A 51,311-nucleotide genomic window follows, 5' to 3' on the forward strand; every position below is an offset into this window, starting at 1 on the left:
TGAGCCTAAGAAGCCCGACATCGTAGAAGCAGAAATAGTTCTTGGGAATGCTTTCCAAGAAGCTCCCTGCCTGTAGGCGGGGGAGAGTTGTCACAATAAAGGAAGTATTTTGAAAGACATGAAACATTTGCCGGTCTATATGCACCGGCAGGAAATTCTTGATGGCCTTGAAAAGAACCAGGTCATCATCGTTGAAAGCCCAACGGGAAGTGGTAAAACCACACAGATCCCCCTCATCCTGCACGAAGCTGGCTATGCAGATGCCCTGCAAGTCGGCATTACCCAACCAAGAAGAATCGCCACCCTCAGCGTCAGTGAGTTTATAAAGAAACAGATAGGACGTGATGATGAATTCGTAGGGTATAAGATGCGTTTCGAGGACACTACCAGCCCAGGAACCCGTATCAAGGTTATGACCGACGGCATACTCCTGATGGAGCTTAAAGCCGATCCACTGCTTCGTTCCTATTCAGTCATACTGGTCGATGAAGCACACGAACGATCCCTCAATATCGATTTTATCCTGGGTCTACTGCGTCATGTCATGAAAGAACGGCCAGAATTCAAGGTGATCATTTCCAGTGCAACTATCAACACCAAGGTGTTCAGTGATTTCTTTGACAAGGCTCCAATCATAAGCATTGATGCACGAGTCTATCCTGTGCAGGTTGTCTACAAGCCGTTGCAACGTGAATCGCTCGAATACCAGATCGAGGCCATTACCCAGATTGTTACCGGAGAGGCCAAGAAGAAGAGCGGGGATATCCTGGTTTTCATGAGCGGTGAATTCGACATTACCAACTGTGTGAATGCACTGTATATGGCCGATACCGAGAAACGCTTGGAAATCTATCCGCTGTACGGAAGACTCAGCAAAGAGGAACAGGAATCGGTTTTCAACGATACTTCCCCTGGCAAAACAAAGGTGGTTGTTGCCACCAACATTGCAGAGACTTCAGTCACCATTGATGGCATTACCACTGTTATTGACTGCGGTATCGCAAAAATAAACTTCTACAACCAGAAGGATTTCACCTCCTCCCTGGTTCCTCTCCCCACCAGCCGTTCAAGCTGTGAACAGAGAAAAGGGCGTGCAGGTCGAACCAGTCCTGGAGTGTGTTATCGCCTCTACAGTGAAGATGATTACAAGAGCAGGCTCACGTATGGGACAGAAGAGATCCTCAGGACCGATTTGAGTGAGGTAGTGCTTCGTATGAGTGACTTGGGGATTACCGACTATGAGCATTTTCCATTCATCACAAGACCAAAACACAGTGCTATCACCAGTGCTGAGGAGACACTCAGGTTCATTGGGGCGATTGATGGAAAGCGTCAGCTGACCACAATCGGCAACCTGATGTGCCGTTTCCCCCTGCTACCCCGTCACTCAAGGGTAATCGTTGAAGCAATGATGAACCACCCTACTGTCTTGGAAGAAGTCCTGATTGCCGTCAGCTTCCTCTCCACCAAGACGCCATTTCTCTTCCCCCAGGGTGAAGAAGATCTGAGCCGTGCCGCACATCGAAGGTTCAATAACACCGAGTATGGGGATTTTGCTTCTTACCTGAACATCTACTACCAGTATACGAAAAATACCAGCAAAGATGCTAAACAGCGGTTCTGCAAGATGAACTATCTCGATTTCCAAGGAATGCAGGAAATTGTCCATGTCAATGAACAACTTGGTGAGATTTGCGGAGACGTGGGATTCCCCCTTGCAAGTGGAGGAAGTGTCAGGGAGTATCTATGCTGCATTGCCAGTGGCTTGATGCAGTATGTGTGCATCAAGGCTCGGGGCAACATGTACAAGAGTCTTACTGCAGACCAGGTGTTCCTCCACCCGGGAAGCGCATACTTCAAGAGCCTTCCCCAGTTCATCATAGCCGGGGAAATTGTACAGACCAGCAGGCTTTATGCCCGTAGTGTCAGTCCTCTGGACAAGGCATGGCTGGATGATATTTCCCCCGAGCTCTATCCAAAGCTCACTGCATTGGTGCAGAAGGAACGCCCATCAGGCAAACTGCAGAAGCAGGAGGAGATACGGCAGAAAGCTATCAAGGAACGCGAGGAGAAGGGAAAAGCCACCATCACGGTGTACAAGCGAACCTATCCTACCTTGGTTCTCGGTGGAAAGAAAAAGAAGGAGAGGCTTGTTGCACTCATACCGCTTGAGGATTTGAATTATCTCAATCAGATGAATGAGAAAGCCCCCAAACGGCCGAAGAACTTCCTGGTGGCCATTCTCTATAGAGGATTCTACATCCATTACGGCGATATGTTTTTCTCAGCACTTGAGTTGCAAGGCAAGGTCAATCCAGGAAAGGGCATCCTGGACAATCCCCCATCGGGAATATATACCATTGAGGATGCAGATACCCTGATCGACAACCTGCACTGGCTGCTGGCTTTCACCAAGAACAAGAAACAGCGTAAACACCTGTACTTTGTGGCATTGGAAGAGAGTGGCAATGGCAACTATCGTTTTACTGCCGATGATGATTGTTTCGATGCCTTGGACACCTCGCTCTACACGCTCCTCACCCTCGCTGATTCCTTGGAGGCTGCACAGATGAAAAAGCAGGCAAAAGAGGTAACCAATATCTATGGAAACCTATTGAAATTGGTGGAATAGTTCCCTAGAAGATCGGCTTGGCAATGACCAGGTGCTGGATGAGCTGCAGATCAAGTGGCATGAGGATGGTCGAGCCCTGTTTCTCCAACAGGACAAACCGTACGTTCCCATCCACTTTCTTCTTGTCCTTGAGCAAGTGGTCACGGTATTCAATCCAGTCACCACGGCCGATTCGGTACTCAATGTCATACCCAAAACTCTTGAAAAGTTTGGTTGCCCCACTTGCATAGGCCTTGTCTGTAACCCCCAGTACAACACCAGCTTCCAATGCTCGGCATGTTCCCCATGCAACACAGGCACCATGCCCCCACATCAGGTAGTGGGAAGAGGACTCCAGGGCATGACCGAAGGTATGCCCCAGATTCAGGCTTTGCCTGATACCCAAGGTCTCCAATGGGTCCTGTTCAATGTACCACTGTTTTACCTTGAGCGAAAGCTCCACCAAGGCAGCCAGTGTCTTTGGATCCCTGCTGAGGATTTCATTCTTGCGCATCAGGAGAAATTTATAGAGCTCCTCATCCTGGCTGAGCAATGCATGTTTGATAACCTCTGCCAGCCCATTGAGAAACTCCTTTTCATTGAGTGTTCTCAGCGTATCGATGGAGATCAGCACTTCACTGGCTGGGTAGAATGAACCCACCATGTTCTTCATCCCTTGGAAGTCGATGGCTGCCTTGCCTCCCAACGAAGCATCAACCATGGCAAGCAAGGTGGTCGGCACCAGGGTGAGGCGGCATCCACGCATGTACACCGAGGCAGCGAAGGCGGACATGTCACAGACCACTCCACCACCGAACCCGATGATCCTGCCATCACGCGCAAGCCCCTCATCCAGTGCTGAGCTGAGAATGCGCTCCAAGGATGAGAAATTCTTTGCACTCTCTCCACTTTCCAGTACAACATGGCTGGGTGGAAGCTGTTTGAACAATTTTACCGTATTCGTGTCGAACACCCATAATACCAAGCGTCCATACTCACCAAGATGAGCCGAAAGGTCCTTCAGGTCGTCAGCAAGCAAAACTTCTGTCTGCCTACCATTCTCGAGCTGCGTCGTCACCATGCTTTTCATAGTACTGTTATACCTCAGAGCAGGGGTCCAAGACAAGCGCTCCCTGCTCCCTGCATACTTGCAAAAATCCACTCATTATCACACAATACCGATATGCAAGAAATACGCTATTTTGACAACGCTGCCACCACCATCATGAGCAGAACCGCTCTTGATGTGTATCAACACGTAGCAAGTACATACATCGGCAACCCCAGCAGCCTTCATGCTGAGGGTATCAAGGCAAAGGAAAAGCTGGAACAATCCAGGGAGGACCTGGCTGGACTACTTTCTGTAGCAAAAGAGAATCTCACCTTCACAGCTGGTGCAAGCGAGGCAAATGCCATCATCTTCAACAGCCTTATCTGGAAACTCCAGAAACCTCATGTAATCATCAGCAACATTGAACACTCCTCCACCAAGGAGTATGGCCGGTTGATGAAACAATTGGGCTGGAAAGTCACGACCCTTGATGCACCTGGGGGGTTCATCAAGGCAGAGGATCTCCGTAGAGCTCTGACCAAACAGACAAGGTTGGTCTCACTGATGCTCGTGAACAATGTAGTGGGGACCATCCAGGACATCCAGGCTCTGGTCGCTGAAGTACGCGCCTACGAGCAGGAGCAGGGAGGAAGGAAAATCCACTTCCATACTGACGCAACCCAAGCCTTCGGCAAGATTCCCTTCTCACTCGAAACGCTCGGGGTGGATAGTGCGGCCTTCAGTGCACACAAATTCCATGGTCCCAAGGGTGTGGGATTTCTCTACAACCGAGACCCCGCCATTGAGAGCCTCTCGAGAGGTGGCGGACAGGAAGCTGGCCTGAGACCGGGCACAGAGAACCTACCTGGGATTGCAAGCATGGTGGAAGCGGCTAAGGAATCAATACAGAAGTTCTCGGAACATGAGAAACGGGTCAAGCAAATCAATACCCTGCTCCGCGACCGGCTCTCATTCTTGCCCACCATCAGCCCTGAGAAGGCTTGCTCTCCCTATATCCTGAATGTTGCTACCAATAATTTGCCCAGCGAAGTGTTCACCCGGATGCTCTATGACAAGGGATTTTGCGTTTCCTCCGGTTCTGCCTGCAGCAACAATGCCAAGCAGAAGGGAGAGGGGGTACTTGAGTCCATGCAGATAGCCCCATCCCTGGCAAAGAGCAGCATTCGCATCTCATTCAGTGCTGATACCACTATAGAAGAAGCCGAGGCATTGGCCGAAGCATTCACCACACTCATCCAGGAGCATGCATGAAAGATTCCACTCTCTATTTGATACGGCTCGGGGAAATATCCCTGAAAGGTTTGAACCGCGATTCCTTTGAGAAGCGGCTGAAGCAGAATATCAAGCAAAAGTTGAAAGGATACAGGACACAGGTCAATCGGCAAAAAGGACGCATATTCTTTGAAATCAGCAACGAATGTCCTAAAGAAACCATAGAATTGGCACTGGGGACCACTTTCGGGGTGGTAGGCTACTCCCGTTGCCTGCGCTGCGAGAAAGAGATTTCAGTCATTCGGGAAACAGCAAAAAGGCTTATCGCCGAGGAACCCTTCAACAAGGGAGTAGGTACCTTCAAGTCCATCGCCAAGCGCGCTGACAAGAGTTTTCCCATGACCAGCTATGAGATTGACTGTTCACTCGGGGAGGTGGTACATGAGATATATCCCGAGATGACTGTTGATGTGAAGCATCCTGACCTGACCATCCATTGTGAGATCCGGGACCAAGCCTATCTCTACACCTCTCCCAAACCAGGACCTGGGGGGTTGCCCGTCTCTACTGCAGGAAAGGGAATGTTGCTTCTGAGTGGAGGAATCGATAGTCCGGTTGCTGGCTACCGGATGGCACAGCGGGGTTTGAAGATGGATTGCATCTACTTCCATGCATATCCCTACACCAGTGACCAAGCCTTGGAAAAAGTAAAGACACTTGCAAGCCTCATTGCCCCCTACTTGCAGGGAACCAGATTGCATGTCATTCCCTTCACGGAAGCACAGCTATGGATCAAGCAACACAGCAGGGAAGATGAAACCACCTTGATGTTCCGCGCTGCCATGATGTACGTGGCCAATGCCATCAGCAAGAGCCAGGAAGGAAGCTGCATCGTCACCGGAGAGGCACTCAGCCAGGTGGCAAGCCAGACACTGGAATCGATGGCATTTACTGATAGCATGAGTGAACAACTGGTCCTTCGCCCGCTTGTAGGCATGGATAAACAGGAGATTATGAATCTTGCCATGAAAATCGGCACCTATGAGACTTCGATTCTTCCCTACGAGGATTGTTGTGTCATTTTTAGCCCGAAACACCCATTGGTACATCCAGACAAGTCGGTGGAACAAGAGCATTATCGCGCTATGGCAATCGAACCACTCCTGGAAGAAGCTATCAAAAACACTGAAATTGTGGATTTTGGCGCAGATGGGCTTACAAGATAATAGACATTTCTTGCTATATTGTATAAATACTGATTATTCTCGCTGTACCACAAACCAAAAAATCGATATGGTTTGGATATTCGGAGGCTTTCTTGATGAAGATTGGCTTGGATATTGGTTCCACGACCATGAAATGTGTCGTGCTGGATGATACGTTGCAAGTACTGCACACAGATTATAGACGTCACTACTCTCAGATTGCTGAGACAGCGTGTACCATGCTCGAGGATGTCAAGGAATTGTGTGCAGGACACCCCACCATGTTTGCACTCTCTGGTTCGGCTGGTATGGGGCTTGCCCAGAACCTGCGTCTCCCCTTTGTCCAGGAAGTATATGCAACAAGGATTGCTATAACGAAATTTCTTCCCCATACCGATGTTGTCATCGAACTTGGAGGAGAAGATGCAAAAATCCTGTTTTTATCCCAGAACATGGAAGTAAGGATGAATGGGACTTGTGCTGGTGGTACTGGTTCATTCATCGACCAGATGGCAAGCTTGCTGCACATCGACCAACAAGAACTGAATGAGCTTGCAAAACAAGCAAAGCAGAGCTATTCCATTGCTTCCAGATGCGGAGTCTTTGCAAAAAGTGACATACAGCCATTGGTAAACCAAGGAGCTGAGAAGAGTGATATCTCACTCTCTGTACTTCAATCTGTAGTGAACCAGAGTATCGGGGGACTGGCCCAAGGACGACCGATAAAGGGGCAGGTGGTCTATCTCGGTGGACCACTGACGTTCCTCAGTGAGCTGAGAAAGGCATTCGACAAGACGCTTGGATTGGAGGGTATTTGCCCTGAAAACTCCCTCTTCTATGTTGCGCTGGGAACAGCCCTCAGTGCAGAAGAACAGGCTATTGAGCTAGAGCAATTGATCTATAACCTGGAACACTATGATATGGGAAAGGCCTTCACCTCCATTCCTCCCCTCTTCCAAGATCATGAGGCCTATGAAACATTCAAGAACCGTCATGCAAATGCCTCCTTGACAAAGGTGGATCCTGAACACTATGCAGGACCAGCATTCTTGGGAGTGGATGCAGGTTCCACTACCATAAAGGCGTGCATCATCGATCCGGAGGGAAGACTGCTTTTCAGCCGCTATGAGGAGAACAACGGTAATCCTGTGCAGGCAATCAAGGAGTTTTTAGGGAACTTCTACATAACATATCCCAATATTACCATCGAAAAAGCATGCTCCACGGGATATGGGGAACAGCTTCTCCAGAATGCATTTGCTTTTGAGTACTCCCTTGTGGAAACCATGGCCCACTACAAGAGTGCGAAGGCCTTCCAGGAGCATGTTGATTTCATCATCGACATCGGGGGTCAGGACATCAAGTGCTTCAAGATCAAGGATGGCACCATTGATGATATATTCCTCAATGAAGCTTGCTCGTCAGGTTGCGGTTCCTTTCTCCAGACATTTTCCAATGCACTTGGCTACACTCCACAGGAAGCAGCAGAATTCGCAATCAAGGCAAAGAATCCTGTCGATCTGGGATCCCGTTGCACGGTATTCATGAACAGTTCAGTCAAACAGGCCCAGAAGGATGGGGCAAGTGTCTCTGATATCTTTGCAGGATTGGCTATCAGCGTTGTGAAGAATGCACTCTATAAAGTGATACGTTCCACCGACCCGGCGATGCTGGGAAACCATATAGTCGTACAGGGAGGGACATTCCTCAACGATGCAGTGCTTCGTTCGTTTGAGTTGGAACTGGGAAGTGAAGTAATCCGAATCAATGAAGCAGGACTTATGGGAGCATATGGTTGCGCTTTGCATGCCCGTGACCAGCACCTGGCGGTTCCACAACAACGTACTACCCTCTCCCTCACCCAGCTGGACCATTTCACCCATCGAACGAAGACCACCTATTGCAAAGGGTGTACCAACAACTGCCTCCTGACGATCAACATCTTCGATGAAGGGCGCAAACTGGTAAGCGGAAATAAATGTGACCGTATTGTCAGCCCTGAGACCTTCATCAGCAACCCAGAACAGTTGAACATCTATGCCTTCAAACAACAATATCTCTCACGTTTGAAAGAGAAGAAGGGGGAGCGTGGAAAAATTGGATTGCCGTTGCAACTCAATTTCTATGAACAGTTGCCCTTCTGGCACACGTTCTTCACCCACTTGGGCTTTGAAGTCGTTGTCTCTTCACCTTCCACCAGGGAAACCTATCTTAAGGGACAGTCCACTATCCCGAGCGATACAATCTGCTACCCTGCAAAGCTGATGCATGGGCACATCAAGGAATTGCTTGAGAAGCAGGTACCATCCATCTTCTATCCGTGTTCGAGCTACAACATCGATGAAGAGAAAGGAGACAACCATTTCAATTGCCCGGTTGTTGCCTACTATCCTGAAGTGCTCAAGCATAACATCAGTGAGTTGCAGGATGGATCTGTTACGTTCATAAGTGATTATCTCTCCCTTGCCGACCGCTCATTCCTCCCAAAGCGGATGCATCAGATTCTCAGTCAGTACTTTCCTGTCAAGAAACAGGAGATTAAGCGTGCGGTAAAGGCAGGCTATGCGAGCTTGGAAGCGTACCAGAAAGCCATCAGGGAACAGGGGAACATCATCATTGAGCAGGCACGCAAGAGAAATTGGCCGATCGTGGTCCTCACCGGCCGGCCGTATCATGCCGATGCAGAGGTCAACCATGGGATCGATGGTCTTCTGCTGCAGTGCGGTTGTGCTGTCATCAGCGAGGATGCTATTTCGCATTTGGTGGAGAAACAACAGCGCAATGTACTCAATCAATGGACATACCATGCTCGGATGTATGATGCAGCTCGGTATGTTACACACCAGGAGGACATGCAGCTGATTCAGCTTGTTTCCTTTGGTTGTGGGCTGGATGCCGTTACCACTGATGAGATCAGGGATATCCTTCACCAAACCGATAAGATCTATACCCAGATCAAGATTGATGAAATTGCAAACCTTGGGGCAGTAAAAATTCGCATCCGCAGTCTGCTTGCAGCACTACAGGAGGCCAAGGAACCGCAATGAGTACGCCGTTCACCAAGGAGATGAAGAAGGATTACACCATCCTGATCCCCAATATGAGCCCAATCCACTTCAATATAGCCAAGGAGGTGTTTTCAAACCATGGGTATAACGTGGTACTTCTTGACAACCAGGGTCCGAACGTAATCCGCGAAGGACTGCGCTATGTGCACAATGACATCTGCTATCCCGCTCAGCTCGTTATCGGGCAGTTTATCGACGCCATCAAGCATGGGGGGTATGACAGCGACAAGGTAGCCTTGGTAATCACCCAGACCGGTGGTGGTTGCAGGGCAAGTAATTATATTTTTCTCCTTAGGAAGGCACTTGAGAAGTGCAATCTTTCCCAAATTCCGGTAATCAGTCTTAATCTCAAGGGAATGGAGAAGAACCCAGGGTTCAAGATAACTCCATTTATGTTGCTGCAAACCTACAGTGCTTTCATATACGGCGATCTGCTGATGGCACTTAGCAATCAGATTCGCCCGTATGAAGTGCATAAGGGAGAAGCGGATGCTCTGGTGGCCAAGTGGACTGCCTATCTCTCTGACTGCTTCGCCCATAACCGTGGATACATTGGTTGGGCGATGAAGCGAAATCTTAATCGAATCTGTGCAGAGTTTGCTGAGATTGAGAGGCGGGAGGAAGTGCGTATCAAGGTAGGCATTGTGGGTGAAATCTACATGAAATACTCTCCCTTGGGGAACAACCACCTCCAGGAATATCTGGAGGAACAGGGATGTGAGGTCATGGTTCCCTCCATGATGGGATTCCTCTACTACGGTATAGACAATGCAATTACTGACCGAAAGTACTATGGGGGAAGGTTCATCAGTGCAAATGCCACCCAATATATACTCCGCTTAATGTACAAGGTTGAGAAGATGAGCAGGCAAGCGATGATGAAAAGCGGCAAGTTCACCGTCCCCATTCCCTACACTGAGATGAAGAAGCTTGATGAAGGATTGATCGACTATGGGGTAAAGATGGGAGAAGGCTGGCTGCTTACCGCAGAAATGCTCGATCTTGTACATAGTGGATATCACAACATCGTCTGTGCCCAACCCTTTGGATGTCTTCCCAACCATATCTGTGCCAAGGGAATGATCAGGGCTGTGACGGAACGAAGCAAGGATGCAAACATCGTCCCGATTGATTATGATCCTTCCGCTACCGGGGTGAACCAGGAGAATAGAATCAAGCTCATGCTTGCAATTGCACGCGAGAAGTTGGAAAATCCAAAAGGAAATATTTGAGTCAACCCTATTCCCTACTATTCTACTTCTATTTTATTGAGTACAATATTGCGTATGAATATTGAGAGAATAGACACAACCAGTGATTTTGAATATATACTTAGGGATGACTTGCTCTCGCTTTCCCAGGAAAAACAGGGCCCGTTGCATATTGCCTTACCCGGTGGAAGAAGTGTTTCTCCTCTTATGAGAGCCCTGCTGAGTCTTCCGGAAGAAACTCTTGGGAGGACCCATCTGTACCTTGTCGATGAACGCCTTGAGGGCGAACGCAACGAGGATACGCTCAGGGAAGCTGGATTGCAGGCAGCCTTGGACCAAGGAACGACTCTATCCGTAGTCAGTGAGGGAAATATTCTTAGTGAAGACCCCTTTGACCGGCTTTATCTTGGTGTAGGAGAAGATGGTCATATTGCAAGCCTGTTCCCTGGTTCCTGGCCCAGCGACACTGAGGCTCAAACCATGATTGTAAAAGATAGTCCAAAACCTCCCAAGAAGCGGGTAACGCTTTCCTGGCAGGGGTTTCTTACCCTTGCCAAAGAAGCTAAGATTTATCTCATCTTCCTAGGAGAGGGGAAACGGGAGGCACTCACTCGGTTGTTGTCCGGCAAGGAGGATGCACATACATTGCCATGCTCCTTCTTTGTTCACCACCCATTCCATGGTACGATAATAGTGACTGACTTGAGGGAGGACACACCATGAAGCGAATCATCATACAATACGGTGGCACAGGCGACCTTGCCCTGAAGAAACTCTATCCAGCCTATGAGCATCTCATGGAGAAAGGGGATGCTTTTGAGGTGATTGCACTAGGAAGGCGTTTCTCCACCAGGGACGAGTTCCTCTCTGAGATCATCAGGAAGGATGCTCCTTCCTCTTTCACAGACCACCTTGACTATCTCTATTACGACATGAGTGGCAACAATGCTGTTTCTATTCTCACTGATCGCTTGAAAGCCTTGTGTGGTGAAAGTGACGAAGTTGAGTTCATCTACTACCTTGCGTTGCAGCCTTCGCTCTATGAGATTGCCATTGCACAAATCCAACAGGTGGACAACCAGCTGGATTGCATCTGTTTCCTGACCAAGAAGATTGTCGTTGAGAAGCCTTTCGGGTTCGACCTTGAGAGTGCACGGCGATACAATGACATCTTGGAAAAAGCCTTCACAGATGAGGAGATTTTCCGTATTGACCACTATTTGGGCAAAGAGTTCATGCAGAACCTCCTCTTGATGCGTTTTCATAACGATATCATTAGGAGAATCTGGGACAACAGAACCATCGAGTCAATTGAGATTATCTTCGACGAGACCCATGGAGTGGACCAACGTCTTGGATTCTATGAGAAGATTGGGGTAGTACGGGACACCATCCAGAACCACATCATGCAGATCATTACCTACCTGACCATGAGCGAGCCGGCAACGCTGACTCCGAAGGATATCGCAGTTGAGAAAGAGAAGGTACTGCGAGCGATATCCCCCATTGAAGAGTTTCATATGGGGCGATATGAATCACTTGGAGCCAATAGCGGCCATATCGTACATACTCCCACGTATGCTGCATTCAAGTTATTTGTAAACACATACTACTTCACTGGTATTCCCATTTATGTACGCACTGGGAAAATGCAACAAGAGGCCAAGAGTTTGATTTACATCAAGTTCAAGAACGCTACCAAGCAGGTGATGCACGATGATTCCATTGCGGAGAATGCTGTGATCATCACCATACACCCGGAGTTAACCATCGATATCAGCATGAATCTGAAGATGCCCAATACCAGTTGGAAGTCAAAACCGGTCCGTTTCCGGTTCAATCAGAGTGAGACATTCGGTGCAAACACCCCAGAAGCATATGAGCAGATTGTGGAGAAGATTCTTCAGGGAGACAAAAGCCTTTTCCCCACCATGCAGGAAATTACCGAGTCTTGGCGTATCGTGGAACCGATGCTCAAGGATAACCTGCCTGTTGAGGTCTATCCGATCAGAACCCTGCCCCGCTTTGCCGAAAGCTTGGCAAAGGAGAACGGGTTTACCTGGTTTGATTGATTGTCATTCGGTGGCTTCCCCTTGCACTATTCTCACTGTTCTCAGATTAGAACATGCATCTTTTCCTTGATGGCATGGATGTTCTCATTTCCGATGACATTAGCCTTTCGAGTACCTTCGATGATGAGGTCTCTCACCTCTCCCCGATGGGCTTCATAGTAGGCACGCTTTTCACGGATGGGATCCAACATCGCATTGAGCGCTGCATTCAGACGTTTCTTACAGGCTACGCATCCAATCTGCGCGGTTCTACACAGCTCAGCAATGTTGTCCTTTTCTGCCTCATTGAACACGCAATGGTACTTGTACACATTGCAGATCTCGGGAGTACCGGGAATGTTAATCGTAACACGTGCGGGATCGGTAACTGCATTACGTACCCGCTCCCATACTGCTTCTGGAGTATCAGAGAGATAGATAGCATTGCCCATGCTCTTGCCCATCTTGGCATTCCCGTCCAGTCCTGCCAGTCGTCCTACCGTGCTGAGTTTCACCTGGGGTTCAACAATGCTGGTGCCATACATATCATTAAACTTTCTGACAATCTTTCGGGCAAGTTCAATATGCGGTACCTGGTCCTCACCTACCGGGACCAAATCTGCATTGCAGAAGGTAATGTCTGCTGTCTGGCTTACCGGGTACCCTAGAAAACCATAAGTAAGATCTGCATACCCATAGTTCTTTGCCTCTGTCTTGATCGTGGGATTATGGCGAAGTTGGTTCACCGTTACAAGCATGGAATAGAAGACTGTCAGCTCAGCAATGGAAGTAATCTGAGACTGTTGCACCAGAGTCACTTTTTCAGGATCCAATCCCACAGAAAGGTTGTCGATTGCCACATCATAAATACTGCTGTTGATCAACTCAGGATCTTCAAAATGAGTGGTAAGCGCCTGTACATCAGCAAGGAGAACGAATGTCTCATATGTATGCTGCAACTCAACTCTACTCTTAAGGGAACCTACATAGTGGCCGAGGTGCAGTTTACCCGTTGTCCGGTCACCGGTAAGGATTCGTTTCTGTTTTGTTTCCAAGTGTCTACTCCTTCTCTTCTTCCTGCTTTGGTTCAACAGATTGCACATCTTGTTCGTCATGGAACGAAGCGGGTTTGTTCACCCTCCTCATTGTATGTTCCATATTACAGGAAGGACAGATGGCAGGAGGCTCATGCTTGTCCAGGGATTGGACCAATTCAACCCGTGCTTTGCAAAGCTGGCACTCATATTCATATGAAGGCATAATGCGATATCTCCTCTTCTTGTTGGCTTACAGCAGGCCACTCAAGCTCTGCTTGAAATTGTTCATCTGCTCTTCACCCAAATCCATATGTTTGATCGTAACTAGATCATCTTCAATCAGGAACATCTTCATCAGATCGGCAATCTTGAAGGGAGTCTTCTCCCTCTTCAGTCGGGCAAGGTACCCTGTTCTCACCATCTGGGACAACGTATTTGCAAGCTTGGGTGTGTCCATCGTGATGTAAGCATCCAAGCTATACCCCCCATCTTCTTTTTGGTTAATCAGCAGAAGCATCACCTTGGCCTGCGTAATCACCGTATCCGGCAATTCCAGACCCAAATCAAAAAACGTTTCCGGCTCCAGCGAATAGACTGCGATACTGGAGGAAAGCATGTCATTTGCTGTAGGCAAGTCTATCAGCCTCCTCTCAGCATTATAAATTTCATATACCTCAGGGTACCCCCTATTGGTAAATAAAATCTTATCGTTGTTGGGGGCATAGATGCTCAACTCACCATTCTTTTGCTGGAAGTACGTCAAATCATCTTGAGCATACTGCCTCTTGAGTTCCCTAGAGTACATCATGGTAGTGTTAACCAACCATTTGGGATAATCACCTTCGATTACCCCATATGCGTCCAGCTCATCCACTTCCAATGGATATGCATCCACTCTTGGAGAAAGCGAAAGAGAAATTCGTTCGGCTCTATCAGCGAACTCTTGCATATCGGCAAAAACGCTCTTGATGAGTTCACTCTCCTTCTGCGCATCCACAGTCACGACAATGACACCACTGTCAGCCATTCCCTGAAAATCATAATAGGGAACCTCCTTCCTTGCCGTTGTAGCACAGGAAGAGAGGAGGAGAACCAAAAGAAACCCAATAGGAACCAGCCTGGTAAATGTATTCATCACGCTTAATCCTTCTCTACTTGCAACCTCACTATATGGTCATTGCAATCGATACCTTCCCCTGTAAGTCTACCAAAGCGCAGGGTATTGGACAACGTCTCCTTGGCAATGGTTTGTCCGTGCTGGTCAAAGACCCGCTGGATGACCTCATCACCATCGTACGTCAGAATAATCCGGTCAGATACAGCAAACCCACTCTCCTTTCTGAGGTTCTGTACCGAGCGAATGATATCGCGCGCGATTCCCTCATCAGCGAGTTCCTGGGTAATCTTGGTATCAAAGCCTACAGTAAGAGAACCATCATTGATTACCTTCACCCCTTCCATCTCAGTCCTCTGGACAATGATTTCATCCTTGGAGATTGCAATCTCGCCATTGCTGTAGGAAAGCGTGAGTGGACTGCCGTCAAGAATAGATGCAATCTGTGCTCCATCAAAACCAGCAATCATGGAGGCTACTTCCTTCATGTCCTTGCCCAAAGATTTACCCAAGACCTTGAAGTTAGCCTTCGCACTATATTCTACAAGGGATGACTCATCGGACTGCAGATGCACTTCCTTGACATTCAGTTCCTCTGCAATGATTGACTCCATACTCCCCAGAATCACCCGCTCTTCCTCCTCTCGATCCACAAGGAAAAGCTTCTGCAGTGGCTGACGGATTTTCAGGTTGTTGGAAGCTCTCAGTGAGCGCCCCATGGCAATAGCCTTTTGGGTCAGGGACATCTGGTTCTCAAGCGTCCAATCCCTCTGGCTCTCATCATATTCCGGATACATGCAGAGATGTACACTCTGCTCCATATCTCCACGTTTCAAGTTCTGGTAAATCTCCTCACTTGTGAAGGGGATGATCGGGGCAACAACCTTGACGAAGGTCATCAGGACACTATAAAGGGTATCATACGCCTGCTTCTTGTCAGTATCGTTCTCACCTTTCCAGAACCTTCTTCTGCTGCGGCGGATGTACCAGTTGTTCAGCTCATCAATGAACGGAACGAAGGAGGCACAAGCCTTCTGGATGTCATAGGCATCAAATGAATCCGTTGCAGTCTGGACAAAACGTTGTGTTGCACTGACAATCCAACGATCCATCGGGTTCGTAAGGTCCTCGAAGGCTGTTGTAGAAGGTTCATACCCATCAATATTTGCATAGGTTACAAAGAATGAGTAGGCATTCCAGAGGGGTATGATCAAGGTCTTGAGTACTTCCTTGACTGATTCCTCACTGAATTTTAAATCTTCTCCACGAACTACAGCACTATTCATCAAGGCAAAACGCAAGCTGTCTGCCCCATACGTGTTTACAATCTCCATCGGGTCGGTATAGTTGCGTTCGCTCTTGCTCATCTTCTTCCCATCAGCAGTCAGTACGATGCCGTTGGTGATGCAGTGGGTAAAGGCTGGCTTCTCCCATAGTCCTGCTGCAATGACGGTCAGAGTGTAAAACCAACCACGTGTCTGGTCCAACCCTTCACAGATGAAGTCAGCTGGGAAGTTGTTTTCAAAGTACTCTTTGTTCTCGAACGGATAGTGCTGCTGGGCGTAAGGCATGGAACCAGACTCAAACCAACAGTCAAGGACATCGTCAATACGGCGCATCGTTCCTTTGCCGTCAGGACTTGGCCAGGTAAGATCATCTACATAGTGTTTATGCAAATCCTCTACCTTCTGTCCACACTTGGCTTCAAGCTCCGCCCTACTGCCGATAACCTCAAGATAGTCACTGCCATCACACTTCCAGATTGGAATCGGGTTTCCCCAGAACCGATTTCTGCTGATTGCCCAGTCACGGGCTCCTTCAAGCCACTTGCCAAAGCGACCGTACTTGAGATGTTCGGGCATCCAATAGATCTGTTCATTTGCATCAAGCATGTCTTTCTTGATCTTCTGGACGTCTACATACCAGCAACTCATAGCACGGTAAATCAATGGCTGTTTGGTGCGGTAGCAGAAAGGATAGGAGTGGAGGTAGTTTTCCCGTTTCACCAGATGTCCATGCTCTTTCAGATAGGAAATGATATCATTGTCCGTATCCTTGACGAAACGGCCGGCGAAATCTGGAACCTCGTCAGTAAAACGGCACTCCAAATCAATAGGACAAACAACAGGGATGTTTGTTCCCTTGAGCACCTGATAGTCATCTTCACCAAAGCCAGGAGCTGTATGGACAATACCACAACCCTCTTCTGTGGTTACATAATCTCCCAAAACACAGACAAAAGCACCCTGCTCCTTGAGATTTGCAAAATAGGGGAACAGCGGTTTATAACGCATGCCTTTATAGAAGGTACCCTTTTGTTCCTCAACAATCTCATAGGTACTCTCATCCTTGTAGTAGTGATCAAGGCGGGCTTTACCGAGGATGTAGTAATTCCCATCACTCTTGTCTTTTACCTTCACATAGTCGATATCTGGGCCAAAGGCGAGAGCAAGGTTGCTGGGCAATGTCCATGGGGTTGTCGTCCAAGCAAGGAAGAACGTATTCTCTTGGCCATCGACTGCAAATCGAACGGTTACAGCCTGGTCAACAACATCCTGATAGCCTCCAAGATTGACCTCAAAATTGGAGAGCGGGCTTGCCAAGGCAGGGCTGTACGGAAGGATATTGTATCCTTCATAAATATACCCCTTCTCGAAGAGGGTCTTGAATACCCACCAGATGGACTCCATATAGTTGGTATCCATAGTGCGATACCCATGTTCCCAATCAACCCAACGTCCCATGCGATTAATTGTCTGCTTCCACTCTTCGGTGTAACGCAAAACGATTGAACGACACTGCTCGTTGAACTTAGCTACACCATATTCGATGATTGCAGAGTGTCCACTGATTCCCAGTGTCTTCTCCATCTCGTACTCAACAGGTAGTCCATGACAGTCCCAACCGAAACCACGCCTGACCCGTTTTCCTTTCATGGTCTGATACCGGGGAATGGCATCTTTAATAGTTCCTGGAACCAGATGTCCAAAATGGGGAAGCCCGGTTGCAAACGGAGGTCCGTCATAGAAAACATATTCATTTTCTTCAGACCGCGTTTCAATCGATTTCTTGAAAATATCCTCTGTCTCCCAGAAAGAGAGAACGTTCTCTTCCATCGCAGGAAAATCCACTTTAGTGGTTACTGGACGAAACATATACACTCCTTCAACTTGCCCGTAACGGGTTATCGCATAGATGCCATTCTATTCAGAATACGTGTGCATGACAACCTTTGTGACCGGTTTTTCCGTTGACCTTCTTCAGTTGTCGCGATACTGTCTTGTTATGCAGCAATTCCCGATACCATCTGTAATCCGCAGATTCTCAAAACAGTTCATTGAAGCAGGTTTCAGCCTCTATATCGTTGGGGGTGCAGTTCGTGATTATCTCTTGGGTATACAAAACGAAGACTACGATTTCACAACCGATGCAAAACCGGAAGAAGTCATGCATCTATTCAAGGCTGTAATTCCTACAGGTATCGACCATGGAACTGTTACCGTACGCTTTGAGAAGCACAGTTTTGAAGTAACCACTTTCCGGAGCGAAGGTTCTTACCAAGACGGAAGGCATCCCAGCAGTGTGACATTCATCTCCAATCTTGCAGAGGATCTGAAACGGCGTGACTTCACCATCAATGCATTCGCGGTTGACTTGCATGACAGCAGAATCATCGACCTCAATGGTGGAAAAGAAGATTTGAAACACAGGACCATTAGGGCCATCGGAGACGCAAGAAAACGTTTTGAAGAAGATGGACTGAGAATCCTGAGAGCATGTCGCTTTGCTGGAAAACTGAACTTCAGGATTGATGAGGATACCCTGAAGGCAATGCACGATTGCAGAGCAAATCTAAGAAATGTAAGTAGTGAGCGCATTCGTGATGAACTCTTCACACTGGTGCTTTCAGATCATCCAAAGGTGGGGCTTACCTATATGCGTGAGTGTGGCATACTGGAGATTATCCTCCCCGAGCTTGCAGCAGGGGATCAGATTGACCAGAAGGGAATGCATCATGAAGATGTACTCTCTCACGCAATCAGCACCTGCCAAGCTTCTGTTGCACTCACAGATCGCCTGGAGGTCCGCCTAGCCGCACTCCTCCATGATATTGGCAAGAGTGAAGTAATGGAAGAAGGACCGGAACGCAATACCTTCTACAACCACGATCTGGTCGGAGAAAAACTCACAATCGAGCTCATGAAACGACTGAAGGCAAGCAATGAACAGATTCGTCTGGTCAGCCTACTGGTACGCCATCATATGTTCAGCTACCAGAGCAACTGGAGTGACAGTGCTGTAAGACGTTTTCTCACCCGCGTAGGCAAGGAACATGTCGGTATGCTCTTCAGCCTCAGAATAGCCGATCAGATTGCAATCCACGGCAAGGCAGATATCAGTCTGCTTGAAGAATTGGAACAGAGAATCAAGTGTATCCTTGATGCTCAGGATGCCCTCTCCATCAAGGACTTGGCTGTGAATGGGAATGACTTGATGCAAGTGGGAATCCCCAAGGGAAGACAGCTTGGAAAAACTCTGGAATATTTATTGGATACCGTGCTTGATGATCCAAAACAGAATACGAAAGAACAACTCTTGAAGATTGCCAAGCACTATCAATCCTTGTCCAATCTCACCAGCTGATCATAAGCAAGCTTGGCAACAAGTTGTTCGGCCTGCTTTTTGTTCCGTCCCTGTGCGGGACCAAAAATCTGGCCATTTACATCTACTTGCATGTAAAAGGTAAAATCGTGTTCTGGACCAGTTTTCTTCACGAGTGTATAGGTAGGGACCATGCGCCATCGCTTCTGCATGTATTCCTGTAGGGCTGTCTTATAGTCCCGATGGTAATCATCTTCCAGCACTGCTCTAATCTGGTTTTCTAGATACCGCATAATGAATTGTTTAGCCGCCTCGAATCCGCTATCGAGATAACAGGCAGCAAAGATTGCTTCCATGCAGTCAGCAAGCAAGGCTTTCTTCTTCCTCCCTCCACTGTTTTCCTCCCCTTTTCCTATAAGCAGATATCTATCAACCTCAAGGGAGCGGGCAATCATGGCTAGGCTATCTTCACTGACTACAATACTCTTGATTTTTGAGAAATCTCCCTCCGCTTTTGCAGGAAGATTTCTGAAAAGCCAGTCTGCTACACACATGCCCAGTACACTGTCACCGAGGAACTCCAAACGTTCATTTGTGTCGACCAATTCGTTGGATTCGTTGGCAAAAGAACGATGTGTGAATGCAAGATTCAGCAAGGAGAGATCCTTGATCTCCATCTTGCTCTTTTCAATGAATAGAAGAAGCTCCCGCTCTCTTTCTGATGAGATTGCGGGAGCTCTCTTGAAGAGGCTACTCTCCATAGACAGGAAATCCTTACAGTTGCGTCGAAAGGAAGTCTACTGCGTCCTTAACGGTTTCGAACTCATTGGCTTTCTCATCAGGGATGGAGATACCAAGTTCTTCCTCAATAGCGTATACAAGCTCATATGTATCCAAGCTGTCTGCACCAAGATCCTTTCTGAAGGATGCGTTCATGGTAATTTTGCTCTCATCAATTTCGAGCTTTTCTGCAATTAAAGATTTAACTTTTTCAAATACTTCTTTACTGTCCATTATCTAACTCCTCTAATCGTCGTAATTATTTATCCTGTAACTCAATGACCTGCACGCCACGGTAAAAACCGCACTTCGGGCAGACACGGTGAGGAAGAACCATATTTCCACAGGTGCTACAACGAGAGAGTGTCGGGGTTGCAAGACGCATGTTAGCAGCCTTTCTTGATGCTGCGCTTGCTTTGGAAGTCTTATATTTCGGTGTTGCCATGTTGATAACCTCTTACACTATGCTAATTTTTGACACATAAGGTAGAATAACGAAAAAGCCCTAAAGCGTCAACAACTTGATTCGATTTCTCATCATTTGTACGACAAGAGGAGGAACCATTGGGGAAATATCAGCCCCATAAGCCGCCATTTCCTTGATGGCACTGCTTCTCAGCTGGAAATATTTTGGACTGGTCGGCATAAAGAGCACCTCCAAGTCGGGATTCAATTGCTTGTTGGTCATGGCCAATTCAAATTCATACCCAAAATCCACCAGAGCTCTTACTCCACGGACCATGACCCCTACCCCATGCTCACGGGCAAAATCAACTACCAAACCACGATAACTCACAACCTCGATGTTTTCATGGTCCTTGAGGATTTCCTTGAGCATGTCCATGCGCTCGTCTGCAGTAAACAAGCATTGTTTTTGCACATTGTCTGCAACAACCACAAAGAGTTTTTCGAAAAGATGGGAAGACCGCTCGATGATATCAATATGTCCGTTGGTCGGAGGGTCGAAAGAGCCTGGAAGCATGGCGATACGCTCTTTTCTGTTCATTTCTTGATCTCCTCAACGTATTGCTTCATCTTGGCGAAAGCTTCTGAACTCTCCCAAGCTATTCGCTTGGCAAAACTGAAAGATCCATCCTCTTCCTGGTTCACAACTGCAAAGGCACCCTTGCCGATATAGCTGACCTTCTGCGAGGGAGAGAGTTTCTCTTGTTCCTTGATCTTGTTGAGTACACAATCAAAATGACAGAAGCCCCCATCGGGATGGGTAAGAGCACTGGCAATGCCATCGATCACCTCACCGCAGAGCACACAGGTCTCTTTTGGCTCTAGCACCTTCTTCACGGGAAGTTGTGGAAGATTGCTATGATAGGGTTTTCGATTTTGTTCAGGGAGCAGGCTGTTCTTGCTTCCACCCTTTTTTGCCTTTTCTTTGGCAGAGCCATTGGCCTTGGACTGCTTCTTGGAACGGGTTCGTCGTTTTTGCCGTCCCTGGCTGTTTGTTTGTTTCTTTTCCGTTTCCATTGCCTACCTCGTGTCTGCAAGACTATCCTGTTTTTTCCTCAACGACAAGCACTCAAGGAAATACGAAAAAGGACGACTGCACGTCGTCCCTTCTCGATATTCGCTTGGTAAACGCTCTAGGCGTTCTTTCTGTGGATGAGCTCTTTGACTTTTGCCTTCTTGCCCACCTTCTTGCGAATGTAATAGAGCTTTGCCCTTCTGACACGACCTCTGCGAACAACCTCGATTCTCTCAATACGAGGTGAGTGTAAGGGGAAAATTCTTTCCACACCTACACCATAGGAAATCTTTCGGACCACAAATGTCCTGCGAATTCCACCATTATTCTTTGCAATAACCAGGCCTTCAAATACCTGGACACGTTCGTTGGTGCCTTCAATAATCTTGAAAAACACCTTTACGGTATCACCAACGCAGAAGTTCTCTGCATTTTCCTTCATCTGTTCCGACTCAATAGCCTTCATTACATCCATCGTCTCCGGTCCCCTTCGCACTATGTTCTTTCAATGCATTTAAAATCTTTCTGGAGTTCACATCAAGCGATGCCGTCTCCAACAAATCCGGTCGGTTCAACAAGGTTTTTTCCAACCGTTTCTGTAGCCGCCACTGGCCAATTTTGGCGTGATGCCCGCTCAATAATACATCAGGGACATCTTTTGAGCAATAGGTCTCAGGCCTTGTATACTGGGGATATTCAAGCAAACCACCGTGAAAACTCTCTTCACTGAGTGACTCACTACTGATCACACCGTCAATCAAACGATATACCGCGTCAATGATTACCAACGTGGAAACCTCTCCGCTGCTGATCACATAATCCCCAATACTAATCTCGTCATCAACATATAGGTCAATCACCCGTTGGTCAATACCTTCATAATGACCACAGATGAAGACCAGTTCATCTTCTTTGCTCAGGTCTTCGGCATACGCTTGGCTCAGACGCTTTCCCGAGGGAGAGGCATAAACCACCCGCTTCTCCTTGGCATGGATGGAATCAAGAGCGTTACAGAGGGGATCACATTTGATCACCATTCCAGCTCCACCACCATACGGCACGTCATCACAACTCTGGTGCTTATCTGTTGCAAAGCTTCTGAAGTCAATAATCTCATACTCCACAGAACCGCTTTGTACAGCTCTTTTCATGATTGAATTTTCGAAAAACCCTTCCAGCATTGCAGGAAACAGGGTGACTATCTGAATCTTCACGCGAGAATCCAAGGAGTCTTTAACTCAATCGTCCGTTCCTCCAGGCTTACATCACCAATAAATTCCTTGAGATACGGAACCATATAAAGAGATCCATCAGGGCTACGGACTTCAAGCATCACAGCCTGCGCACCATCGATGCTACTGACTACTTCAGCCAGATGATCACCATCATGAACCAAGGCACAACCAATGAGATCAGCAACGTAGTATTGTCCCTTTTTCAAGGGGGCTGCCCATTTTCTCTGTACCATCAGATGACGGCCACCAAGCGCCCTTGCATCCTCAGGATTGTCAAAACCCGCAAATTTCATCAAGGGTTGTGAGCCCATCATCCGAAAACTCTCTATAGTGAATGTTTGCTCTGACCCATCCTTCGCACGCAACACAACTTCCTTGATCTTTGCAAGGTAGGCGCAGTCATCATTATGAGGATGGATTTTCACCTCACCATTCACTCCAAAAGGAGCTTTTACAGTAGCAGTCCAGAGCAACGCTTCCATAGTTCAGTCCAGTATTTCCAGCACGGCACGCTTGCCATCCTTGGTGGCTGAGGCACTCAGGATGGTCCTAATTGCCTTTGCAATACGGCCTTGCTTACCGATCACCTTGCCAACATCCTCACTGGCTACCTTCAGTTCAAGAATCGTAGATTTCTCACCTTCGATCACATTGATACTGACCTCATCAGGGGCATCAACAAGAGATTTTACAATGTATTCAACAAGATCTTTTTCCACAACCATCTCCTGGAAGTTATTCCTGGACAGTTCTGGTCACCGTCACGCCATTCTTATTGAGCAGGGCTCTTACGGTGTCGCTGGGTTGTGCACCCTTGGCGAGCCAGTCCTGAATTTTCTCAACTTTCAAGATAACCTGCTGATCTTTCTCAGCCAGAGGATGGTACTGACCAACCTCATCGAGGGTCCTACCCTGGGCCTTTGCCCTGGAGTCCATCACCACGATACGGTAATCAGGTCTCTTCTTGGTACCAAATCTCTTCAGTCTCATGCTTGTGCTCACGTCAATTCCTCCTACGAATTCAACTCTACATACCCATCTGTTTAAGCATTTCAGCCTGGTATTTTTTATTTTTTGCTAACTTCTTCATCGTAAGTCGCATTTTCTCAAACTTTTTCAACAAGCGATTTACATCGGAAACAGTAGTCCCACTTCCTTTGGCAACGCGCTTGCGTCTCGTCGGTCCCATTATATGGTAATTCGATCGTTCCGCATAGGTCATTGAGAGGATAATTGCTTTCTCTCGCCTAATTTCCTCTGTATTCACATCATCTTCGCTTACCTGGCCCTTTGCCCCGGGAATCATTTCCAGGAGTTGGTCAATCGAACCCATCTTATCCATGGAGTTCAACTGGTCAAGGTAGTCCTGCAGATCGAAGGTGTTCTTTGCCATCTTCTCCTGCATACGAATTGCCGCATTCTCATCAACGACACTCTGGGCTTTCTCAACCAGAGAGACAATATCGCCCATCCCGAGTATTCTACTTGCAATACGGTATGGATAGAACGGATCGAGATCCTCAACCTTCTCACCAACACCGATGAACTTGATTGGCTTGCCGACCACTGAACGCAGGGAAAGCGCAGCGCCACCACGTGTATCACTATCAAACTTGCTGAGAACAACACCGCTGATCCCAACCTTCTGTTCGAACTCCTTGGCAATGGTGACAGCATTCTGGCCTGTCATCGCATCCGCAACGAACAGTGTTTCATCAGGGGAAATTGCATCTCGGACCTTTTGAATCTCATCCATAAGGGTCTCATCAAGGTGCATACGTCCACTGGTGTCGACAATTAGTACATCCCTCTGGTCTTTCTTTGCCTGGGCAAGAGCGGCCTTGGCAACCTTTGCAGGGTTCTTCTCCCCTTCAAGGCTGAATACGGGTACCCCTACTGCCTCACCAAGCACCTGAAGCTGCAGGATAGCAGCTGGTCGGACCAAGTCGGCAGCAACAAGCATAACGCGACGGCCTTCTTTTTTCAGACGTAAAGCCAGCTTAGCGGCAGTTGTGGTCTTACCAGAACCCTGGAGACCCATCATCAAAATGACACTGGTTGTATCAGGACCCTTGAGCAGAAGCTTCTGGTTCTCCTCGTCCCCAAGCAGAGCGACCATCCGATCATAGACAATCTTCACGAACTGTTGACCAGGGTCGACGGCCTTGAGGACTTTCTCCCCTGTGGCTTCTTCCATGGTCCCATTGATGAAGCGTCTGACAACCCGGAGGTTCACGTCAGCGTCCAGCAAGGCCATCTTGATTTCTTCGACGGCTTCCTGGACGTTCTTCTCTGTTATCTTGGACTTTCCGGCAAGACTGCGCATGATGCCGGAGAACTTATCACTTATTGAATCAAACATTACCTTACTCTATTGTCGTTTTCGTTCAAGTTACATCTTATACCGTACACCCGACTTTCCTGTCAAGGAGTGGTGTAAAATGCAACTTATTCTTCTATGGTAACCAGCTCCTGGTCGTCATTGAGGATTACATCCTCGCCGGCTACATTGCCGATCTTGTAACTGACCATGCTGGAAACCCCTGGTTCCATCTGAGTAACCCCCAAAAGGGTCTGACTTCCCATGACGGTGTGCTTATTATGGGTGATGATGATGAATTGGCTCTTCATGGCGAATTCATCCAACACAGAGAGAAAATACCCGATATTCCGGTCGTCGAGAGCTGCATCAATCTCATCAAGGACACAGAAAGGAGACGGCTTTACCTGATACGTCGCAAACAACAGTGCTACAGCTGTCATCGACCGCTCCCCACCACTCAAGAGCGAGAGATGGGTTAGTTTTTTTCCTGGAGGCTGAGCCAGGATGTCAATGCCACTCTCCAAGACATTGTCAGGATCTACCAGGGTGAGTTCGGCTTTACCGCCCCCGAACAGACGACGGAACATCTCCTGGAAGTTATGTGCAATCTGTTTGTAGGAGGCAATGAAGAGCTCTTCACTACGGGTCTTGATCTGTGTGATGACAGTATCCAAATCATTCTTGGCCCTGTATAGGTCATCCAATTGCTTGCTCAGGAAATCGTATTGTTCCTTTACCTCAGCATACTCTTCTTCAGCCATCTGGTTGATGTATCCCATTCCATCAATCTTCCGCCTGACTTCCTCCAGGCGGCTCTTCAAAACAGGGATATCGGGAACTTCATCCTCCATGCGATTCTCGAACTCTTTCAAACTTTTGCCATAGTTCTCAAAGAATGTGGTGTATACACCGGTGATATTGGTGGCAAGTTGGTCAATCTGCAGTTCCAGCTTTTCCTTCTCTGTCCTGAGAGTCTGCAGTTGTTCATAAGAGGTATTTTTCTGTTCTTGCTTTTCCCGGATGATTCTGCTTTGTTCCTCAATGACTACCACCAGATCCTTGAGTTCTGCATTCAGAACAGCAATCCGTTCTTTTATCTGTCCTAGTTCAGCCTCAACACTTCGAATATCTTCCTGTGTTTCATAGATTCTCTCTTGGGCGGTTTCACTGAGTTTCAGTGCATCCTTATATTGATACTCCTGCTCAGTAAGGGAACGTTGGAGTTTCGAGACCCACTCCTTGGCTCCCTGCTTCTGGGTCAGAAGTTGGTTCATTGCAACCTTCTGGTCACTGATGGCTTCCTGGTACCGCTCCATTGCCATTGTGAGGTTTTGGTTCTCCTCCCTGAGATATGCAATCCTCTCACGATTAATTTGCATCTGTTTTCTCAGGTTGCCCATTTCCTGGTCAAGTCTGCGTTTCTCGCTTATGGTCCCCTCATCTGAGATGAGTTCATCAAGAAAGGTCGGCTGCATTGCCTCGTATGAGTCAAAGAGAGACTGAACCTGAGTAAGGTCCTTCAGTAGTGCTCCCTGGAACTGTGCCTGTCTATTCAGGAGGTCCTCTGATGATATTCCAGTCTGCTTCAGTGTAGCAAGAAAGGTTTGTTCCTCAGCAATACGGCCTTTGAGATGCTCGATACTTTTGAGCAAGGCAGTTCTTGCCTTTTCCTTGTTTTCAAGGGTGTATCCACTTTGTTTCAGTTTTTCTTCAAGTTGTACGACGATGACATCACCCAACTCCTTGATTCTCTGGGAGAGCGAGTCGCTATCGGCATTAAAGCGGTTGTTTGCATCCTCAAGATCGAGAATTTCGGTATTCTGGTTACTGATCAAGGTTCTCGTTTGTTCCAAGGATTTCTGGTTCTGTTCAGTCTCTGCCTGCAGTTGTTCGATTGACTCCTCAAGGATGGCAATATCGGTAAGTTTCTGGTCAATCTCGTCGGTATCACGCTCGATATGTTCCTGAATCAATTCGGCGCGTGCTCCAGCCTGATCTTTCTGTTGCAGAAAATCACGGAAGCGTTGGGTCAGCAGGTCAAGCTTATCCGATCTGCCTTTGGTCGCTTCATCCAGTCTTTGCAGTTCGGTCTGCTTGCTGATTCGCTGTGTCCCAAGGGAGCGGAGTTGTTCCTGCAGTTGCTCAATCTCTTGGTCAAATTCTGTAAGAGAGCCTCTTTGCGATGCATAGGCTTCTTCTGAGCGCTGTTTCTGCTCAATTTTGTTCTCTCGCAATAGGAGGAAGGATTTGAGCGTTGACAACTGTACATCAACTTCCAGGGAAAACTGTTCTGCTTTAAGCTCTCGATAGCTGATTGCTTTTGCTGCCTGGTTTTTCTTGGTTTCGTAGGTTCTCTTTACTTCCTTGAGAATGGTTTCCACCTGGAGAATATTCTCATCAGTCCGTACAAGTTTCCGCTCTGCTTCCTGACTCTGGACTTTGAAACGAGAAATACCAGCAGCCTCTTCAAAGATAAATCGTCGGTCCTCAGGTTTCGATGAGAGAATCTGGTCGATTTTGCCCTGCTCCAGAATGGAATATGCGCTCTTGCCGACTCCTGTATCGAAGAAAAGTTCCCTGATATTCTTGAGCAAGACACGGTTCTTGTTAAGGTAATACTCGCTCTCTCCAGTACGAAATATTCTTCGTTTGATTTCAACTTCAGGGTCATCAAGCGGAAGATGGTGTTCTTCGTTTGAGATTACCAAAGAGACTTCTGCAACCTGGAGGGGTTTACGATTGTCTGTTCCATTGAATATTACATCTTCCATCTTTCCTGCACGCAGGGTCTTGGTAGACTGTTCACCCAAAACCCATTTGATGGCATCTACAATATTGCTCTTGCCACACCCATTGGGACCCAGCAAGCTGGTGATTCCATCGGCAAATTCCAAACTAACCTTATCGGGAAAAGATTTGAAGCCATATAGTTCCAAGCTTTTTAGAAACAAATTACACCCTCTTTTTGCTTGACGTAGTATTCCGTGCGATTATAGCATAAGTTGGCTTTGGGAAAAAGTAGGAGGTGCTGTATGGAATCAATGCTGTTCGACCTGAACGATGAAAAGGGAGTTGTCTGTGGCTTGGATGAAGCTGGACGAGGTCCGCTAGCCGGTCCTGTTGTGGCAGCTGCGGTAGTACTCCCTGCAGGTTTTCCCATTGAAATCCTTGGCGATTCAAAGCAACTCTCTGAAAAACAACGCTTAGAAGCTGAAATCATTATCAAGGAGCAGGCTCTTGCCTGGGCTGTTGCCTGTGCAACTGCACAGGAGATTGACAAGATCAACATCCTTCAGGCTTCCTTACTTGCCATGAAACGGGCCTATGAGAAAGTAAAAACACACATTTCAATCGATACTGCACTTGTTGATGGTAACCAAAAGCCCACTCTGGACTGTACTGTACAGGCAATCGTTAGGGGGGATGCTACAATTCCTGAAATCATGGCAGCCTCCATTCTGGCAAAGAACCAACGAGACCGTTATATGGTGCTCTGCGATGCAAAGTGGCCACTCTACCATTTTGCTAAGCACAAGGGGTATCCTACCAAGGAACATAGGGAAGCCTGTCTGCTCTACGGGCTCTCTCCTATTCATAGGAAAACATTTTCCATCAAGCAAGAAAACTCAAGAAAGCGCGATGAACAGCAGACGCTCTTCTAGGAAGACGAAAAAGGCAGCCAATCGGCTGCCCTCTATTAGTCTTTTTTTGCGTTCTGCTTGAGGAAATCCAAGGATTTCTGCAGTTCTTTCAAAAATTCTCCCAAATCTTCTTGGTAGACGATAATCGATTGTCTAATGTATCGATCGTTGTCGGGAGTACCTTTGCTTTCCACCAGATTGAGGAACATGTCCCCATAGATGTTCTCTTTTACATTAAAGAAATAAGTCCTGTCATTTTTTACAAGTCTTGTTGAATACACTTCTCCACGTTGTCCCACGCTTTTAATCCTCGCTTAACTGTTTCTATGATACTTGTACCAGTGTTGTGCTCCCTCTGTCAACTGGAGGTACTTGACGCAAATTCCAGAATGTTTTATATACATGAATACAGAGTAAGCGCCTTTCGTATAATGGTATTACCTCAGCCTTCCAAGCTGAAGAAGCGGGTTCGACTCCCGTAGGGCGCTCTAGATAAGAACCACTTACACTATAAAGAATTGAATAGCCCACACTACACTGTGTGGGTTTTTTCTTGTCCTGTGGTTTGCTTGACTTACATCAGATTCTACATCAGTTGTATTCGTGGCGCTCTTGCTTTATCAACAGCCAGTAATTTACTCACTTGTGAGAGTTTTCAGAAGAAGCAAAATAAAGGCTACTATTCTACAAAGTGTACATCAATAAGGGAAGTGTTCTCAAGGCTTTAACTGCAGGTCACTCGTGCATATCCAGATGTAGGTTGCACTGGAATTTGTACAACTTGTGCAGGATTCGATGCTCAACTTCTTTCCGGTAATAACCTAGCCCCTTCTATTTCTTAATATTATGGTTCTTGGTAAATGCAATCAATACATCATTGCACCTATAACAATTAAAAGAATAAAAATCATAATAATTATGCCAATGATCCATAGAACTCCTCTTGCAGCTGTCTGGCCAGCACTCGGAGTATTAATAGTTCTCTTTTCTACTATCGTTTTACCTGTTTCTTGATCCGTCCTGGTTATAGTTTCTTCTTTCTTATTTGATTTAAAAGCTAATACTAAAACAAACACGATTGCGAATAGAATTAAAAACCACATTAATATTCTCCTCCTCTTATGTTTGTCGCCAATAGCATATATTTATTCTATATCCGTATACATATTTTCTCAATATAAATATTTATATATGTGATAAATATGCCAAAAACACTGCTCTGAAAGTTGTTAATATTTTCTGATCCACACTCAATATATTTCAAACTGGGTATCTACTTGACTCATGTACACGCTACAGCCAGTGTATTTCCATGAGGTCATCAAATCAAATATCAGAGAATAGATATTGGGGAAACATCAGGGTGCGGTGAGTAGAAAGCATAAGGGGTACTATTTAGATAAGTTTATATTTAGGTTTAAGGTCAATAGAAAGGATCTCAACCTCACATGAGAAACTGTTCTACCGGTTGTTGGAGAATGCGATATGCATCAAATCGACTTCCTATGGCAACTGATTGAAAAAAGCGGAAACTGATAGACCTCTATATATAGTTGCAACCTAAGTCAAGTGGATACCCAGTTTCACGAATTTGAATAACTTGTAAGAGTTTTACCTCCTAATACATAGTGGTGCCTAAATTTGAGTGAATTGAGTGGATCAGTTAGGCCGAAACCTCCAGTCCATCTACCCTAAAATATTGTGATTTCTGCCAAGAGCGTGTACGTTAGATAGAGAATGATACTCAGTGCAAGCAGAAGAACCGATATTCCTGCATTCTATACGGATTGGTTCCTGAACAGAATCAAGGAACGGTATGTCCTTTCCAGAAATCCCATCAATCCAAGGCAGGTCAGTAAGATAGATTTGTCTCCTGAACTCATTGATTGTATTGTCTTCTGGACAAAGAACCCTGCCCCACTCATTGTAAGACTGAAAGAACTGGAAGCATATCATTACTATTTCCAGTTTACGCTCAATGCATATGAGGCAGATGTAGAACCTGGACTGGCAAGCAAACACGTATCGTTGGTCAATACATTCATGCACCTTTCTGAGAGAATTGGAAAGGAACGTGTGATCTGGAGATACGATCCAATGCTTCTTACTGACAGATATACGGTGTCATATCATATCCAACATTTTATCGCCCTCGCAGAAAAGCTGAAGGATGCAACTCAGCGTTGCGTTATTAGTTTTATCGATTTCCCCAAAAGAATTTCCAGGGCAATGAGTGCCTTGGGGTATCGAGCACCAGATTTCAATGAAATGCATACAATTGCAAGAGCGTTTTCGGGCATTGCTAGTGAGAATGGCATTACCCTCGAAACCTGTGCTGAAGCCATAGATCTATCGACCTATGGCATCAGTCATGGGAAATGCATTGATGATGCCCTGATTTCTCGAATCTCTGGAAAACCTCTTCACCTTAAGAAAGATGCTAACCAAAGAGCAGCATGCTCTTGTGTGCCAAGTGTGGATATAGGCCTGAACAACACCTGTATGCATGGATGCAAATACTGTTATGCCTCTTTCAACAACGAAGCACTTCTACAAAACCGAGAGCATTATGATGCATTCTCTCCAATCCTCTGTAGCAAGATCACCGAGGATGACGTTATTCGTGAAAGAAAGGATACACAATCCAGAAACGCTCTGCAGTTGAATTTACCATTCGTATCGTCATAGCTAATTCAAGTTTTTATTGAAATACACAGGTAGTGTTACCTTATCGCTGGTTGCCTTCTGCTTTTCTTGGGGATATTCTCCCACGGATACAGCTATTCCCCCATAGAAGGTATTCATATGGGAGATTAATATTGCTATGCCCTTTTTCCTAGCGTTTCTTGAAAGTAATCTCGATACATAACCTAAACATAAGACTCTCAAATTACCAGGAAACAACCCTTCAGAGTCTCGTCTTTGCACATGGGCCTGTGTAGTCTCTTTTGGTACTCAGGAGCCCAGACATACCCCGATATCCTTGACACAGGTAAGTAGGTAGTGGTCCTTGGGAATATATTTGACCGGACCAGCGACTTTCTCCAAAGGAACTGTCACAAGCCTGTTGTTTTGGACTGCCATCATGTTACCCCACTTGTCCTTCATAATCTCCTGGGCACAACGACTTCCCAGTGAGGTGGAAAGCAATCGATCGTAGGGAGTTGGAGTGCCACCACGCTGGACATAGCCAAGAATGGTTACCCGAGCTTCCCTTCCCGTGAGTCGCTCCAAGTGGGCAGCCAGCTGTGGGGTACGGGTCTTGAGCATCTCCTCAACCTTATCCTTGCCACCTTCCTCTTCTAGAACCTTTGCCATACTCTTGGACATAGCTCCCTCAGCAACCACTACAATACTGAACTTCTTCCCTTCTCGGGTTCGTCTGAGAATTGCATCAGCAACCACCTGTTCATCATAGGGAATCTCAGGGAGCAGAATGACATCTGCACCACCGGCAATACCAGCACCCAGGGCAAGCCATCCCACTTTGTGTCCCATTGTCTCCAGGATGATGATACGATGATGACTGCTGGCGGTACTATGCAACCGGTCGACTGCCTCGGTGGCAATCATCATAGCAGTATCATAGCCAAAGGAAACATCCGTATGCATTATATCATTGTCGATGGTCTTGGGAAGCGTCAGGATATTCAATCCAGCATTTGCCAGACGGTAGGAGTTCTTCTGGGTTCCCCCTCCACCAAGGCAGACAAGCCCGCTGAGATGATTCGAATGATAGTTTTCCACTATGACATCGGTCATGTCCATGATTTTTCCGCCTACCGGCATTTTATGGGGCTTGTCTCGGCTGGAACCCAGAATGGTACCACCCCGTGTGATTATACCGGAGAGGTATGCATCATTGAGTTCAACAAACCGATTCTCCATCAATCCACGGTACCCATCAAGGTAACCGATCAAGGTGTATCCACCCTCATGTAGCAACGTCTTTCCTACCGCTCGTATGGCTGAATTCAACCCAGGGGTATCTCCACCAGAGGTCAGGATCCCAATCAACTTGCTCATCGATATTACTCCTTCTTATCAGTATGCTCACTCGGTGAACGTTCACGCAAAAATGGTACCAATTCCTCATACAAACCACGGAAGGCTAGTGCGCCTTTCCCCTTGGGTTTGCTTGTTACCACTGGTTTCTGTATCTCACCCATTTTCTCTATCTCACTCGCGAAAGGAATCACACTTTGCAACGCCTCACTTCTATCTAACAACTCAGCTGCTATCTTCACCTGCAGTTTTTTCCTTCTATCGAGCATGGAAACTACCAGATGTACCTGAGTATCCTTCTGCTGTAAACGCTCCAACTCACCCAACAATTGTTCATATGCAAGTACCGCAAAAGGGGTAGGGACCACTGGAACCAACACTATATCTGAGGCATACAAGACATTCTCACTGACCAAGCTCATGGTTGGTGATGCATCGATAATGACCAAGTCATAGGTAGGGATCAACTCTTCCAGTCGTTTTTCCAACCGATGATGAGAGTGCTTCTTCGCATCAAAAAGAATGGAAAGATAGCGATATGCTGTTGAGGAAGGAAGTATATCCAGAGAAGAGAAATTGGTAGCCTGAATCTGCTTTGTCAGTTGCTTCCCCCCCTTTACCAACGCAGAGGCATCATGGCTCTTCTTTGGCTTTACATCCAGCAAATAGCTGCTTGAACCGAGCGGGTCAAGGTCGAGCAACAAGGTCCGCTGCCCGGCCATTGCAGAGAGCACTGCCAGATTCACACTGAGGGTGCTCTTGCCAACTCCACCCTTGATGCTGTATACGGCCAGTGTTCTCATGCCATCTCCTCCCAGTACTCACTACTCAAATGACGATACTCCTCCACAAGATGTTGTATTTCCTTTTCCAGATCAGCTAACACTCTCAAGGACTCTATGGGTGGCTTTTTCTGTTTCAGGAGTAGATCTTGCAGCAGAATAAGATCATGCCACTTGCCCAAGATCTTCTCGAGGTCGTAGAGCTTCTCATCCCGTTTCACTGAGGCCATCTCGCTTACAGCAAGCAAGGACCGTACCCGTCGTCGTACCTTGTGCATGGCTTGTACATCCCTTGCAGAGTGTACAGTGTGCACAGCCTTGACCAACCGCCTGTGGGCTTTGGCTACCAAGACCTTTGGATGATACCCAGAAAAGGCAAATCTGTTCTCCTCCAAGAGTTCCTGGATATCTGAAGCAAAGGAGGAGGGATATGCTTTCTTCAGTGCTTTCAGGTGTTTTTTCACCTTCAGTTGTTTCTGTTCCTGTGTAAGACCTTTCTTTTCCAACAACTGGAGAAGCACTTGGTCATCGCGAACTTTCCCTGCAAGTTTCACCAGTTTCTTGAGCAACCGTTTCATATCGTTTCGCCTCTCCTTGGAAAGTGTTTTTCCGATAAGAGGAAGCATGAGACGGAGATTGCACAATGCTGTCCTGAATGCATGCAAGGATTCCCTGTCTCCCAAGGTTGAAGCATTCTCAGAAAGGATTGCAACCTGCCTCTCGCACCATCCAATGATGGGGCTGTTGCACATCTCCCTGAAAGCAGGTACTGCTAGCAGTCCTTCAAGCTGATCTTGGGTGTCGGAGAGTGGAAACAGTTCCAGACGCAACTCCTCGGGGAAGTATCGCACCTCCCCCACAGCCTGTTCGTCCAGAAACAGGGTACCCTCAAGCGGGCTCGATCCTTCCTTCCAGGCTATCCGGTAGGGGGAGAATGCCTGCTCCCAGCTTGCAGGAGTAGATTGGGTTTCAAGTAGCAGATAGTAGGGAGCGTTGTTATTCATAGATTTTCCTCCAACTGACTCTGATACCAGAGATATAGATCCCGTTGTGCGCGTTTCTCATTGGGTTCACCTAACTGTAAACGCTGATTGAAATTTTCTTCATGCAGGCTGAAGGAAGAAGCTGTATCATTCCAATGTGCCTGCAGGAACAATTCCAACTCTTCCTTGATCCTGTCATCAAAGATAGGGACCATGACCTCGATACGGGTATCAAGATTACGTTCCATCCAATCCGCAGACCCAATGAAATATAGTGGATTTCCCTTGTTGTGGAACTTGACCACCCGGGTATGCTCAAGATACCGGTCAATCAATGCCTTTCCCCTAACATTCTTCTGCTCTGGGTAGAGTGCCATGGAACAGATTCCCCTGATCATCAAGGTAATGGATACCCCACTATGTTCCGCCTTGCTCAGATGCTTGATCATTCCCTCATCAACAAGGTTGTTCAACTTGAGCGTTATTGCTGCAGGCCTGCCCTCCCTCGCTTCCTCCATCTCCTTCTTGATCAATGAGATGAAACGCTTTCGCGTATGGAATGGGGAGACAATAAGATGCTTGAACTTGATATCTGCAAAACCACGGTCCAAAAGAGTGAACAGCAAGTCTATCTCTTGTGTAAGCTTAGTATTGGAAGTGAGCAGAAGATGGTCACTGTACTGACTTGCCGTCACCTCGTTGAAATTCCCTGTCCCAATGATTGCTATCTTCTTCTGCTTCTTTCCACTGTACCGGGTGATGAGACCAAGCTTGCTGTGCACCTTCATCCCCTCAACGCCACTGATCAGCGTGATGTGGGGTTCACGGGTGAGAATCTCGGTCCAGTGCATGTTGATTTCCTCGTCAAACCGTGCTTGGAGTTCCAGGTACAGTACAATTTCCTTCCCATTTCTTGCCGCATTTCTCAGTGCGTTGATCACACTGGAGTTCTCTGGAACGCGGTAGAGCGTCATCTTGATCCCCTGGACCGTCCTATCCAGAGCTGCTTCCCGCAACAGGTCTATGATGCAATCATAGCTTTGGTAGGGCAACGTCACCAAGTGATCCCTTTCATCTATCTGGTCAAGCAGACTTCGATTCTCCTTCAAAGTATGGTGGGGCAAGGGAGGTTGTTCCTCAAAATACAACTGGTCATTGCCTACCTTGGGGAAATGAAGCAAATCCCTTGCATTGTGGTACCTACCTCCTGGGATAATAATCCTACACTGTTTCAGCTGTGCATGTTCCATGATGTATTCAAGCATTGGCTTTGGCAACTCACGGTCATAGACAAACCTAACCGGGTCCCCTTGACTGCGTTGCTTGATGGACGTGGAGAGTTTCTCATAAAGGCTCCTGGTGATCTCATCAGTCAGATCATATTCACCATCACGGGTGATCTTTATGGTATAGGCATCATAACAGTCATAACTGAATGCCTTGAATATGTCCGCCAACTTGAATCGGATAATGTCCTCTAGAGCAATGAAGTGATGCCAGCCGCCTCTCGACGGCAGTTCCACATACCGCTGGATCAGATCACTGGGAACCTCGATCAAGGCATACCGGAAATCCTTCGGATCATGGCTGTGGTACATATGCACGGCAAGATAGAGCGTTACATGCTTGAGATAAGGAAATGGCAGCTTCGGATCGAGGAGAATGGGAAACAGCCGGTTTCTGAGTATATGACGAAAAAACCCCTCCAAAAATTGTTTCTGCTCATCGGAAAGTGTTGCTTCATCCACTATGGCTATATGATGTGTCCTGAGGGTTCTGAAGAGTTGCTCAACCACCCGATCCATTCGATCATTGAGTCGTTTCACTTCCTTGAGAATCTGTCTGATCAAGGTCTTGGGATTACCGCTCTCCTTGAGTTTGTAATGCTCGGGATCAAGAAGGGCACGATGAATCGATCCTACCCGTACCGCATAGAATTCATCCAGGTTGGAAGAGAATATCCCGATGAACTTCAATCGCTCCATCAGGGGAATATTCGGGTTTTCAGCACTCATCAAGACCCGTTCATTGAAACTCAGCCATCTCAGTTCGCGATTCACATAGACTTTTTTTGAACCCATCGATTTGCTCCACGCAGTTTCAGTTCTCTACAAAACCAGTATACGGGTCCCCTAGAAGGTCTGTCCACGAGGAATCATGAAAAAAGTGCTAAATATCTCTAATAATATCAATTTTGTTCATCTTTGTTCTGTATAGGCTCTTTGCAAACCTTCTTCTCCCTAAGGGTATGTTCCTCTGGTATTTTTTGGTATATTGGAGGGCGTGAACGGAGGATTCATGGAAACATTGCTTACACGCTATGCACGACTTGTCATTGAAGTGCAACTAAAATTACAAGAAGGAGACAGCCTCTCCATAAACAGTGAGGCAAGCACCCTTGCCTTTGCCAGGCTCCTTGCACAAAAGGCTGTTATGGCCACCAGGCAGACGGCCACTATCGTACATACCAATCATGGGAAGGTGGTTGACGTCATTCCCATTGAACCAGTTGAGAAGGAAATATTCCGCCCCCCTGTACAAGGAGCGGTGATGTGCCATATTGTAGACCTTGACGAGCACCCCTACCTAACCCCAACCAATCTCAGCACAGTAGCAAATGAGGTGTCTATCCTGGGGAAATATGGATTGCTTGCTGATCCCGTTTTCCTTGACCGGAGAATTGCTGTCCCTTGGGCGAATATTCCCTACCCAGGTCCACGTTGGGCCTTGCAATTGCTTGGTGCCCAGGCTAGCGAAGAGGATATGTGGAAACTTTTTACTGCTATCTATCGCATCGAAGATGAGCATGCCTTCCGTTTCTGGGAAGAGCAAGGGAACCTTTTAGCATACAGAAAGCAGAAATTGAATAAACAAGGACGTTGCATGCTCCATATGGTCGGTGATGGTTGGCAACTGGAAGCTACCATGGCCAAGGATACCATCTGGGCTGGTGGCAGGCAAACCCTGGCAAATCAGCGTTCGTTTTTCTCTTCCTTGCCGGTTCAAGCACTCCATGCCGCTCTTGACGGGAAGAGTGCCAAAGGGACATTTACTTCTTCCAGACCCTTCTACGTACTTGGGCAGGAAGTAAAGGGAGCACAGTTCACCGTGGAAGAGGGATTGGTGACTGACTATACAGCCGAGACAGGAGGGGATGCACTGGATGCACTCTTTTCAGTGGATGACGATGCAAAAAGGGTCAGTGAAATTGCACTGGCGGACCATGACACGGTTGAGAGCCACTCCCTGGGAAAATCGATTCATCCACACTTCGCCCGTGAAATGGCAAGTGTGATTATACTCGGAGGATTTTCCCTCGATAATCTTACCACACAACAGAATGAAGAGGATCTTGAGGAAAGTGCGCTCTGCACCTCTTTGGTAAGAGTGGCGATCCCAATCGGGGACAGCCACCTTTCGGTGACGATCCACAGTGAAGATGGGAAAGAAGTATCTGTAATGGAAGAAGGAATATTCACGGAGGAAGAACTGGTATGAACCAACAAGAAATTGAACGATATGCTGACTTGATCATCCGTGGGGGAATCAACTTGCAAAGCGGAAAAGGGGTTGTCATCACCACAGGTCCGGGTACCTATTACTTTGCCAGGGAGCTGAGCAAGTCAGCCTACCGCCATGGCGCCAGCTATGTCCAGGTGATGCTTGATGACCTTGATGTCCTCGCATCACGCTTGGAACATCAGGATGAAGACGCTTTGAAATTCAACCCCCATTTCCTCAAGGCATTCGACTACGAATTTGTCAGTGAAGGATGGTCCAATATCAGGATCGACAGCACGGAAGAGCGGCTTGACCATGCTCCGCTCGATGGAAGGAAAAACCAGATCCTAGGAAAGGCCAAACGGCAGTTCAGTGAAGCAAAAACCAAGAAATTGATGCGTCACCAACTCCCCTGGTGTGTATGTGTTGCCCCCGGTCCGCTCTGGGCAAAACAAGTACTGGGAGATGGAGCGACCACCGATGACTTAATGAAGGTGCTGAAACCTATCTTGCTCCTCGATGCTGATGATCCGCTGCAGGCTTGGAAGGAAAAGGCATCGCTCTTGCAGAAACGCCAGGACTATCTCAATGAACTTGGGATCGACACCCTTCACTACCAGAGCAGCAAGAGTGATTTGACAATCGGCTTTACCGAGAGAGCCCGTTTTACTGGAGGCAGTGAGACGCTCCCCGATGGCAGGGCGTTTTTTGCCAATCTTCCTACTGAGGAGATTTTCACCACTCCTGACAATCTCCGCGCAGAGGGGTACATAACTACAACCAAACCAGTGGAGGTACTGAATACCACCACCGAGGAGGTCCGCTTTGTTTTCAAGGATGGAAAAGTGGTTGACTATCAGGCTAAGAAAGGACAGGATGCACTGGACAAGTTCTTTGCCATCGATAAAGGTACCCGAAGACTTGGAGAAGTCGCCTTGGTTGATGAGACCAGCCCCATTGCGAAGAGCAATCTTATTTTCAACTCAATCCTGCTTGACGAAAATGCCTCTTGCCACCTTGCCCTTGGAGAGGGGTACCCCACGGCACTGAAAGATGGTGCATCCTTGGATACCAAGGAACAACTGCAAGAAGCACACTGCAATACCAGCTTGATGCATGTTGACTTCATGGTGGGCTCCCAGGACATGAAAATAACCGCCCATACTCGTGATGGGCGACAGATAGTAATCATGGAAGATGGGGTGTTTACCTTCTAGTTGAGCTCCTGGATGAGCTTGAGTCCATCCATGGTATGCATGGAGGAAATCTGATTGATCCGCTCGATGAGCGGGGCAATGGTCCTGCTCAGGCCACCGGTTGCAATGACGTAGACCTCTTTGCCAATTTCCTGCTCCACGCGTTCAACCATGGTCTTAACCATGCCAGCGTAACCAAACATGATTCCGCTCCTGATTGAGTCCTGGCTGTTCCTGCCAAGGACGGAGGGAGGAATTTTCAATTCTACCTGGGGAAGCTGGGCGGTATTCCCAAAGAGGGCGTTCACCGCAGTAACCAGACCGGGGGCTATGGAAACTCCCAGCACAGAACCATCGCTGTCCACCGTCGCCAGGGTGAGTGCAGTTCCAAAGTCAACAACCACCACCGCATGCCCTGGACATGAGAAGTGTGCTTGGGCAAGGTTTGCCAACAAGTCAGTTCCCAGTTCGGCAGGTATGGTCTCCTTCTTCAGCCCGCTGTTCACCGTATGGTCGACCATCAAGGGTTGAACATCAAACAACCTAATGATATTTTTCTGCATTGACCTGGTCAGGTTGGGTACAACCGAGCTGATTACAGCACGGTTGATATCATGCTTATAGACCTGGGAATGACTCAACAGGCTCTCCAGAACTACAAAATACTCATCACTGGTCTTTCCTTGGTCGCTGTAAATCCTGTATGAGTGTATCCAGTTCTGCCCATCATGGACAGCAATCACGATATTCGTATTCCCAACATCTACAGCAAGCAGCATAAGACCTCCTTATAAAGCCATGGCGTGATGGGAACCACTATACATCTCATCACGCAACACCTTGATGGATTCGTCATTGAAATAATCCTCGAATCCGATCAACCTGTCAATGACACCTGACGGAGTGAACTCGATGATACGGTTTGCAATCGATTCAACAAACTGATGGTCATGGCTGTTGAAGAGCAGGACGCCACTGAATTCAATCAAACCATCATTGAGGGCTGTGATAGCCTCCAAGTCGAGATGGCTTGTCGGTTCATCCAGAATTATGCAATTTGCCTGCTCCAGCATTATACGGGCAAGTACAACGCGGACCTTCTCCCCTCCACTGAGGACTGTACAATCCTTCAGTGCTTCATCACCACTGAAAAGCATTCTACCGAGGAAGGAGCGGATGTAGGTGTCGTCCTTGTCACTGCTGTACGTTCTGAGCCAATCGGTTATGGATATATGCTCATTAAAAAGGTGGGCGTTGTTTTTGGGGAAGTAAGAGAGACTCGTGGTGACTCCCCACTCATACGTACCTTCATCAGGTTCCATGTTTCCACTGAGAATCTCAAACAGAATGGTTTTAGCATAGTGGTTAGGACCGACAAAAGCTACTTTGTCATTTTTATTGAGTACCATGCTGAAGTTGTCCAATACCTTCTCTCCCTCAATGGTCTTGGTCAGTCCTTTGACCTCAAGTATCTTCTTGCCTACCTCCCTCTCCGGTTTGAATGCCACATAGGGGAATCGTCTGCTGGACGGCTTGATATCGTCAATGGTAAGTTTATCGATCAACTTCTTGCGGCTAGTAGCCTGTTTTGCCTTTGCCACGTTGCTGCTGAATCGTTGGATGAACTCTTTCAACTCAGAAATCTTTTCTTCCCTGCGTTTCTTCTGATCCTTCATCTGCTTTGCAGCGAGCTGGCTTGAGAGGTACCAGAAATCATAGTTGCCGACATAGAGCTGAATCTTTCCAAAGTCAATGTCTGCTATATGGGTACACACTGTATTCAAGAAGTGCCGGTCATGGCTTACGACGATGACGGTATTGTCAAAATTGGAGAGGAAATCTTCTAGCCAATGGATGGATTCTAGGTCAAGGTGGTTGGTGGGCTCATCAAGCAACAGGATGTCCGGATTACCGAAAAGAGCCTGAGCAAGGAGAACACGGACCTTGATGTTGTCTTCCACGTCCGCCATCATCTTCTGCTGCATCTCAGTGTTGATGCCGAGCCCGTCAAGCATCTGTGCTGCCTGGGCTTCAGCTTCCCATCCACCAAGATCGGCGAATTCCCCTTCGAGCTCTGCAGCCCTGAGACCATCTTCCTCGGTGAAATCTTCCTTCGCATAGAGGGTATCACGCTCCTTCATGATTGAGTAAAGCTGTTCGTACCCCATGATGACGGTTTCAAGCACGGAATAGTCATTGAAGGCAAAGTGATCCTGCCTGAGGACGGCCATTCGCTGGCCGGGGGAGATGATGACTTCACCACTATCGGCTTCAATCTCACCACTGAGAATTTTCAGGAAGGTGGATTTCCCTGCCCCGTTTGCTCCAATCACCCCATAACAGTTTCCTGGGGTGAATTTTATGTTGACTTCCTTGAAGAGTACTTGTGTACCGTAGGATAGACCGATGTTTGCAACTGTAATCATATAATTTGTGGTTCCTCTTACATAGTATCCGAAAAAAAAGAGCAACCTGCAAGGCTGCCCCTTCCATATAAACTATAGTTCCTAGGGGAATCGAACCCCTATTTAGAGACTGAGAATCTCCTGTCCTAACCATTAGACGAAGGAACCGGTACCTGGGATGGAGGGATTCGAACCCCCAAAGGCAGAACCAGAATCTGCAGTGTTACCATTACACTACATCCCAATGTCAAAATCCTGTGGTAGAATACGGAAATGCGTATACTTTGTCAAGTACATGCAGGAATTTATCCCTACTCCCCATGATAGACCTGCAAGACGTCCACAGGATGTCCTTCCAAGTTTTTTTCATAGTCAAGGAACGGTAAACCAATGACCCCCAGGAACCCTTCAACATGGGCTCCATGCTCCTTGAACATGGCAGCCGCCGCCTGCAGAGTACCCCCGGTTGCAATCAAATCATCAACAAGCAGCACATTGGTTCCCGGTACAATATCAACTTCCTGGACACATACCATATCTGAGCCATACTCAAGATCAAAGCGCTTCTTATACGTCTTGTTAGGCAATTTCCCTGGTTTCCTGACAAGAATCAGAGGAAGAGAAAGCCGTTCGGCCAAGGGAGCCGCAAACACAAATCCACGTGCTTCAATCGCAGCTATAGCATCAATATTTCTTCCTCTACTGAGTGCTTCAAGGCGATCGATACAGTAGCGAAACGCCTCCGGTACTGCTAGAATACCGGTAATGTCATAGTACAAGACTCCCTGTTTCGGAAAATCGGGAACCTTTCTGATTACACTGTCCAGATCATAGTTAGTGTCCATAGAACCCTCTCACTTGGCGTATTGTTTCTTAAATGCTGTAACCCGGGCATGTGGGGCCTCGGAAAAATCACTCAGTATTCCGTCCTGGAGATATCGATAGGCAAGGGCTGCTATCATGGCACCATTGTCGGTACAGAGTTTCAATGAGGGGAAGGAAACTCCATAACCACCCTCTTGTAGAGAGAGCAACTCACTTCGCAAGTAGCTGTTTGCTGCAACCCCACCACCAGCGCTCAATCGCTTGAGCCCTGTTTCCTTGAGGGCCTGCCGTACCCGCTTCATCAGCATGTTCACTGCAGCGCGTTGGAATGATGCTGCAATATTCTCGGGACTTTTCTCGCTTTCCCCGTCCCAGAAGCTGTCCAATTGGTTGATGACCGCAGTCTTCAGGCCACTGTAGGAAATATCGTACGGGTGGTCCATGACATTGAGTTTCGGCCCAGGGAACAGGAAGGCAACAGGGTTGCCAGTTCTGGCAAGCCTGTCAATGGCGACCCCTCCTGGGTATCCAAACCCATAATGCTTGGCAACTTTATCAAAAGCCTCCCCTATTGCATCGTCAATCGTTGTGCCAAGGACCTCGATGGTGTCATAGTCATCCACACGACAAATCACCGTATGTCCTCCAGAGACAAGAACCCCGAGATAGGGATACTCCAGAGGATGTTCAATCTGTGAGGCATACAGATGTGCCCTGATATGATCAATGGTAATGAAGGGAAGGTTGAGGGAAGCAGCAAATCCCTTGGCGAAGCTTACCCCAACGAGCAGGGAACCCAAGAGTCCCGGTCGGCTGGTAACAGCTACTGCATCAATGTCATTGACGGTAAGATTTGCCTTATCTAAGGCCGATTGTACAACCTGGCTTATCCATTCGGTATGGAGACGGCTGGCTAATTCAGGGACAACTCCCTCATAGGGTTTGTGTAGTTCTATTTGGGTTGCAATAATATTGCTAAGAATGGTATGACCATCCTCAACCAGGGAAGCACTGCATTCATCACACGATGTTTCAATGCCAAGGACGATCATAGATCCTCCAAGTCATAATCATCATCAAGCAATGCATAGCCCTCCGCACTGAAGTTGATAACTTTCTCACTCACCAATGGCGCAATATCCTTGAGCTCAAAACCATACTCCAAGGCACCAGGAAACATATCCAACAAAAATTGGGCAACATCTGGTTGCCATCCTAACCCAACTTTGGTGCGTACTGCTTGTTTCTCTCTATTCAGCAAGACAACCACCTCCTGGGCGACAGTATTTCTGAACCGTCTCTCTCTGTTCACGATATTCCTCTTCACCCGCAAGCCTACTCGACATTCGAGGAGAAGGTCAAGGTAAAGGTGAACAGGCATTTTAAACGCAATCCGTCTTTACCTTCTTCCCTGTTTCGGGTAGAATGCATCTGTTTTCAGTAGATTGTTGCCAAAATAGCTCAGCGGTAGAGCAGCTCACTCGTAATGAGCAGGTCAAGGGTTCAATTCCCTTTTTTGGCTCAAGAAGCGGTTCCTTAGGGAACCGCTCTTTCTTGTTACAAGTCTTGACTAAGAATATCCCGGGCTGAAGCCCGGGATATTCTAATGCTAACTAGAGAGTTACGCGTTCTTCTTTGCTTCGATTACAGCCTGGGCTGCAGCAAGGCGGGCAATGGGAACACGGAAGGGAGAACAAGAAACATAGTCCAGGCCGATCTTGTTACAGAAGGCAATGGTCTTCGGGTCTCCACCATGCTCACCACAGATACCCAACGTGATATCAGGGTTTGCAGAACGGCCAAGCTTGACAGCCATTTCCACAAGTTTGCCCACACCATCCACATCAAGAGTAGCAAACGGGTCATACTCATAGAACTGCTTGTCAGGGTCGTTGACATACGCACCAAGGAATGAAGCCGCATCATCACGGCTGAATCCACAGGTAAGCTGCGTCAGGTCGTTGGTACCGAAGCTGAAGAACTCTGCTTCCTTGGCAATCTCGTCTGCGGTGATTGCAGCACGAGGGACTTCAATCATGGTACCAATCTTGTAGGGCACCTTGAGAGACTGTTCACTGAAGATCTCCTCAATTACCTCGAGGGCATGGTTCTTGGTGAATACAAACTCCTTGTAGTTTCCTACCAATGGGATCATGATCTCAGGGAGCACTTCCACGCCTTTGCGTTTCACATTGATCGCAGCCTCGATGATTGCTCTAACCTGCATTCTCAGAATTTCTGGATAGATGATTGCAAGACGACAACCGCGGAAGCCAAGCATCGGGTTGAACTCATGCAGGGCAGAAGACTTCTGTGCTACTTCCTCTACTGTAATACCCATCTGCAATGCAAGTTCATGCCTGCTGGTATGGTCATTGGGGAGGAACTCATGCAGAGGGGGGTCAAGCAACCGAATGGTAGCCGGGCGGCCATCAAGCGCGAGGAAAATCTCCTCGAAGTCGCTGCGCTGCATCGGAAGCAACTCAGCAAGAGCTTTCTCTCTCTCCACTGTATTGTTAGCAAGAATCATTTTCCTGATCGACATGATCCTGTCACCACCGAAGAACATGTGTTCTGTCCGGCAGAGCCCAATACCCTCAGCGCCAAAAGCAACGGCCATCTGTGTATCATGTGGAGTGTCAGCGTTGGTATAGACACCCAATACCTTCAGATCCTGGACAAATCCCATGAAAGCCTTGTAATCCCTGTACAGGATTGATTCGCTTTCTTTCATGGAACCATTGAGAACCTGGACGATCTCAGAATCCTTTACAGGAATCTTGGCTCCATAGATCTCACCAGTGAATCCATCAAGAGAGATGAAATCACCCTCGCTGAGCGTAGTACCGTTCACCTCAAGGAAACGCTTGGGTTCATTGATCTTGATCTCTCCAGCACCACTGACACAAGGGCAGCCCATGCCACGGGCGACTACAGCTGCATGACTAGTCATACCACCACGACAGGTAATCACGCCCTTCGCAACCCCCATACCTCCGATATCCTCGGGGCTGGTCTCGGTACGAACAAGAATGACACTCTTCCCTTCTGCTGCCATCTCTTCAGCTTTCTCTGCAGTAAAGTAGATTTGGCCGCAAGCGCCACCGGGGCTGGCGTTCAGACCACGGGTGATGGCTTCCAGGGAGTTATCCCTGATATACTTGGCATCAAGAATGGGGGCAAACAATTTACCGAACTCACCAGAGGGAACACGACTTACTGCAGTTTCCTTGTCGATCAAGCCTTCTTCGACCATCTCAACCTGGGAGCGCAACCAACTGAAAATTGTCCGCTTGCCATTTCTGGTCTGCAACATATACAGATTGCCTTCCTGGATGGTAAACTCAATGTCCTGCATATCCTTGTAATGCTTTTCAAGGATTCCACGGATATCAACCAACTGGTCATAGACTTTTCTATTGACTTCCTTGAGTGTCTCAATCGAGAGCGGAGTACGGATACCTGCAACCACATCCTCACCCTGAGCATTCATCAGGTACTCACCATAGAACTGGTTTTCACCAGTGGATGGGTCACGGGTAAAGGCTACACCAGTTCCACTGGTCTCCCCCATGTTTCCGAACACCATACTCTGGATATTGACTGCAGTACCAAGCAAACCACGAATATCATTCATCTGACGATATTTAATTGCTCTTTCATTGTTCCAAGACTTGAAGACTGCATTAATGGCCTTGAACAACTGGTCGATGGGATCGGTAGGGAAATCTTCCCCGGTAAATCGCTTGTACAGTCTCTGATAACGGGCAATTACTTCCTGTAGATCCTTACTGTCAAGATCGGTGTCAAGTTCAATGCCACGGGTATCCTTCACATCCTGCAAGGCACGTTCAAACTCATGGTGGGGAACACCCATCACGACATCACCGAACATCTGCATGAAACGGCGGTAGCTGTCCCAAGCGAATCGTTCATTGTTCGTTTTCTTGATCAGGCCCTGAACGGAATCGGGGGTAAGGCCAAGGTTCAGAATGGTATCCATCATACCGGGCATGGACTGAGCAGCACCACTTCTTACAGAGACCAGCAATGGATTATTAGTATCTCCAAGTTTTGCACCCATCAAATTCTCGAGTCTGGCAAGGTGTTCCAGCACTTCCTCTCTCAGACCCTCAGGATAGTTTTCCTTATGGGTACTGTAGAAGGCGCAAGCCTCAGTACTGATCGTAAAGCCCGGTGGGACAGGAAGCCCGATGCTGGTCATCTCGGCAAGGTTTGCACCTTTTCCGCCAAGCAAATCTTTCATCTGGGCAGTTCCTTCTGCCTTACCGGAGCCAAAAAAATAGACATACTTTGTGTTCTTTGTTGCCATACAAGACTCCTTAATTTTCATGAATACTAGACTTGCAAATCCTACCTGCTTCGCTCCATACTGTCAATGAACCCAGCGTAAAAAAAGACAGTTCGAACACTTTCAACTTCTTATTAGATAAATAGTTGTTACTATACTTTTTGGAACATTATTCCAATTTAGCCTTTGCGTTAGGTACCGAGTAAATTCTGATACAAATCATTTTTTACTACTTTCTAAGAGCTTTCATTCCGATATTACGTGTTCACGCAATTTATAATTAGTATTTGATTGAAATCCTCATATTTGCAACAAACAGCAACAATTAGGAAATACAATCTCAGCCTTGTGCAAAAAAAATCACCCACATTCCTGCAACGGAACATGGGTGTAGTTGATACTGTATTGCTTAGGGCTGTTTCCCGATGTAGGCAAGGATGCCACCATCGACATACAGCACATGGCCGTTCACGAAGTCACTCGCCCCTGATGCAAGGAACAGGGCCGGGCCGGTCAGGTCCTCGGTTGTACCCCATCGCTCCGCCGGTGTTTTGGCTACGATGAACGAGTCGAACGGATGCCGGCTCCCGTCGGCCTGACGCTCTCTCAGCGGTGCTGTCTGCGGCGTGGCTATGTAGCCAGGCCCGATTCCGTTGCATTGGATGTTGTACTTGCCGTACTCACTGCAGATGTTCCTTGTCAGCATCTTTAGGCCACCCTTTGCAGCTGCATACGCGGCCACCGTCTCTCTCCCCAGCTCGCTCATCATTGAGCAGATGTTGATGATCTTCCCGCTTTTTCTCTCCATCATCCCAGGCAGGACCGCCTTGCTGACGATGAACGGTGCATTCAGGTCGATGTCGATTACCTTGCGCCACTGTTCTGCGCTCATCTCGTGCATTGGAACACGTCGAATGATTCCCGCGTTGTTCACTAGGATGTCGATTGGCCCCAGGTCCTTGGTTATTGTTTTCGTGGTCTGGGAGACCGCCTGCTCGTCGGTTACGTCGCACACATATCCCTTTGCCTCGATGCCCGCCTCCTTATAGGATGCAAGACCCTTGTCCACCAACTCCTGGTTGATATCGTTGAACGCTATCTTCGCACCTGCAGATGCATACGCACTTGCAATCGCGAACCCAATTCCATAGCTTGCCCCGGTCACCCAGGCCACCTTCCCCTCGAGAGAGAACTTTTTGTCTATATATCCCATATCTTTCTTTACCTCAAATCCTTCGTTGCCACATGGTCCATGTCCGTGTAGGTTCTATTCTCACCACACATCGACCAGATGAACGTATAATTACTTGTGCCAACCCCGCTGTGGATTGACCACGACGGGTTGATCACCGCCTGTTCATTATGCACCACGATGTGCCTCGTCTCATTCGGCTCACCAAAGAAGTGGAACAGTGTCTGCTCCGCATCGATATCGAAATAGAAGTACACCTCCATCCTTCGCTCATGCGTGTGAACCGGCATCGTATTCCACACGTTGCCCTCTTTCAACTGTGTCAGCCCCATGGAAAGTTGGCAGGTATCCAATACATCGGGGTGGATGTACTGGTTGATCACCCGTTCATTGCTCTCGGCCTTGTTGCCTGCTGGTACATGCTTTGCATCGGCGAACACGATGTGCTTTGCCTCGAAGGCGTGGTGTGCAGGGGTGCTGCTCATGTAGAACTTTGCAGGTTTCTTGGCGTCATTGCTCCCAAGGCTCACATTTTTTGTCCCCATCGGCAGGTACAGCCCATCGAGGCTCACCAGCTCATAGCGCTTGCCGTCGGCAATTACATACCCGTCCCCACCGATGTTGATCATCCCGATCTCCCGGCGCTGTAGGAAGTACTCGACCCCGAAGTCCTTCATCGCATCGATGTTCTTCTCAAGGTCAACCTCTCCGGCCACCGGCATCGCGCCCATCGTGACAATTCTGTCGATGTGCGAGTAGACACCGCTTACCTCATCAGGACGGAAAATTCTGTCAACCAGGAACTCATCCCTGAGCTCCTGTGTCGTCATATGCTTGAATGCATCTTTTCCTGTCGAATACCGTGTATCCATAGTGTTGCTCCTCCTTACCCAAATGAATCATGCAAGGCTTTGTGGCTTTTTGATAGCCCGAACCTTATCCAAATATTTTTCAATATCATTGCAATCGCTAAAATACATGCGAAGATCTGTCTGCAATACTGCATCCATACGCCTAATTCCCCCAAAAAGATGATAGGTTATAACCTGCTCAATTTCTTCAAATTTCTGTTGCTCAATCAGCAGAAGCAATACCCTATGTTCCTGCACCAAGTCCCTAAAAGCATGCATCTCCACGATGTCAAGCATTCTGAAACGGGTATAGGAAATCTCTGCCTCTTGGATTATCTGCCAAAAAAGGGGGAACCCTGTCTCTTCGAACCAGTGCTGATGCAACTCTACATCCAATGCATAGAATGCAGTTTCAACAAATGGCCCGTTTTCAAGCAGTATTTCCTGCTTTCGAAGCACATGCATACACCGCTCGATTGCAAAAGGATTTGCAGTACGGGAAAAGTCCTGCACTGCCTTGGTCTCTAAAAGAATACGCATCATAATATTCTGATAGATATCGGAAAAATTGAGCAAGGTTGCCCTCACCCCCTTGTAGGGAATGAACTCAATCAAGCCTGCTTCGCTCAATCGCTCCAATGCAGCATGCACTGGTGTCCGACTTGCTTTGAATCGGTCACAAAGATCTCCTTCCTTCTTCAACTCCCCTGGTCTGATGGCAAGAGAGAGAATCTCCTGTTTCAGGGTGGTATAGATCATATTGGTAGTCTCTTTTGACCGCACTGCAACCCCCTATATGTATACAAATATCTAATTCGTATACTAATTTAATGCACTGTACCATGCAGAGGGGGTGAAGTCAATTACCTAACCCACAGTGGACTTTCACCATCTAGTTATTGCCCATGCTGGGCAAACGAAAACCGGACAACTTGTGCCCGGTTTCTTCCTATCTATATGTAAACACCTTTCTGGTGCTGTTATGCGATGTAGCTCTCAACCAGCTTTGAACGGGAGGGGTTACGCAACCTTTCGATTGCTTTCTTCTCGATCTGACGAATGCGCTCCTTGGTCAAGTTGTACAATTCACCAATCTCTTTGAGAGACATGGGATTCTTTCCTTCAAGACCGAAGCGCAACTCAATGATTTCCCGTTCCTTATCACTCAAAGTGGAGAGCAATGAACGAACATCTGCTTCCAAAGCGTGTTCAAGAAGACTATCTTCAGGACTCAACTGGGAGGTATCCTCAATGAAATCACCGATATTGCTTGCACTTCCATCATTGAAAATAGGAGCATCGAGGCTAATCATATCCCTGCTGATAGCGAGCAAGTTGCCTACATGCTCAGAATCAAAACCAGTAAGGGTACCAATCTCTTCTGTACTCACGTCCTCTGAGTTCATATCTTTCATCAGCGCTTTCTGTGCCTTTTGGATCTGCAGAAGCTCATTGGTCCTGTTTAGAGGAAGGCGTACTGCCCGACTCTTCTCGTTGATTGCTTTCATGATTGCCTGGCGGATCCACCATACAGCATAACTGATGAAGTGGTATCCCCTATCTATTTCAAACTTATCAAGTGCGGTCATCAAACCAATGTTTCCCTCATTAATAAGGTCAATCAAAGGCAAGCCCTGGTTCTGGTATTTCTTGGCAACATTGACAACGAAGCGAAGATTCGATTCAATCATCTTCTTTCGTGCAAGCTCGTCTCCTTCCTGTGCACGTTTTGCAAGTGCTACTTCCTCTTCAGGAGTAAGCAAGGGAATCCTGTTGATCTCCTTGAGGTACATGCTCAAAATATTTGCGTCATCATAAGCATAAGATTTTTCAATTACATTCAACATCGTTGGTTTCTTTTTCATTATGTACCTTCCTGTTTGGTCGTTGAAAAGGTAGCTGCAACTAGCGTGCCAACTTACAATCATATTCTTTTATTTGCTTATAATATAGTTAGTTAATATTTTTCATTGCCAAATATCTGAGAAAATAATTGCACATCGTGTAGGTTTTTCCACAAAAAAGTGTCATTTTGACTCACAAAAAAAATATCCCGTGGTTTTCGGGACATTCTGACTCGAACGGAAGATACGCTGGCAGTGCATCGTTACCCAACTGACCAATGTGGCTCACTTTCAGCAGCCAACCAAGGAAAATCAAGCTCGAGAGAAGCAAACCACTGGGCCAGACATTCTCCATTGAAAGGAATCTCACTTTCGCTGATATCCTTCTTGATCTGTTCATATTCCATCTTCAGGAAATCATGGATCATGTCGCCCTCACTGAGAGAGCAGGATATCCGCTTTTTCCCAATAAGATAGATGGTAAACTGACGCCTGAAGAAATCAAGCCAGTCCTTGTCAGGATTGTGTATTTCATTTCCTCGAATCAGGAAGACATCGACGAAACAATTAAGACTCCTCTCCAAATCCTGGGAACGGGCAAACAAACACGCCAGGCGGTAAAAATGCCTCCAAACCTGGTTGGTTTCCCAATCTTCAGGATTGCCTTTGAGGACCAAAGGATAGTTGTTGTTGTTTGGTTATTCGCTGTTTGTAGTGGGTAGAGCTACATGATTGGCTGTAGTGGAAGAGACAATTCTCCACAGACGAAGTAG

General features: G+C 47.4%; 46 protein-coding genes and 4 tRNA genes. 14 read left to right on the forward strand and 36 right to left on the reverse strand.

Annotated elements, in window-relative coordinates; genetic code table 11:
- Nucleotides 1-118 precede the first annotated feature (118 nt).
- A complete protein-coding gene (locus DYP60_RS12125; protein WP_117331284.1) occupies nt 119-2,632 on the forward strand; it encodes a helicase-related protein in 2,514 nt (837 codons plus the stop codon).
- 4 nt (nt 2,633-2,636) lie between these two features.
- Here DYP60_RS12125 and DYP60_RS12130 read toward each other — a convergent pair whose 3' ends face one another.
- A complete protein-coding gene (locus DYP60_RS12130) occupies nt 2,637-3,701 on the reverse strand; it encodes a 3-dehydroquinate synthase (protein WP_117331285.1) in 1,065 nt (354 codons plus the stop codon).
- Between the two features lie 93 nt (nt 3,702-3,794).
- Here DYP60_RS12130 and DYP60_RS12135 point away from each other — a divergent pair, with 93 nt between their 5' ends.
- From DYP60_RS12135 to DYP60_RS12160, 6 genes are all read left to right on the forward strand, one after another.
- The gene (locus DYP60_RS12135) at nt 3,795-4,934 is read left to right on the forward strand and encodes a cysteine desulfurase family protein (RefSeq protein ID WP_117331286.1); all 1,140 of its coding nucleotides are present in this window, start codon (nt 3,795-3,797) and stop codon (nt 4,932-4,934) included.
- Nucleotides 4,931-6,121, forward strand: coding sequence for a tRNA uracil 4-sulfurtransferase ThiI (gene thiI, locus DYP60_RS12140; protein ID WP_117331287.1), 1,191 nt, complete (start codon nt 4,931-4,933; stop codon nt 6,119-6,121). The genes DYP60_RS12135 and thiI overlap by 4 nt, the downstream gene beginning before the upstream one ends.
- A gap of 95 nt (nt 6,122-6,216) precedes the next feature.
- Nucleotides 6,217-9,147, forward strand: a complete 2,931-nt coding sequence (locus DYP60_RS12145; RefSeq protein ID WP_117331288.1) for an acyl-CoA dehydratase activase-related protein — start codon at nt 6,217-6,219, stop codon at nt 9,145-9,147.
- Nucleotides 9,144-10,400 (forward strand): 2-hydroxyacyl-CoA dehydratase, encoded by a 1,257-nt coding sequence (locus DYP60_RS14645; protein WP_117331289.1) that lies wholly within the window; start codon nt 9,144-9,146, stop codon nt 10,398-10,400. Before DYP60_RS12145 ends, DYP60_RS14645 begins: the two co-directional genes overlap by 4 nt.
- 54 nt (nt 10,401-10,454) lie before the next feature.
- Complete coding sequence (locus DYP60_RS12155; protein WP_117331290.1) at nt 10,455-11,102, forward strand: 6-phosphogluconolactonase; 648 nt, start codon at nt 10,455-10,457, stop codon at nt 11,100-11,102.
- Entirely contained in the window at nt 11,099-12,451 is a 1,353-nt protein-coding gene (locus DYP60_RS12160; protein WP_117331291.1) for a glucose-6-phosphate dehydrogenase, read from the forward strand. Before DYP60_RS12155 ends, DYP60_RS12160 begins: the two co-directional genes overlap by 4 nt.
- 41 nt (nt 12,452-12,492) lie before the next feature.
- Here DYP60_RS12160 and trpS read toward each other — a convergent pair whose 3' ends face one another.
- Genes trpS through ileS form a run of 4 tightly spaced genes read right to left on the reverse strand, consistent with a single transcriptional unit; the run spans nt 12,493 to nt 17,736 of the window.
- Nucleotides 12,493-13,485 carry a tryptophan--tRNA ligase gene (gene trpS / locus DYP60_RS12165; protein ID WP_117331292.1) on the reverse strand — a complete coding sequence of 331 codons (993 nt, stop codon included), beginning with the start codon at nt 13,483-13,485 and terminating at the stop codon, nt 12,493-12,495.
- Between the two features lie 4 nt (nt 13,486-13,489).
- Nucleotides 13,490-13,690, reverse strand: a complete 201-nt coding sequence (locus DYP60_RS12170) for an FmdB family zinc ribbon protein (protein WP_117331293.1) — start codon at nt 13,688-13,690, stop codon at nt 13,490-13,492.
- Nucleotides 13,691-13,717: 27 nt separating this feature from the next.
- The gene (locus tag DYP60_RS12175; protein WP_117331294.1) at nt 13,718-14,602 is read right to left on the reverse strand and encodes a hypothetical protein; all 885 of its coding nucleotides are present in this window, start codon (nt 14,600-14,602) and stop codon (nt 13,718-13,720) included.
- Between the two features lie 5 nt (nt 14,603-14,607).
- Nucleotides 14,608-17,736: an isoleucine--tRNA ligase gene (ileS, locus tag DYP60_RS12180; protein WP_117331295.1), complete on the reverse strand. Its 3,129-nt coding sequence runs from the start codon at nt 17,734-17,736 to the stop codon at nt 14,608-14,610.
- 67 nt (nt 17,737-17,803) lie between these two features.
- On the opposite strand from ileS, the gene DYP60_RS12185 reads away from it, so the two are divergent.
- Nucleotides 17,804-19,225 carry a CCA tRNA nucleotidyltransferase gene (locus tag DYP60_RS12185; protein WP_240622882.1) on the forward strand — a complete coding sequence of 474 codons (1,422 nt, stop codon included), beginning with the start codon at nt 17,804-17,806 and terminating at the stop codon, nt 19,223-19,225.
- Here DYP60_RS12185 and rnc read toward each other — a convergent pair.
- The 12 genes from rnc to DYP60_RS12245 form a co-directional block, all read right to left on the reverse strand.
- Nucleotides 19,198-19,944 carry a ribonuclease III gene (gene rnc, locus DYP60_RS12190; RefSeq protein WP_117331296.1) on the reverse strand — a complete coding sequence of 249 codons (747 nt, stop codon included), beginning with the start codon at nt 19,942-19,944 and terminating at the stop codon, nt 19,198-19,200. The two genes, DYP60_RS12185 and rnc, sit on opposite strands and share 28 nt — an antisense overlap.
- Before the next feature lie 13 nt (nt 19,945-19,957).
- Nucleotides 19,958-20,197: an acyl carrier protein gene (gene acpP / locus DYP60_RS12195; protein WP_117331297.1), complete on the reverse strand. Its 240-nt coding sequence runs from the start codon at nt 20,195-20,197 to the stop codon at nt 19,958-19,960.
- A 25-nt stretch (nt 20,198-20,222) separates the two neighbouring features.
- Nucleotides 20,223-20,408: a 50S ribosomal protein L32 gene (rpmF, locus tag DYP60_RS12200; protein ID WP_117331298.1), complete on the reverse strand. Its 186-nt coding sequence runs from the start codon at nt 20,406-20,408 to the stop codon at nt 20,223-20,225.
- Between the two features lie 60 nt (nt 20,409-20,468).
- On the reverse strand, nt 20,469-20,969 hold the full coding sequence (gene coaD, locus DYP60_RS12205) for a pantetheine-phosphate adenylyltransferase (RefSeq protein WP_117331299.1): 501 nt from the start codon (nt 20,967-20,969) through the stop codon (nt 20,469-20,471).
- Nucleotides 20,966-21,445 carry a hypothetical protein gene (locus DYP60_RS12210; protein ID WP_117331300.1) on the reverse strand — a complete coding sequence of 160 codons (480 nt, stop codon included), beginning with the start codon at nt 21,443-21,445 and terminating at the stop codon, nt 20,966-20,968. Before DYP60_RS12210 ends, coaD begins: the two co-directional genes overlap by 4 nt.
- A 116-nt stretch (nt 21,446-21,561) precedes the next feature.
- On the reverse strand, nt 21,562-21,918 hold the full coding sequence (gene rplS, locus DYP60_RS12215; RefSeq protein ID WP_117331301.1) for a 50S ribosomal protein L19: 357 nt from the start codon (nt 21,916-21,918) through the stop codon (nt 21,562-21,564).
- On the reverse strand, nt 21,896-22,657 hold the full coding sequence (trmD, locus tag DYP60_RS12220; protein WP_117331302.1) for a tRNA (guanosine(37)-N1)-methyltransferase TrmD: 762 nt from the start codon (nt 22,655-22,657) through the stop codon (nt 21,896-21,898). Before trmD ends, rplS begins: the two co-directional genes overlap by 23 nt.
- Nucleotides 22,654-23,160 (reverse strand): ribosome maturation factor RimM, encoded by a 507-nt coding sequence (gene rimM / locus DYP60_RS12225; protein ID WP_117331303.1) that lies wholly within the window; start codon nt 23,158-23,160, stop codon nt 22,654-22,656. The genes trmD and rimM overlap by 4 nt, the downstream gene beginning before the upstream one ends.
- A 3-nt stretch (nt 23,161-23,163) precedes the next feature.
- Nucleotides 23,164-23,397: a KH domain-containing protein gene (locus DYP60_RS12230; RefSeq protein ID WP_117331327.1), complete on the reverse strand. Its 234-nt coding sequence runs from the start codon at nt 23,395-23,397 to the stop codon at nt 23,164-23,166.
- Between the two features lie 16 nt (nt 23,398-23,413).
- Nucleotides 23,414-23,668, reverse strand: a complete 255-nt coding sequence (gene rpsP / locus DYP60_RS12235; RefSeq protein WP_202384398.1) for a 30S ribosomal protein S16 — start codon at nt 23,666-23,668, stop codon at nt 23,414-23,416.
- Between the two features lie 37 nt (nt 23,669-23,705).
- Nucleotides 23,706-25,040 (reverse strand): signal recognition particle protein, encoded by a 1,335-nt coding sequence (gene ffh, locus DYP60_RS12240; protein ID WP_117331305.1) that lies wholly within the window; start codon nt 25,038-25,040, stop codon nt 23,706-23,708.
- Nucleotides 25,041-25,126: 86 nt separating this feature from the next.
- Complete coding sequence (locus DYP60_RS12245; protein WP_117331306.1) at nt 25,127-27,952, reverse strand: chromosome segregation SMC family protein; 2,826 nt, start codon at nt 27,950-27,952, stop codon at nt 25,127-25,129.
- Nucleotides 27,953-28,033: 81 nt separating this feature from the next.
- Here DYP60_RS12245 and DYP60_RS12250 point away from each other — a divergent pair, with 81 nt between their 5' ends.
- Nucleotides 28,034-28,663, forward strand: a complete 630-nt coding sequence (locus DYP60_RS12250) for a ribonuclease HII (protein WP_117331307.1) — start codon at nt 28,034-28,036, stop codon at nt 28,661-28,663.
- A gap of 35 nt (nt 28,664-28,698) precedes the next feature.
- Here DYP60_RS12250 and DYP60_RS12255 read toward each other — a convergent pair whose 3' ends face one another.
- Nucleotides 28,699-28,941, reverse strand: a complete 243-nt coding sequence (locus DYP60_RS12255; protein ID WP_117331308.1) for a DUF3276 family protein — start codon at nt 28,939-28,941, stop codon at nt 28,699-28,701.
- Between the two features lie 118 nt (nt 28,942-29,059).
- Here DYP60_RS12255 and DYP60_RS12260 point away from each other — a divergent pair.
- Nucleotides 29,060-29,130 (forward strand) — tRNA-Gly (locus DYP60_RS12260).
- A 378-nt stretch (nt 29,131-29,508) separates the two neighbouring features.
- On the opposite strand, the gene DYP60_RS12265 is transcribed toward DYP60_RS12260, so the two are convergent.
- Nucleotides 29,509-29,745, reverse strand: a complete 237-nt coding sequence (locus tag DYP60_RS12265) for a hypothetical protein (RefSeq protein WP_117331309.1) — start codon at nt 29,743-29,745, stop codon at nt 29,509-29,511.
- A 634-nt stretch (nt 29,746-30,379) separates the two neighbouring features.
- Here DYP60_RS12265 and DYP60_RS12270 point away from each other — a divergent pair.
- Nucleotides 30,380-31,330 carry a DUF1848 domain-containing protein gene (locus DYP60_RS12270; RefSeq protein ID WP_117331310.1) on the forward strand — a complete coding sequence of 317 codons (951 nt, stop codon included), beginning with the start codon at nt 30,380-30,382 and terminating at the stop codon, nt 31,328-31,330.
- Nucleotides 31,331-31,597: 267 nt separating this feature from the next.
- Here DYP60_RS12270 and DYP60_RS12275 read toward each other — a convergent pair whose 3' ends face one another.
- The 4 genes from DYP60_RS12275 to ppk1 are packed head-to-tail and all read right to left on the reverse strand — an operon-like array spanning nt 31,598 to nt 36,493.
- Entirely contained in the window at nt 31,598-32,668 is a 1,071-nt protein-coding gene (locus DYP60_RS12275; protein WP_117331311.1) for a 6-phosphofructokinase, read from the reverse strand.
- Between the two features lie 5 nt (nt 32,669-32,673).
- Entirely contained in the window at nt 32,674-33,450 is a 777-nt protein-coding gene (locus DYP60_RS12280) for a ParA family protein (RefSeq protein WP_117331312.1), read from the reverse strand.
- Nucleotides 33,447-34,433, reverse strand: coding sequence for a CHAD domain-containing protein (locus tag DYP60_RS12285; protein WP_117331313.1), 987 nt, complete (start codon nt 34,431-34,433; stop codon nt 33,447-33,449). Before DYP60_RS12285 ends, DYP60_RS12280 begins: the two co-directional genes overlap by 4 nt.
- Nucleotides 34,430-36,493, reverse strand: coding sequence for a polyphosphate kinase 1 (gene ppk1, locus DYP60_RS12290; protein WP_117331314.1), 2,064 nt, complete (start codon nt 36,491-36,493; stop codon nt 34,430-34,432). Before ppk1 ends, DYP60_RS12285 begins: the two co-directional genes overlap by 4 nt.
- Before the next feature lie 217 nt (nt 36,494-36,710).
- Between ppk1 and DYP60_RS12295 the strand changes: the two genes are divergently transcribed.
- Both DYP60_RS12295 and DYP60_RS12300 read left to right on the forward strand, forming a co-directional pair.
- Nucleotides 36,711-37,910, forward strand: coding sequence for an aminopeptidase (locus DYP60_RS12295; RefSeq protein ID WP_117331315.1), 1,200 nt, complete (start codon nt 36,711-36,713; stop codon nt 37,908-37,910).
- A complete protein-coding gene (locus DYP60_RS12300) occupies nt 37,907-39,130 on the forward strand; it encodes an aminopeptidase (protein ID WP_117331316.1) in 1,224 nt (407 codons plus the stop codon). Before DYP60_RS12295 ends, DYP60_RS12300 begins: the two co-directional genes overlap by 4 nt.
- Here DYP60_RS12300 and DYP60_RS12305 read toward each other — a convergent pair.
- The 7 genes from DYP60_RS12305 to DYP60_RS12335 form a co-directional block, all read right to left on the reverse strand.
- Nucleotides 39,127-39,888 carry a type III pantothenate kinase gene (locus DYP60_RS12305; protein ID WP_117331317.1) on the reverse strand — a complete coding sequence of 254 codons (762 nt, stop codon included), beginning with the start codon at nt 39,886-39,888 and terminating at the stop codon, nt 39,127-39,129. The genes DYP60_RS12300 and DYP60_RS12305 overlap by 4 nt on opposite strands.
- 9 nt (nt 39,889-39,897) lie before the next feature.
- Nucleotides 39,898-41,535, reverse strand: a complete 1,638-nt coding sequence (locus DYP60_RS12310) for an ABC-F family ATP-binding cassette domain-containing protein (RefSeq protein WP_117331318.1) — start codon at nt 41,533-41,535, stop codon at nt 39,898-39,900.
- Between the two features lie 75 nt (nt 41,536-41,610).
- Nucleotides 41,611-41,682, reverse strand: a tRNA-Glu gene (locus tag DYP60_RS12315).
- A 5-nt stretch (nt 41,683-41,687) separates the two neighbouring features.
- Nucleotides 41,688-41,758 (reverse strand) — tRNA-Gln (locus DYP60_RS12320).
- Nucleotides 41,759-41,825: 67 nt separating this feature from the next.
- Nucleotides 41,826-42,359: an adenine phosphoribosyltransferase gene (locus tag DYP60_RS12325; protein WP_117331319.1), complete on the reverse strand. Its 534-nt coding sequence runs from the start codon at nt 42,357-42,359 to the stop codon at nt 41,826-41,828.
- A 9-nt stretch (nt 42,360-42,368) separates the two neighbouring features.
- Nucleotides 42,369-43,391, reverse strand: coding sequence for a tRNA (adenosine(37)-N6)-threonylcarbamoyltransferase complex transferase subunit TsaD (gene tsaD / locus DYP60_RS12330; RefSeq protein ID WP_117331320.1), 1,023 nt, complete (start codon nt 43,389-43,391; stop codon nt 42,369-42,371).
- Nucleotides 43,388-43,651 (reverse strand): hypothetical protein, encoded by a 264-nt coding sequence (locus DYP60_RS12335; RefSeq protein ID WP_117331328.1) that lies wholly within the window; start codon nt 43,649-43,651, stop codon nt 43,388-43,390. The genes tsaD and DYP60_RS12335 overlap by 4 nt, the downstream gene beginning before the upstream one ends.
- Nucleotides 43,652-43,789: 138 nt before the next feature.
- On the opposite strand from DYP60_RS12335, the gene DYP60_RS12340 reads away from it, so the two are divergent.
- A tRNA-Thr gene (locus DYP60_RS12340) sits at nt 43,790-43,861 on the forward strand.
- A gap of 99 nt (nt 43,862-43,960) precedes the next feature.
- On the opposite strand, the gene ppdK is transcribed toward DYP60_RS12340, so the two are convergent.
- From ppdK to DYP60_RS12370, 6 genes are all read right to left on the reverse strand, one after another.
- Entirely contained in the window at nt 43,961-46,672 is a 2,712-nt protein-coding gene (gene ppdK / locus DYP60_RS12345) for a pyruvate, phosphate dikinase (protein WP_117331321.1), read from the reverse strand.
- Nucleotides 46,673-47,060: 388 nt separating this feature from the next.
- Nucleotides 47,061-47,864, reverse strand: coding sequence for a gluconate 5-dehydrogenase (locus tag DYP60_RS12350; protein WP_117331322.1), 804 nt, complete (start codon nt 47,862-47,864; stop codon nt 47,061-47,063).
- A gap of 8 nt (nt 47,865-47,872) precedes the next feature.
- On the reverse strand, nt 47,873-48,715 hold the full coding sequence (gene kduI / locus DYP60_RS12355) for a 5-dehydro-4-deoxy-D-glucuronate isomerase (protein ID WP_117331323.1): 843 nt from the start codon (nt 48,713-48,715) through the stop codon (nt 47,873-47,875).
- A gap of 27 nt (nt 48,716-48,742) precedes the next feature.
- Nucleotides 48,743-49,477, reverse strand: a complete 735-nt coding sequence (locus DYP60_RS12360) for a GntR family transcriptional regulator (RefSeq protein ID WP_133299343.1) — start codon at nt 49,475-49,477, stop codon at nt 48,743-48,745.
- Nucleotides 49,478-49,674: 197 nt separating this feature from the next.
- The gene (locus tag DYP60_RS12365; RefSeq protein WP_117331325.1) at nt 49,675-50,559 is read right to left on the reverse strand and encodes a sigma-70 family RNA polymerase sigma factor; all 885 of its coding nucleotides are present in this window, start codon (nt 50,557-50,559) and stop codon (nt 49,675-49,677) included.
- A 242-nt stretch (nt 50,560-50,801) separates the two neighbouring features.
- Complete coding sequence (locus DYP60_RS12370; protein ID WP_206363140.1) at nt 50,802-51,215, reverse strand: hypothetical protein; 414 nt, start codon at nt 51,213-51,215, stop codon at nt 50,802-50,804.
- Between the last annotated feature and the right edge of the window lie 96 nt (nt 51,216-51,311).

Source organism: Sphaerochaeta halotolerans (genome assembly GCF_003429665.1).
Lineage (GTDB): Bacteria > Spirochaetota > Spirochaetia > Sphaerochaetales > Sphaerochaetaceae > Sphaerochaeta > Sphaerochaeta halotolerans.

Coding starts and splice junctions, on each gene's coding strand:
- DYP60_RS12175 (WP_117331294.1), bottom strand. CDS start 14,602: ATGAATACATTTACCAGGCTGGTTCCTATTGGGTTTCTTTTGGTTCTC.
- DYP60_RS12350 (WP_117331322.1), bottom strand. CDS start 47,864: ATGGGATATATAGACAAAAAGTTCTCTCTCGAGGGGAAGGTGGCCTGG.
- ppdK (WP_117331321.1), bottom strand. CDS start 46,672: ATGGCAACAAAGAACACAAAGTATGTCTATTTTTTTGGCTCCGGTAAG.
- DYP60_RS12300 (WP_117331316.1), top strand. CDS start 37,907: ATGAACCAACAAGAAATTGAACGATATGCTGACTTGATCATCCGTGGG.
- DYP60_RS12210 (WP_117331300.1), bottom strand. CDS start 21,445: ATGGAAACGGAAAAGAAACAAACAAACAGCCAGGGACGGCAAAAACGA.
- DYP60_RS12125 (WP_117331284.1), top strand. CDS start 119: ATGAAACATTTGCCGGTCTATATGCACCGGCAGGAAATTCTTGATGGC.
- tsaD (WP_117331320.1), bottom strand. CDS start 43,391: ATGATCGTCCTTGGCATTGAAACATCGTGTGATGAATGCAGTGCTTCC.
- DYP60_RS12270 (WP_117331310.1), top strand. CDS start 30,380: ATGATACTCAGTGCAAGCAGAAGAACCGATATTCCTGCATTCTATACG.
- DYP60_RS12250 (WP_117331307.1), top strand. CDS start 28,034: ATGGAATCAATGCTGTTCGACCTGAACGATGAAAAGGGAGTTGTCTGT.
- thiI (WP_117331287.1), top strand. CDS start 4,931: ATGAAAGATTCCACTCTCTATTTGATACGGCTCGGGGAAATATCCCTG.
- acpP (WP_117331297.1), bottom strand. CDS start 20,197: ATGGACAGTAAAGAAGTATTTGAAAAAGTTAAATCTTTAATTGCAGAA.
- ileS (WP_117331295.1), bottom strand. CDS start 17,736: ATGTTTCGTCCAGTAACCACTAAAGTGGATTTTCCTGCGATGGAAGAG.
- rpsP (WP_202384398.1), bottom strand. CDS start 23,668: ATGAGACTGAAGAGATTTGGTACCAAGAAGAGACCTGATTACCGTATC.
- rplS (WP_117331301.1), bottom strand. CDS start 21,918: ATGGATGTAATGAAGGCTATTGAGTCGGAACAGATGAAGGAAAATGCA.
- DYP60_RS12275 (WP_117331311.1), bottom strand. CDS start 32,668: ATGAGCAAGTTGATTGGGATCCTGACCTCTGGTGGAGATACCCCTGGG.
- DYP60_RS12365 (WP_117331325.1), bottom strand. CDS start 50,559: ATGAAAAAGAAACCAACGATGTTGAATGTAATTGAAAAATCTTATGCT.
- coaD (WP_117331299.1), bottom strand. CDS start 20,969: ATGAACAGAAAAGAGCGTATCGCCATGCTTCCAGGCTCTTTCGACCCT.
- rpmF (WP_117331298.1), bottom strand. CDS start 20,408: ATGGCAACACCGAAATATAAGACTTCCAAAGCAAGCGCAGCATCAAGA.
- DYP60_RS12145 (WP_117331288.1), top strand. CDS start 6,217: ATGAAGATTGGCTTGGATATTGGTTCCACGACCATGAAATGTGTCGTG.
- DYP60_RS14645 (WP_117331289.1), top strand. CDS start 9,144: ATGAGTACGCCGTTCACCAAGGAGATGAAGAAGGATTACACCATCCTG.
- DYP60_RS12310 (WP_117331318.1), bottom strand. CDS start 41,535: ATGATTACAGTTGCAAACATCGGTCTATCCTACGGTACACAAGTACTC.
- DYP60_RS12160 (WP_117331291.1), top strand. CDS start 11,099: ATGAAGCGAATCATCATACAATACGGTGGCACAGGCGACCTTGCCCTG.
- DYP60_RS12265 (WP_117331309.1), bottom strand. CDS start 29,745: ATGTGGTTTTTAATTCTATTCGCAATCGTGTTTGTTTTAGTATTAGCT.
- ppk1 (WP_117331314.1), bottom strand. CDS start 36,493: ATGGGTTCAAAAAAAGTCTATGTGAATCGCGAACTGAGATGGCTGAGT.
- ffh (WP_117331305.1), bottom strand. CDS start 25,040: ATGTTTGATTCAATAAGTGATAAGTTCTCCGGCATCATGCGCAGTCTT.
- DYP60_RS12170 (WP_117331293.1), bottom strand. CDS start 13,690: ATGCCTTCATATGAATATGAGTGCCAGCTTTGCAAAGCACGGGTTGAA.
- DYP60_RS12130 (WP_117331285.1), bottom strand. CDS start 3,701: ATGAAAAGCATGGTGACGACGCAGCTCGAGAATGGTAGGCAGACAGAA.
- DYP60_RS12285 (WP_117331313.1), bottom strand. CDS start 34,433: ATGAATAACAACGCTCCCTACTATCTGCTACTTGAAACCCAATCTACT.
- DYP60_RS12185 (WP_240622882.1), top strand. CDS start 17,804: ATGACAACCTTTGTGACCGGTTTTTCCGTTGACCTTCTTCAGTTGTCG.
- DYP60_RS12280 (WP_117331312.1), bottom strand. CDS start 33,450: ATGAGAACACTGGCCGTATACAGCATCAAGGGTGGAGTTGGCAAGAGC.
- rnc (WP_117331296.1), bottom strand. CDS start 19,944: ATGGAGAGTAGCCTCTTCAAGAGAGCTCCCGCAATCTCATCAGAAAGA.
- DYP60_RS12135 (WP_117331286.1), top strand. CDS start 3,795: ATGCAAGAAATACGCTATTTTGACAACGCTGCCACCACCATCATGAGC.
- kduI (WP_117331323.1), bottom strand. CDS start 48,715: ATGGATACACGGTATTCGACAGGAAAAGATGCATTCAAGCATATGACG.
- DYP60_RS12155 (WP_117331290.1), top strand. CDS start 10,455: ATGAATATTGAGAGAATAGACACAACCAGTGATTTTGAATATATACTT.
- DYP60_RS12305 (WP_117331317.1), bottom strand. CDS start 39,888: ATGCTGCTTGCTGTAGATGTTGGGAATACGAATATCGTGATTGCTGTC.
- DYP60_RS12295 (WP_117331315.1), top strand. CDS start 36,711: ATGGAAACATTGCTTACACGCTATGCACGACTTGTCATTGAAGTGCAA.
- rimM (WP_117331303.1), bottom strand. CDS start 23,160: ATGGAAGCGTTGCTCTGGACTGCTACTGTAAAAGCTCCTTTTGGAGTG.
- DYP60_RS12325 (WP_117331319.1), bottom strand. CDS start 42,359: ATGGACACTAACTATGATCTGGACAGTGTAATCAGAAAGGTTCCCGAT.